This window comes from Pseudarthrobacter sp. NPDC058329 (assembly GCF_042879835.1).
In the GTDB taxonomy this organism is placed as follows: domain Bacteria; phylum Actinomycetota; class Actinomycetes; order Actinomycetales; family Micrococcaceae; genus Arthrobacter.
Genome location: NZ_JBHVZR010000018.1, coordinates 1 through 57671 on the forward strand (window position 1 = coordinate 1; position 57671 = coordinate 57671).

At 65.6% G+C, this 57671-nt stretch carries 51 protein-coding genes and 1 tRNA gene (1 of these 52 running past the window's edge); 34 read left to right on the top strand and 18 right to left on the bottom strand.

Features of this window, described 5'->3' with window-relative positions; genetic code table 11:
• The first annotated feature begins 557 nt into the window (after positions 1-557).
• Complete coding sequence (locus ACFVYC_RS18650; protein ID WP_387553045.1) at positions 558-1916, top strand: transposase; 1359 nt, start codon at positions 558-560, stop codon at positions 1914-1916.
• A 284-nt stretch (positions 1917-2200) separates the two neighbouring features.
• On the top strand, positions 2201-3490 hold the full coding sequence (locus ACFVYC_RS18655) for an ISL3 family transposase (protein WP_387553047.1): 1290 nt from the start codon (positions 2201-2203) through the stop codon (positions 3488-3490).
• A 42-nt stretch (positions 3491-3532) separates the two neighbouring features.
• Here ACFVYC_RS18655 and ACFVYC_RS18660 read toward each other — a convergent pair whose 3' ends face one another.
• The gene (locus tag ACFVYC_RS18660) at positions 3533-4612 is read right to left on the bottom strand and encodes an IS110 family transposase (protein WP_387553049.1); all 1080 of its coding nucleotides are present in this window, start codon (positions 4610-4612) and stop codon (positions 3533-3535) included.
• 661 nt (positions 4613-5273) lie between these two features.
• Here ACFVYC_RS18660 and ACFVYC_RS18665 point away from each other — a divergent pair.
• The 9 genes from ACFVYC_RS18665 to xerD all read left to right on the top strand — a co-directional run bounded on the left by ACFVYC_RS18665 (position 5274) and on the right by xerD (position 15573).
• Complete coding sequence (locus tag ACFVYC_RS18665) at positions 5274-7079, top strand: hypothetical protein (RefSeq protein WP_387553051.1); 1806 nt, start codon at positions 5274-5276, stop codon at positions 7077-7079.
• A gap of 5 nt (positions 7080-7084) precedes the next feature.
• Positions 7085-8077 (top strand): HAD-IIA family hydrolase, encoded by a 993-nt coding sequence (locus ACFVYC_RS18670; protein WP_387553053.1) that lies wholly within the window; start codon positions 7085-7087, stop codon positions 8075-8077.
• A 9-nt stretch (positions 8078-8086) separates the two neighbouring features.
• The gene (locus ACFVYC_RS18675) at positions 8087-8359 is read left to right on the top strand and encodes a hypothetical protein (RefSeq protein ID WP_387553055.1); all 273 of its coding nucleotides are present in this window, start codon (positions 8087-8089) and stop codon (positions 8357-8359) included.
• Positions 8359-9174 (top strand): TlyA family RNA methyltransferase, encoded by an 816-nt coding sequence (locus ACFVYC_RS18680; RefSeq protein WP_387553057.1) that lies wholly within the window; start codon positions 8359-8361, stop codon positions 9172-9174. The genes ACFVYC_RS18675 and ACFVYC_RS18680 overlap by 1 nt, the downstream gene beginning before the upstream one ends.
• Positions 9175-9187: 13 nt before the next feature.
• A complete protein-coding gene (locus ACFVYC_RS18685) occupies positions 9188-10213 on the top strand; it encodes an NAD kinase (RefSeq protein WP_387553059.1) in 1026 nt (341 codons plus the stop codon).
• A 3-nt stretch (positions 10214-10216) separates the two neighbouring features.
• Positions 10217-11956 carry a DNA repair protein RecN gene (gene recN, locus ACFVYC_RS18690; protein WP_387553061.1) on the top strand — a complete coding sequence of 580 codons (1740 nt, stop codon included), beginning with the start codon at positions 10217-10219 and terminating at the stop codon, positions 11954-11956.
• A 113-nt stretch (positions 11957-12069) separates the two neighbouring features.
• Positions 12070-13839 carry a CTP synthase gene (locus tag ACFVYC_RS18695; protein ID WP_387553063.1) on the top strand — a complete coding sequence of 590 codons (1770 nt, stop codon included), beginning with the start codon at positions 12070-12072 and terminating at the stop codon, positions 13837-13839.
• A 25-nt stretch (positions 13840-13864) separates the two neighbouring features.
• On the top strand, positions 13865-14524 hold the full coding sequence (locus ACFVYC_RS18700; RefSeq protein ID WP_387553065.1) for an NUDIX domain-containing protein: 660 nt from the start codon (positions 13865-13867) through the stop codon (positions 14522-14524).
• Entirely contained in the window at positions 14524-15573 is a 1050-nt protein-coding gene (xerD, locus tag ACFVYC_RS18705; protein WP_387553067.1) for a site-specific tyrosine recombinase XerD, read from the top strand. Before ACFVYC_RS18700 ends, xerD begins: the two co-directional genes overlap by 1 nt.
• Positions 15574-15602: 29 nt before the next feature.
• Here xerD and ACFVYC_RS18710 read toward each other — a convergent pair whose 3' ends face one another.
• On the bottom strand, positions 15603-16304 hold the full coding sequence (locus ACFVYC_RS18710) for a hypothetical protein (protein WP_387553069.1): 702 nt from the start codon (positions 16302-16304) through the stop codon (positions 15603-15605).
• A gap of 77 nt (positions 16305-16381) precedes the next feature.
• On the opposite strand from ACFVYC_RS18710, the gene ACFVYC_RS18715 reads away from it, so the two are divergent.
• On the top strand, positions 16382-16864 hold the full coding sequence (locus tag ACFVYC_RS18715; protein ID WP_387553071.1) for an 8-oxo-dGTP diphosphatase: 483 nt from the start codon (positions 16382-16384) through the stop codon (positions 16862-16864).
• A 73-nt stretch (positions 16865-16937) separates the two neighbouring features.
• On the opposite strand, the gene ACFVYC_RS18720 is transcribed toward ACFVYC_RS18715, so the two are convergent.
• The 6 genes from ACFVYC_RS18720 to ACFVYC_RS18745 all read right to left on the bottom strand — a co-directional run bounded on the left by ACFVYC_RS18720 (position 16938) and on the right by ACFVYC_RS18745 (position 23701).
• Positions 16938-18077: a bifunctional 2-methylcitrate synthase/citrate synthase gene (locus ACFVYC_RS18720; protein WP_387553073.1), complete on the bottom strand. Its 1140-nt coding sequence runs from the start codon at positions 18075-18077 to the stop codon at positions 16938-16940.
• Positions 18078-18131: 54 nt separating this feature from the next.
• A complete protein-coding gene (gene prpB / locus ACFVYC_RS18725) occupies positions 18132-19034 on the bottom strand; it encodes a methylisocitrate lyase (protein WP_387553075.1) in 903 nt (300 codons plus the stop codon).
• Positions 19034-20554, bottom strand: a complete 1521-nt coding sequence (locus ACFVYC_RS18730) for an MmgE/PrpD family protein (protein WP_387553077.1) — start codon at positions 20552-20554, stop codon at positions 19034-19036. Before ACFVYC_RS18730 ends, prpB begins: the two co-directional genes overlap by 1 nt.
• Positions 20555-20562: 8 nt before the next feature.
• Complete coding sequence (locus ACFVYC_RS18735; protein ID WP_387553079.1) at positions 20563-21204, bottom strand: GntR family transcriptional regulator; 642 nt, start codon at positions 21202-21204, stop codon at positions 20563-20565.
• Positions 21205-21356: 152 nt separating this feature from the next.
• Positions 21357-22070 (bottom strand): response regulator, encoded by a 714-nt coding sequence (locus ACFVYC_RS18740; protein WP_387553081.1) that lies wholly within the window; start codon positions 22068-22070, stop codon positions 21357-21359.
• Entirely contained in the window at positions 22067-23701 is a 1635-nt protein-coding gene (locus ACFVYC_RS18745; protein ID WP_387553083.1) for an ATP-binding protein, read from the bottom strand. The genes ACFVYC_RS18740 and ACFVYC_RS18745 overlap by 4 nt, the downstream gene beginning before the upstream one ends.
• Before the next feature lie 138 nt (positions 23702-23839).
• On the opposite strand from ACFVYC_RS18745, the gene ACFVYC_RS18750 reads away from it, so the two are divergent.
• From ACFVYC_RS18750 to ACFVYC_RS18795, 10 genes are all read left to right on the top strand, one after another.
• On the top strand, positions 23840-25186 hold the full coding sequence (locus ACFVYC_RS18750; RefSeq protein ID WP_387553084.1) for a cation:dicarboxylate symporter family transporter: 1347 nt from the start codon (positions 23840-23842) through the stop codon (positions 25184-25186).
• A 232-nt stretch (positions 25187-25418) separates the two neighbouring features.
• Entirely contained in the window at positions 25419-26318 is a 900-nt protein-coding gene (locus tag ACFVYC_RS18755) for a ParA family protein (protein ID WP_387553086.1), read from the top strand.
• Positions 26319-26325: 7 nt separating this feature from the next.
• Positions 26326-27138 (top strand): segregation and condensation protein A, encoded by an 813-nt coding sequence (locus ACFVYC_RS18760; RefSeq protein ID WP_387553088.1) that lies wholly within the window; start codon positions 26326-26328, stop codon positions 27136-27138.
• A complete protein-coding gene (locus ACFVYC_RS18765) occupies positions 27135-27797 on the top strand; it encodes an SMC-Scp complex subunit ScpB (protein WP_387553090.1) in 663 nt (220 codons plus the stop codon). Before ACFVYC_RS18760 ends, ACFVYC_RS18765 begins: the two co-directional genes overlap by 4 nt.
• A 113-nt stretch (positions 27798-27910) precedes the next feature.
• Positions 27911-29116, top strand: coding sequence for a pseudouridine synthase (locus tag ACFVYC_RS18770; RefSeq protein ID WP_387553092.1), 1206 nt, complete (start codon positions 27911-27913; stop codon positions 29114-29116).
• Between the two features lie 3 nt (positions 29117-29119).
• Positions 29120-30229, top strand: coding sequence for a prephenate dehydrogenase (locus tag ACFVYC_RS18775; RefSeq protein ID WP_387553094.1), 1110 nt, complete (start codon positions 29120-29122; stop codon positions 30227-30229).
• Entirely contained in the window at positions 30229-30942 is a 714-nt protein-coding gene (gene cmk, locus ACFVYC_RS18780; RefSeq protein ID WP_387553096.1) for a (d)CMP kinase, read from the top strand. Before ACFVYC_RS18775 ends, cmk begins: the two co-directional genes overlap by 1 nt.
• A gap of 46 nt (positions 30943-30988) precedes the next feature.
• Complete coding sequence (locus tag ACFVYC_RS18785; protein ID WP_387553206.1) at positions 30989-31669, top strand: lysophospholipid acyltransferase family protein; 681 nt, start codon at positions 30989-30991, stop codon at positions 31667-31669.
• A 10-nt stretch (positions 31670-31679) separates the two neighbouring features.
• Positions 31680-33230, top strand: a complete 1551-nt coding sequence (der, locus tag ACFVYC_RS18790; protein WP_387553098.1) for a ribosome biogenesis GTPase Der — start codon at positions 31680-31682, stop codon at positions 33228-33230.
• A 159-nt stretch (positions 33231-33389) separates the two neighbouring features.
• Positions 33390-33466 (top strand) — tRNA-Pro (locus ACFVYC_RS18795).
• A gap of 174 nt (positions 33467-33640) precedes the next feature.
• Here the strand turns inward: ACFVYC_RS18795 and ACFVYC_RS18800 are convergent.
• The gene (locus ACFVYC_RS18800) at positions 33641-34510 is read right to left on the bottom strand and encodes an Fpg/Nei family DNA glycosylase (protein ID WP_387553100.1); all 870 of its coding nucleotides are present in this window, start codon (positions 34508-34510) and stop codon (positions 33641-33643) included.
• 161 nt (positions 34511-34671) lie between these two features.
• On the opposite strand from ACFVYC_RS18800, the gene gcvH reads away from it, so the two are divergent.
• The 5 genes from gcvH to ACFVYC_RS18825 all read left to right on the top strand — a co-directional run bounded on the left by gcvH (position 34672) and on the right by ACFVYC_RS18825 (position 37763).
• A complete protein-coding gene (gene gcvH / locus ACFVYC_RS18805) occupies positions 34672-35058 on the top strand; it encodes a glycine cleavage system protein GcvH (RefSeq protein ID WP_387553102.1) in 387 nt (128 codons plus the stop codon).
• A gap of 155 nt (positions 35059-35213) precedes the next feature.
• A complete protein-coding gene (locus ACFVYC_RS18810) occupies positions 35214-35690 on the top strand; it encodes an FHA domain-containing protein (RefSeq protein WP_387553104.1) in 477 nt (158 codons plus the stop codon).
• A 23-nt stretch (positions 35691-35713) separates the two neighbouring features.
• On the top strand, positions 35714-36430 hold the full coding sequence (locus ACFVYC_RS18815; RefSeq protein WP_387553106.1) for a MerR family transcriptional regulator: 717 nt from the start codon (positions 35714-35716) through the stop codon (positions 36428-36430).
• Positions 36430-36933 carry a bifunctional nuclease family protein gene (locus tag ACFVYC_RS18820; RefSeq protein ID WP_102977293.1) on the top strand — a complete coding sequence of 168 codons (504 nt, stop codon included), beginning with the start codon at positions 36430-36432 and terminating at the stop codon, positions 36931-36933. The genes ACFVYC_RS18815 and ACFVYC_RS18820 overlap by 1 nt, the downstream gene beginning before the upstream one ends.
• A gap of 236 nt (positions 36934-37169) precedes the next feature.
• Positions 37170-37763 carry a MerR family transcriptional regulator gene (locus tag ACFVYC_RS18825; protein ID WP_387553208.1) on the top strand — a complete coding sequence of 198 codons (594 nt, stop codon included), beginning with the start codon at positions 37170-37172 and terminating at the stop codon, positions 37761-37763.
• Between the two features lie 81 nt (positions 37764-37844).
• On the opposite strand, the gene ACFVYC_RS18830 is transcribed toward ACFVYC_RS18825, so the two are convergent.
• Positions 37845-38663 carry a ParA family protein gene (locus ACFVYC_RS18830; protein ID WP_387553108.1) on the bottom strand — a complete coding sequence of 273 codons (819 nt, stop codon included), beginning with the start codon at positions 38661-38663 and terminating at the stop codon, positions 37845-37847.
• A 301-nt stretch (positions 38664-38964) separates the two neighbouring features.
• On the opposite strand from ACFVYC_RS18830, the gene ACFVYC_RS18835 reads away from it, so the two are divergent.
• Both ACFVYC_RS18835 and ACFVYC_RS18840 read left to right on the top strand, forming a co-directional pair.
• Positions 38965-42363: a pyruvate carboxylase gene (locus ACFVYC_RS18835; RefSeq protein ID WP_387553110.1), complete on the top strand. Its 3399-nt coding sequence runs from the start codon at positions 38965-38967 to the stop codon at positions 42361-42363.
• A gap of 100 nt (positions 42364-42463) precedes the next feature.
• The gene (locus tag ACFVYC_RS18840; RefSeq protein WP_387553112.1) at positions 42464-43501 is read left to right on the top strand and encodes an AAA family ATPase; all 1038 of its coding nucleotides are present in this window, start codon (positions 42464-42466) and stop codon (positions 43499-43501) included.
• 125 nt (positions 43502-43626) lie between these two features.
• On the opposite strand, the gene ACFVYC_RS18845 is transcribed toward ACFVYC_RS18840, so the two are convergent.
• Positions 43627-45435 carry an AMP-dependent synthetase/ligase gene (locus ACFVYC_RS18845; protein WP_387553114.1) on the bottom strand — a complete coding sequence of 603 codons (1809 nt, stop codon included), beginning with the start codon at positions 45433-45435 and terminating at the stop codon, positions 43627-43629.
• A 178-nt stretch (positions 45436-45613) separates the two neighbouring features.
• On the opposite strand from ACFVYC_RS18845, the gene ACFVYC_RS18850 reads away from it, so the two are divergent.
• A complete protein-coding gene (locus ACFVYC_RS18850) occupies positions 45614-46705 on the top strand; it encodes an ROK family glucokinase (protein WP_387553116.1) in 1092 nt (363 codons plus the stop codon).
• Between the two features lie 21 nt (positions 46706-46726).
• On the opposite strand, the gene ACFVYC_RS18855 is transcribed toward ACFVYC_RS18850, so the two are convergent.
• Genes ACFVYC_RS18855 through ACFVYC_RS18865 form a run of 3 tightly spaced genes read right to left on the bottom strand, consistent with a single transcriptional unit; the run spans position 46727 to position 48877 of the window.
• A complete protein-coding gene (locus tag ACFVYC_RS18855; RefSeq protein WP_387553118.1) occupies positions 46727-47290 on the bottom strand; it encodes a hypothetical protein in 564 nt (187 codons plus the stop codon).
• Positions 47277-48092, bottom strand: a complete 816-nt coding sequence (locus ACFVYC_RS18860) for an alpha/beta hydrolase (RefSeq protein ID WP_387553120.1) — start codon at positions 48090-48092, stop codon at positions 47277-47279. Before ACFVYC_RS18860 ends, ACFVYC_RS18855 begins: the two co-directional genes overlap by 14 nt.
• Positions 48089-48877 carry an alpha/beta hydrolase gene (locus ACFVYC_RS18865; protein ID WP_387553122.1) on the bottom strand — a complete coding sequence of 263 codons (789 nt, stop codon included), beginning with the start codon at positions 48875-48877 and terminating at the stop codon, positions 48089-48091. The genes ACFVYC_RS18860 and ACFVYC_RS18865 overlap by 4 nt, the downstream gene beginning before the upstream one ends.
• 110 nt (positions 48878-48987) lie before the next feature.
• Here ACFVYC_RS18865 and ACFVYC_RS18870 point away from each other — a divergent pair, with 110 nt between their 5' ends.
• Both ACFVYC_RS18870 and ACFVYC_RS18875 read left to right on the top strand, forming a co-directional pair.
• Positions 48988-49830, top strand: coding sequence for a lysophospholipid acyltransferase family protein (locus ACFVYC_RS18870; RefSeq protein ID WP_387553124.1), 843 nt, complete (start codon positions 48988-48990; stop codon positions 49828-49830).
• A gap of 252 nt (positions 49831-50082) precedes the next feature.
• The gene (locus ACFVYC_RS18875) at positions 50083-51474 is read left to right on the top strand and encodes a class II 3-deoxy-7-phosphoheptulonate synthase (protein WP_387553126.1); all 1392 of its coding nucleotides are present in this window, start codon (positions 50083-50085) and stop codon (positions 51472-51474) included.
• Between the two features lie 47 nt (positions 51475-51521).
• Here the strand turns inward: ACFVYC_RS18875 and pknB are convergent, their stop codons facing one another.
• Both pknB and ACFVYC_RS18885 read right to left on the bottom strand, forming a co-directional pair.
• Entirely contained in the window at positions 51522-53624 is a 2103-nt protein-coding gene (pknB, locus tag ACFVYC_RS18880) for a Stk1 family PASTA domain-containing Ser/Thr kinase (RefSeq protein WP_387553128.1), read from the bottom strand.
• 103 nt (positions 53625-53727) lie between these two features.
• Positions 53728-55101: a LysM peptidoglycan-binding domain-containing protein gene (locus ACFVYC_RS18885; protein WP_387553130.1), complete on the bottom strand. Its 1374-nt coding sequence runs from the start codon at positions 55099-55101 to the stop codon at positions 53728-53730.
• Positions 55102-55343: 242 nt separating this feature from the next.
• On the opposite strand from ACFVYC_RS18885, the gene ACFVYC_RS18890 reads away from it, so the two are divergent.
• Positions 55344-55697 carry an Rv2175c family DNA-binding protein gene (locus ACFVYC_RS18890; protein WP_387553132.1) on the top strand — a complete coding sequence of 118 codons (354 nt, stop codon included), beginning with the start codon at positions 55344-55346 and terminating at the stop codon, positions 55695-55697.
• Between the two features lie 19 nt (positions 55698-55716).
• Here the strand turns inward: ACFVYC_RS18890 and ACFVYC_RS18895 are convergent, their stop codons facing one another.
• Both ACFVYC_RS18895 and ACFVYC_RS18900 read right to left on the bottom strand, forming a co-directional pair.
• Entirely contained in the window at positions 55717-56811 is a 1095-nt protein-coding gene (locus ACFVYC_RS18895; protein ID WP_387553134.1) for a polyprenyl synthetase family protein, read from the bottom strand.
• A complete protein-coding gene (locus ACFVYC_RS18900) occupies positions 56808-57332 on the bottom strand; it encodes a hypothetical protein (RefSeq protein ID WP_387553136.1) in 525 nt (174 codons plus the stop codon). Before ACFVYC_RS18900 ends, ACFVYC_RS18895 begins: the two co-directional genes overlap by 4 nt.
• 141 nt (positions 57333-57473) lie before the next feature.
• Here ACFVYC_RS18900 and dinB point away from each other — a divergent pair, with 141 nt between their 5' ends.
• Positions 57474-57671: the beginning of a DNA polymerase IV gene (gene dinB, locus ACFVYC_RS18905; RefSeq protein WP_387553210.1), read on the top strand. Its footprint extends 960 nt past the window's final position; only the first 198 of its 1158 coding nucleotides appear in the window; it begins with the start codon at positions 57474-57476; its stop codon lies off the right edge, out of view.

The following is a 57671-nucleotide window of genomic DNA, read 5'->3' on the forward strand; positions in this document are numbered from 1 at the left end:
TACTGCACCCGGGAGGGTGTGGGAGAGTAGGTCACCGCCGGACAACCATTAGGTCGAGGCCCCAACCACAACGGTTGGGGCCTCCCGCATTTAAACCCACCACCACCCCAGAGCCCCGAGAAAACCCGGGGACGCTCTCTCGGCTTGTATCTCTTAAGTACCCCCTGTTGAGGTTGGGTGGTCGTCGTTTACGGTGGCCTTGGGAGGGGCCGGGGTGGTTCCGGTTTTCGGCTGGGCGTCATGGCTCGTGAAAGAGATCGTCGCCCCCGGCCTGTCTTCCAAGCAGACCCGATTGAGGGAATTGGTGGCCGGAAGAGAACGGTGCGCAGCACCGGGTTTCGTCCGGGCGGGCACCGGATCACTTACAAGCGCGGGAGCTGTATCCGACGCTTCCTCAGCAGTTGCGGGCGTGTGCGGGAGGTCGCTGGCGGGGCGCTCAGATTAGCGCATGACGGTTCTCCCCAAGGATGGGCAAGCCCGGCCTGGTGACTCGGCTGGTGGACCGGCAACGACGGGTTGTCCCATCGCACGTATTTGATGCGAGGAGGAGAACCATCATGCAGAATCAGGATAAACCCGCGGGAGTCGTGCGGGCAGTGGCAGGTATCGATGCTGCCATCACGGCACGGCACCATATCGCGGTGCGGGAGTTTTTCGACGACGGAACAGAACATCTGAGCCGTTTCACGGTTGACCCGACACTGGCTGGGCTGGAGAGACTCTCACAGCGGCTGGCCGCAGTTCCGGCGCCCCTGACAGCGGTCGTGGAACCAACCTCGATGACCTGGCTGGCGCTGGCTCTCGCGGTTGAGCGGGCCGGCGGCCAGATGGAAATGATCGGGGCCCGCCACTCCTCACGGCTGCGCGGAGCCATCATGGGCAAGAACAAATCTGACGTCATCGATTCCGAAGTCCTCACGCATGCGGGGGAGATCTTCGATCCGCCGCCCTTGGTACTGGCGTGTCCGGGACAGCTGGCACTGCCACGGGCCGTGGTCCGCCGGGCCGGCGCCGTGGTTGACGGCAACCGGTACTGGCGGCGGCTGTTGTCGCTGGCACGGTGGGCCTTTCCCGATGTATGGACCGCGTTCGCCGGATCCGAATCAACAGCCCTCGCCGTGCTGGGCCGCTGGCCCCACCTCCGCTCCTTGGCGTCGGCACGCGCTGCGACCCTGACGGCCGTAGTCGCCCACCACACCCGCGATGTCGCCGACACACCCGCCCGTGCCGCGGCGATCAGGACCGCAGCCCGGGGATGGGCGGAGTTCTGGGACGGGCACCTGGACCTGGACGCGCTGGCCGTCGACGTCACCGAACACCTCACTGACCTGCAGGAATCCAGGGCAAGGGTGGATCGCTTCACTTCCCATGCGCGTCAGCGGTGGGAGCAGCTCTATGGCGATGACCCGTTGATCCTGTCCCTGCCCGGCGTAGGCCCGGCAACCGGTCCCTGCATCCGCGCCTACTTCGGCGACGGTTCAGGGTTCGACAGCGCCAAGAAAGCGGCGAACTACGTCGGCATCACGCCTTCGAATTGGTCCTCCGGGACGATGAACCAAACCCGCAGGGCCATCAGTAAGGAAGGACCGGCTCCCCTGCGCCTTGCTTTCTACCAGGCCGGCAGCGTCGCCCGGACCATGGACCCCCAGCTGGCCGCGTTCTATCACCGGCTCATGACTGAACACGGCCACTGCCACACCCAGGCCACCATCGCGGTCGCCAGGAAACTTGCTGAAAGGACCTGGAAAACCCTCACCACAGGGCAAATGTATGAGCTGCGCGACGTCGAAGGTCAGCCGGTCACCAAACGGGCAGCGAAAGAGCTCATCGCCTCCCGCTATACCGTCACCACCAAGCAGCGCAGCCAATCCCGGTCCCACACGGTTGAAGCGAAACGGGCCCGCCTGACACGATAGGCAACCCGCGATACCGTTCAGGCCGAGCCACAAGGCCCCCTCCACCAGCCCTGGGCCGACGCCCCGGCTTTTCCCCGGACGGACTAGCACCACCGCACCCGCAAAGCATCGGTGACGGTGCACTCAGCCTGCCTGCCGTCCAGAGCTAAAAAACGGTTGACAAGCGTTAGGGAATCTCTTCGCGGTTGATGGGGAATTGAGTTCGTGTCGTTGAAGACAAGGGGGCCCGCGGCCCTGCTGGGATGAGTGTGTCTAGCATTCAACCTGGAACAGGACCACGAGCCTTGAACGAGCCTACCGGGGTCGCAGTTGACGCTGCCACCATCCTCTTCAACCTGCCCGACTACCGTGTCATCTCCACCTCCCTCACCGCCGGGCGGCGGCAGGTCATCGTCGAAACCGATGAACTGCCTGGCTGCCCGAGCTGCGGTGTCATCGCTTCCCGGCGGAAGGAACGCCGCCTTCAACGGCTCCGCGATATTCCTGTCGCCGGGCCGGTAGAGGTCCTCTGGTCCAAGTACCGCTGGTACTGCGAGGAACCGGCGTGCGACCGGCTCTCCTTCTTCGAATCCACCCCGCAGGTTCCACGCCGTGCCCGCTCCACGAGCCGGCTCCGGGACCACCTCGTGGACGCGGTCGTCCGCTCCGGCAGGGCCGTCTCGGAGACCGCCCTCGGCTTCGCCGTGTCCTGGTGGATGGTCCGTGCCGCCGTCACCGAAGCCTGCCTGCTGAGGCTGCCCGACGTGGACAAACTTAGCCCGCGGATGCTTGGCATTGATGAGCACCGGTTCCGGTCCGTGCGCTACTTCCAGGACCCGGAAACGAAGGCCTGGACACGGTTCGAGCCGTGGATGACAACCATCGTTGATCTGGACACCGGGCAGGTCCTGGGCGTAGTCGATGGCCGTGACCATAAGGGCGTCGGGGACTGGTTGTTCGCCCGGCCCCTTGAGTGGCGGCTCGCGGTGCAGGTCGTCGCGATCGACCCCTCCGCCGCGTTCCGGAAGGCGCTGCGGATGTGGCTTCCCCGCACCGCTGTCGCTGTCGACCACTTCCACCTGATCTCGCTGGCCAACCAGGCCATGACCGAGACCCGACAGAACCTCTCCCAGCAGGTCAACGGCCGCCGCGGCAGGGCCATCGACAAGGCCTGGGCCCACCGCATGCTCCTGCTGCGCGGCGGCGACACGCTCAGCTGCAGGGCCGCTCTCCGGCTCGAGGAAGTCTTCAACGTCGATGATCCGACCGGCACCCTCCAAGCAGTCTGGAGGGTCAAAGAACAACTCCGGCACCTGCTGCGCACCGGCTCCCTGGATGACGCCGCGGCAGCGAAAACAAAACTCGAAGAGCTCGTGAAGGCAGCAGCCAGGCCGGAGACCAACAGGCTCTACCGCACGGTCTGCCGGTGGTGGAAAGAAATCGAGGTGCTCATCGTCACCGGTGCTACGACCGGCAAGGTCGAGGCCAACAACACCGCCATCAAGAACATCAAGCGAACCGCCCGCGGGTACCGCAATGCGGCCAACTACAAATCGGTTATTCTCTTGAGAAGTGCCGTCCGGACGGCGGCATGACGCTCATTCCAGGGATCCATTTCCCCACAAACCGTGACACTCCTATTGACTGATTTCAAGAGTTGATGTCTCGGTTGGCTCCTGCAGTGTTCGGACGATGAGGGGGTAGAGCTGGCGGACGAGGTAGCGTTTGAGGCAGCGAACGATTTCCATTTTCGTTTTGCCCTCGGCGGTCCTTCGAGCAGCATAGTCTCGGGTTGATTGGTCGTAGCGCAGCCGCACGATGACGATGTGATAGAGCGCCGAATTCGCTTGGCGGTCACCGGCTCGGTTTAGTCGGTGACGGTTCGTTTTACCCGATGACGCCGGGATCGGGCTCACGCCGGTCAGCGCAGCGAATGCAGCCTCGCAACGGAGCCTTTCGGGGTTGTCCCCGGCGGTGATCAGCAGTTGGGCGGTGGTGTCTGGTCCGCAACCGAACACGCCCATCAGGGCTGGTGCGTGGTCCTCGAGAAGCCGTTTCAGGTGCCGGGTCAGGTCCTGGATTTGCTGGCTTAGATCGAGCCAACGCCGCGCGAGAAGGCGCAGGCTGTAGGCCGTGGCCTCGGCCGCGGTGACGGGCGTTTTCGTTGGTCTCGACGTCGCCAATGCGGCGATCAGTTTGGTGTTTGGCAGGCCGCGGTATCGGGCCCGAAGTTGCTCAGGTGCTGCGATCAGCATGCCCTTGATCTGGTTGATCGTGGCGGTCCTGGCCGTCAATGCTGAGGACCTTGACGTGCGTAAAACCCGCAGAGACTCCACGAGGCCGTCACCACCTTTTGGTGCAGCCGTTGCGCGACCCGAAAGAACAGCTTCGGCGGCCGAGTAAGCATCGAAGACGTCAGTCTTGCCCCGGAGCCTACGATCGAATCGGTTGGGCCTGTTGACTTCGAACACCGCAATACCGGCTTCGCGGACGACACGGGTGACCGAGGCCCCGTAGGAGCCGGTGCACTCGATACCGACGCTCACCAAGGCCGGCCACGTTCTCAGGAACCGTAATGCCGCTTGGTAACCAGCAGCGGTAGTGGGCACCTCCACATCTGCCAGCCGTTGTCCTGCAGCGTCGATGATGGCGATGTGATGCGTGTCGGCATGCGTGTCGATTCCGCCGTAGACCTTGATTTGCTTCTCGTTCACCATGGAAACTGCGCCCTTCCTCGTTGTCGGGTGCGCAGCTCGGTGGGCGTCAGTCAGTTCACTATCGGGGACTCGCCAGACTCCTATCAGGACATGACGGCCTGCCGGGCTGCACTTCGAAAATGAGCCAGGTCGGCCGACAGGTCACGGGAAGGACAATCACCAGGGGTGATGTCAGAAGAGCCGAGAGTCAGACCCGCCCCACCAGACCATCCTGCATCCAGCAAGCCGAGGCCGCCACGTCCATCAAGGAGCCAGACCAACCGGTCCACAACTCCATAGTGAAGAGCCGCTCTCTCACCTCCTGCAGGAAACCCGGGGACGCTCTCTCACCTCCTGCAGGAAACCCACCGACGCTCTATCACCACCCGCGGCAGCACCGCCGGCGAGCACCCCTCCCATACTGATAGAGGACCCGCGCAAACGCGACAGGACCTGATCGAGCGTCGCCTGGAAACCCGCAGGAAGTGATAGAGCGTGTGAATATTGCCACGATGGGGTCGGCAGGCGATGGCTCTGTCCTGCCCGGCAAGGCAATTCCACTAGAATTGATGCAGATGTACGGACTTCGAAGCGCTTGATTTCGGGTTGCGTAGGAAAACGAAACACGGATACGAGCGGCTGCAGTTGCGCCAGTGGTCGGCTCACAACAGGAGGAATCCACATGGCTGAGCACAACGGCGGCAACCGCGGCGGAAATGACCGCGGCGGGTTCCGTGGCAACAACAATTCCGGTGGAGACCCCCGCGGTTTCCGTTCCCGGACCAACCGGGACAGCAGTGATTCCTCGGGCCGGCCGGCCGGTGGGGGAGAGCGTAAGCCGTTTGGTGACCGGGAAAAAAAACCTTTTGGTGACCGTCCGCGCCGTGACGGCGAGGGGGACCGCCGCAGCTTTGGTGGGGGAGAGCGTAAGCCGTTTGGTGACCGGGACAAAAAGCCTTTTGGTGACCGTCCGCGCCGCGATGGTGAGGGGGACCGCCGCAGCTTTGGTGGGGGAGAGCGTAAGCCGTTTGGTGACCGTGACCGCAAGCCGTACGGCGACAAGGAAAGGTCATTTGGCGATCGTCCGCGCCGCGACGGTGAAGGTGACCGTCCGCGCCGCGTTGGTGAGGGGGACCGCCGCAGCTTTGGTGGGGGAGAGCGCAAGCCGTTTGGTGACCGTGACCGCAAGCCGTACGGCGACCGCGAAAACCGGCCCTTCAGTGACCGTCCGCGGCGCGATGGCGAGGGTGATCGCCGGAGTTTCGGCGGCGGCGAGAATCGCAAGCCCTTCGGCGACCGGAGCGACCGAAGCGACCGCCCCAACCGCGGTGACCGCCAGGACCGCGCGCCCCGCAGTTTCGACCGTGGTTCCGACCGAGGCTCCGACCGCGACGCCGGTCCCCGTACGTTTGGGCGGGACCGGCAGGAAGAGCGTCCGGCACGTGTTCCCAATATGCGTGACCTCCGCAGCGCCAACCGCCCGGACCGCGAACGGTCTCCTCAGATCGATGAGGATGTCACCGGCAAGGAGCTGGACCGGGCAACACAGCACCAGATCAAAACGCTTGAGGCGGCCAATGCCGAGTGGGTTGCCCGCCACCTGGTGATGGCTGGCCGCCTGATTGACGACGAGCCCGAACTGGCCTTCCAGCACGCCCTTGCCGCCAGCCGCCGTGGCGGCAGGTTGGCTGCTGTCCGCGAAGCCGTCGGCCTGACGGCCTACGCTGCCGGCCACTACGGCGAAGCGCTTCGGGAATTCCGCACCTACCGCCGGATCAGCGGCTCCAATGTGCACCTGCCGGTGATGGCTGACTGCGAACGCGGCCTCGGCCGTCCGGACCGCGCCCTCGACGTGGTCCGCTCCGAGGAAGCCCAGGACCTGGACGCTCCCGGCAAGGCGGAACTCGCCATTGTGGCTGCCGGCGCACGTACCGACCTCGGCCAGCTTGACGCCGCCGTGGCTGAACTGGAGATCCCGCAGCTGGACATCAACCGTGCGTTCTCCTACAGCCCCCGCCTCTTCCGCGCTTACGCGGACGCACTCGCCGCCGTCGGCCGTACCGCTGAGGCTGAGAAATGGCAGAAGCAGGCAGTGGTGGCGGAGAACGCCCTTGGCCTGGGCGTTGACGAGGAACCCGACATCATCGACCTGGGCTGGGACGAGCAGGAGGAAGCCCGCGAGGAAGCAGAACGCCGCCGCCTGCTGGATCGCGCGTCTGCCGCCCCCGGTTCGGCTGCTGCTGCGGCACCCGCAACAGCCGCGGCAGCCGGCACGTCTTCCACCGCCGAAGAGGGCCCCGGCCCCGAAGCAGCTGGCGCCGGCAACGCCGTGGACGCCAGCATCGATGACCAGGAACCGGACTACTTCGTTTCCGATGACGCTGAGTCCGATGAGGATTCGGTAGAAACCGACGAACTGGACCACGACGAAGCGGAACTGCCCGATGGCAACGCTCCGGAGGACAACCAGGATCGCCGGGAAGACTAAAGCGGATGACTGAAGCGACCCTGATTTCCCGGTTCGATGCTCTGCTCGCCGATTTGGACGGCGTGGTCTATGCAGGCGCGCACGCCATCCCGCATGCGGTGGACGCACTCCAGCAGCTGGCCGGCCTGGGCATTGGCCTCGGTTATGTGACAAACAATGCGTCGCGCAGTCCCGCCGACGTCGCGGCCCACCTCCGGGAGCTCGGCGCACCCGCCGATGACAACCAGGTGGTCAGCTCCTCGCAGGCCGCAGCAGAGCTGCTTGCCTCTGAACTGCCGCCGGGCTCCAAAGTCCTTATTACCGGAAGCCCGGCGCTGGCCCGGGAAATCGAACTGGTGGGCCTGGTACCGGTGTACGGCCAGGACGAGGACCCCGTGGCAGTGGTCCAGGGCTTCAACCCGGCCATCGGCTGGAAGGAACTTGCCGAGGCAGCCTATGTGGTCTCGGCCGGAGCCCGGTGGGTGGCTACCAACACTGACATGTCCATCCCGCAGGCCCGCGGCATCGCGCCCGGCAACGGCACCCTCGTGGCCGCCGTCACCGCAGCCACCGGCCAAACGCCCCGCGTCGCCGGAAAACCGGAAGCGCCCCTCTTCCACCCCGCCGCCAAGCGGCTGGCAGCGGAGCGGCCCCTGGTGGTGGGGGACCGGCTGGACACGGACATCCTGGGCGGCAACAACGCGGGCTTCGCTACGGTGGCGGTACTGACCGGCGTCGACACCCGGGAAACCATCCTGGCTGCCCGCGCCGCCGAGCGCCCGGACTACATCATCGGTTCCCTGGCCGACCTGCACCGCCCCTACCCGGCTGTCACGCAGGACGACGACGGCACCTACACGTGCGGCAAGGCAACGGCACGAGTGGCCAACGGCGCCGTGGGCATCATTGGCAGCCCGGACAACCTCGATTCCTGGCGTGCGGCGTGCGCCGCGTGGTGGGCAGCCACCCCGGACGCGTCCTCACCACAGGCGCCGCGGCTTGTCTGGATGGATCACTAGGCTGGTTGAATGACTGAGCTGAGCCATCCTGACGAGTCCGCAGAAGCCCAGCCCTCCCCGGACTGGCCGGACATAAGCCGCACCGAGGTGACGGACCACCTGGTAAAACAGTCCCTGACACGCCTGGACGCTTTGCCCCGGACTCCGGTGACAGGGCACGAAGCGGCCTACAGCGAACTCCACGACGAACTGCGGGCAGCCCTGGACGCAGATCCGGCGGAGCATCACCGCGCCCTTATCCAGAACCCGGCCGGCATCAAAAACCCGGACGGCGGCGCCTGATGGCCGTCCGCCTTGACCAGGCATTGGTGGCCCGGGGCCTTGCCCGGTCCCGCACACACGCCGCCACGCTAATAGCCGAAGGAAGGGTGAGTTCGGCCGGCCAAGTGCTCAGCAAGGCCTCCGTTCAGGTCGCGGAGGACAGGGACCTCGTGGTCGAGCACAACGAACAGGACACCTATGTCAGCCGGGCGGGGCACAAGCTGGCCGGCGCCCTGGATGCCTTTCCCGAAGTCTCGGCGGCCGGAAAAAGGTGCCTCGACGCCGGCGCCTCCACCGGCGGCTTTACTGATGTCCTGCTCCGACGGGCCGCCGCGCACGTGGTGGCGGTCGACGTCGGGCACGGCCAGCTGGTGCCCCGGCTGCGGGAAGATCCGCGCGTGGAAGTCCACGAGGGACTGAACGTCCGGTACATGAAGCCTGAAGACATCGGCGGCCCGGCGGAGCTCACCGTAGCGGACCTGTCCTTCATTTCGCTGACCCTGGTGGTCCACCCGCTGGCGGAGTGCACCGAACCGGGCCGTGACCTGGTGTTGATGGTGAAGCCGCAATTCGAAATCGGCAAGGACCGGCTGGGACGCACGGGCGTGGTGACTTCCGAGCGGGAACGCCGGATGGCGGTGGAAAAGGTGGCCCGGGCAGCCCAGGACGCCGGCCTGGAACTCCGCGGCCTCGCGCAGAGCCCGCTTCCGGGCCAGGACGGAAACGTCGAATACTTCCTGTGGATAAAGCGCAGGATCAGTCAAGAGTTGCCTAAGATCGAAGAGCGAGACGCAGCCACCGCTGCCTTGCTCGGACGTATCTGGCACAACCACTAGAAAGCGGAACCTGATGAGCAGGCGTGTACTGGTCCTTGCCCACACCGGCCGTGAGGAATCCTTGAAGGCCGCATGGGAAGCCTGCGGCCAGCTGCACGCTTCCGGCATTGTCCCGGTGATGCAGGAATCCGAGCTGGATGACATGGAACGGTTTTTTGGTCATCTCGCCCAGCCTGTCGAGGTGCTCCATGACCACGTCCAGCTCCCTGACGTTGAACTGGTGATGGTCCTCGGCGGCGACGGCACCATCCTGCGCGCAGCCGAGCTGGTCCGGGAAGTGGACGTGCCGCTGCTGGGAGTGAACCTGGGCCACGTGGGCTTCCTCGCCGAGAGTGAACGGGCCGACCTCGCCCAGACCGTCGAGTGGATCGCCAGCCGCGAATACACGGTGGAAGAGCGTATGACCATCGACGTCCAGGTGTGGGTCCGGGGCCAAAAAATCTGGCACACCTGGGCGCTCAACGAGGCCGCCATCGAGAAGGCCAACCGGGAACGCATGCTGGAGGTGGTCACCGAGGTGGACGAGCGTCCGCTGACGTCCTTCGGCTGCGACGGCATCGTGCTGGCCACCCCTACTGGTTCCACGGCCTACGCGTTCTCCGCGGGCGGTCCTGTGGTATGGCCGGAGGTGGAGGCCCTGGTCATCGTTCCCATCAGTGCGCATGCGCTCTTCGCCAAACCGTTGGTGGTGTCGCCCCGCTCACGGCTCGCCGTCGAAGTCCTGGGACGCACGGATGCACAGGGCGTCCTCTGGTGTGATGGCCGGCGCTCCGTGGACCTGCCACCGGGTGCCAGGGTGGAAGTGACAAAGTCGGCCACTCCCGTGCGGCTCGCGCGGACCCATCAGACTCCGTTCTCGGCCCGGTTGGTGCGGAAGTTCGAACTGCCCATCCACGGCTGGCGCGGGCCGGTCCCCAAGTCCGAAGCCATTCACACAGGCCCCATCCCCATCGTCCGGACGCCGCGGCCCATGCCGCCGCTGCAGCTGCCGCACAGCGGGCAGCAGGACGTGGACACCGATCCCTCAACCGCAAAGTGACCCATGCTTGAAGAACTGAGAATCCGCAATCTGGGCGTCATCACCGACGCAACACTGCCGCTTGGCCCCGGGCTGAGCGTGGTGACCGGCGAGACCGGTGCCGGCAAGACCATGGTGGTCACCGCCGTCGGCCTCCTGCTGGGAGCCCGGTCGGATGCCGGTGCCGTCCGCAGCGGTGCCAAGAGCGCAACGGCCGAGGCAGTGCTCAAGCTCGACGCCGGACACTCCGCCATCGCCCGGGCCCTCGAGGCCGGTGCGGAGGCGGAAGAGTTCGACGGCGGCGCTGAGCTTATCCTCGCCCGCCGGCTCGGTTCGGACGGGCGCAGCCGTGCCTTCCTGGGCGGAAGGGCTGCCCCTGTGGGCGTGCTCGCCGAGATCGGCGAAACCCTTGTGGTGGTCCATGGCCAGTCGGACCAGATCCGGCTCAAGGGAGCTGCGGCGCAGCGCGGAGCGCTGGACAAGTTTGCCGGCGAGGCGCTGGCTGGCCCGCTGGGCGCCTACCAGGAGCTTTACAGCCACTGGAAATCCATCCAAGCCGAGCTGGACACGCTCCGCAGTGCCGCCCGGGACAGGCTCCGTGAAGCAGAATCCCTGGAAGCGGCGCTGGCGGAGATCGACGAAGTGGATCCGCAGCCGGGAGAGGACGAACTCCTCAAGGCAGAGGCAGTGAAGCTGGCCAATGTCGAGGAACTGCGGATCGCGGCGAGCACCGCGCACCAGGCCCTGATCGCCGAGGATTTTGGTGACGCAGGGGATGCCACCACACTGGTTGACGCCGCAAAGCGGACCCTTGAGCATGTTGCTGAGCACGATGCGGATCTCGGTTCCGCTGCGGCACGGCTGGCCGAGGTGGGCTTCCTGCTGAACGATATCGCCACCGAACTCGCCAGCTACCAGGCAGGGCTGGACACCGAAGGACCGGAACGGCTCGCCGAGATCGAGGACCGGCGCGCTGTCCTGGCGAAGCTGATCCGCAAGTACGCCCCCTCCATCGACGAAGTCCTCCAGTGGGCCGAAACTGCCCGGGTGCGGTTTGACGAGCTGCAGGACGATTCAACCCGCATCGAAACCCTGGACGCGGAGGTGGTCCGCGCCGGGGCTGACCTGCAGAAGCAGGCGGCGGCCATCACTAAAATCAGGACCAAAGCCGCCAAAGAGCTCTCCGCACGCGTCAGCGCGGAGCTGAAGGCCCTTGCCATGGCCGACGCCACCCTGGTGATCAACCTCGAGGGCACAGGCCAGCTGGGACCGCACGGCGCGGACGAAATCAGCTTCCTTCTCCAGCCGCACTCAGGAGCTCCCGCCCGGCCGCTGGGCAAGGGGGCGTCCGGCGGCGAACTGTCCCGGGTGATGCTCGCCATCGAAGTGGTGCTCGCCGCCGTGGACCCGGTCCCCACGTTCGTCTTTGACGAGGTGGACGCCGGTGTGGGCGGACGCGCCGCCGTCGAGATCGGCCGCCGCCTGGCCATGCTGGCACGCCATGTGCAGGTGCTGGTGGTCACGCACCTGCCGCAGGTGGCCGCCTTCGCGGACCAGCACATCACCGTCACCAAAACTTCCGTCAGGGGGGCCGACGGCAAAACAGCCACCGGATTCACCTCCAGTGATGTCCGCCTCCTCGACGGCCCGGAACGGGTACGCGAACTGGCCCGGATGCTGGCAGGCCAGGAGGACTCGGAGTCGGCGCAGGCCCATGCGCAGGAGCTGCTGGATGACGCCAAACTGCTGCCGGAACGGGCCTGACCCGGCCCAGGCGCGCATGGGAGCGCCCGGCCAACCCTTGCTTACCGGGCGCCCGGACCGGCAGACTGGATCATTTGGGGAAACAGTTCCCGGACCCGTGGAAGGCTCATTTGATGATAGGCTCGAATTCCGTGGTGCAGCGATCAAATTCCCGTGTAAATTCCCGGTTCCCGGGCTCGTCCAAGACGACCAAACACATCTTCGTAACCGGTGGTGTGGCGTCCTCGCTCGGTAAGGGACTGACGGCATCAAGCCTCGGTCATTTGCTGCGGGCACGCGGCCTGTCTGTAACTATGCAGAAGCTCGATCCCTACCTGAACGTGGATCCGGGCACGATGAACCCCTTCCAGCACGGCGAAGTCTTTGTCACCGACGACGGCGCCGAGACGGACCTGGACATCGGACACTACGAGCGCTTCCTCGACGAAAACCTCGAGGGCTCGGCCAACGTGACCACCGGCCAGGTGTATTCCACCGTCATTGCCAAGGAGCGCCGCGGCGAATACCTGGGTGACACCGTGCAGGTCATCCCGCACATCACCGATGAGATCAAGCGCCGCATGCGACTGCCCGCCGAGGGCAAAAACGCCCCGGACGTCATCATCACCGAAATCGGCGGCACGGTTGGCGACATCGAATCCCAGCCGTTCCTCGAATCGGCCCGCCAGGTCCGCCAGGACATCGGCCGCACCAACGTCTTCTTCCTGCACGTCTCCTTGGTGCCGTACATCGGGCCGTCCCAGGAATTGAAGACCAAGCCCACCCAGCATTCCGTCGCAGCGCTGCGCTCCATCGGCATCCAGCCCGAAGCGATCGTCATCCGCTCGGACCGCGAAGTGCCGGACGCCATGCGCGAAAAGATCGGCCGGATGTGCGACGTCGACATCGACGCCGTGGTCAACGCGGCCGATGCGCCCAGCATCTACGACATCCCCAAGACCCTGCACACCCAGGGCCTGGACTCCTACATCGTGCGCGCCCTGGACCTTCCCTTCAAGGACGTGGACTGGACCAGCTGGGACAAGCTGCTTGAAGCCGTCCACAACCCCAAGCACCACGTGGAAATCGCCCTGGTGGGCAAATACATCGACCTGCCGGACGCCTACCTGTCCGTCACCGAGGCCCTGCGCGCCGGCGGCTTCGCCAACGATGCCAAGGTCAAGATCCGCTGGGTCCCCTCGGACGAGTGCGAAACCCGTGAAGGCGCCATCCAGGCCCTCGACGGCGTCAACGCCATCTGCGTCCCGGGCGGCTTTGGCATCCGCGGCCTCGAGGGCAAGCTCGGGGCCCTGAAGTTCGCCCGCGAAACCAAGCTGCCGGTCCTGGGACTGTGCCTGGGCCTGCAGTGCATGGTCATCGAATACGCCCGCAACGTTGTGGGGCTGGAAGGTGCGTCCTCCAGCGAGTTCGAGCCGGATTCCAAGTACCCCGTCATCGCCACGATGGAAGAGCAGCTGGAGTTCGTAGAGGGCCGCGGCGACCTGGGCGGCACCATGCGCCTGGGCCTGTACGAAGCCAAGCTCGACGCCGGCTCGGTCATCGCCGGGACGTACGGCAAGACCACCGTCAGCGAACGCCACCGCCACCGCTACGAGGTGAACAACAAGTACCGCGACCAGATCGCAGCCCAGGGGCTGGTGTTTTCCGGCACGTCCCCGGACGGCAAGCTCGTGGAGTTCGTCGAGCTTCCCGCCGACGTCCACCCCTACTACGTGGCAACCCAGGCACACCCTGAGCTGAGCTCGCGCCCCACCCGGCCGCACCCGCTCTTCGCCGGGCTCGTCAAGGCAGCCCTGGACCACCAGGTGGGTGCCGACACGGCCGCCGGCCTGGGAGTTGTTGCCCCCGAGGCCGAGCAGTCCGGTACGGTAGCCGCTAAGTAGTTCCGCACGACAAAAGGACGGCGCGATGCCCGGTACACACGAAGCCACCCATGTAGTAAAGGTTTCGGATGCACCGAGCCCGCGCCGTCTTTTGTCTACGGAGAAGGTCTACGAAGGCCGGATCTGGGATGTGGTCAGCGATACGTTCCAGCTGCAGGACACGGGTGAGGCCCTCACCCGGGACTACATCGAACACCCCGGTGCCGTTGCCGTCCTGCCGATGAACAACGACGGCGAGATCCTCCTCCTGAAGCAGTACCGGCACCCCGTGGGCATGGACCTTTGGGAGATTCCGGCCGGACTGCTTGATGTCGAAGGCGAGGACTTCGTAGTGGGTGCTGCCCGCGAACTCGCCGAAGAGGCAGACCTCGCCGCCGGCACCTGGAACGTCCTGGCCGACGTCTTCAACTCACCCGGTTCCTCCAGCGAGGCCATTCGAATCTACCTGGCCCGGGACCTCACCGAAGTCCCGCACCACGAGCGCCACGAGCGGACGGACGAGGAAGCAGAGATCGAGTTCCACTGGATCAGCCTGGACGACGCCGTGGAGTCCGTGCTGGCCGGCAGGCTGCACAACCCGTCCGCCGTCGTCGGCATCCTTGCCGCCGCAGCCGCCCGCGCCGGGGAATATGCCAATCTCCGGCCCGCCGAGGCGCCGTGGCCGGCACACCCCAGCCAGCGCTGATGGTCCCTGGTCCTTCTGCGGAACTGGCTCCTGCCGGACTGGTTCGCGATGCGCCCGGACTGGTTGAGGAGGCGCCCGGACAGGCCAGTGACACGCCGCCACCGGTGTCCCCGCCCACTGCCATCGACCGCGGCATCACGGACTATCTTCAGCACATGGGCGTGGAACGGGGCGTCGCCGCCAACACGCTGGCGGCCTACCGCAGGGACCTGGCCCGCTACTCCCGTTACCTGGCTGCCGCCGGCTGCAGCCGCCCCGAAGATATCACCCGCCTCCATGTGACGGGATACGTCCGGGCGCTGACGGAAGGGTCCGACGGCGGCTCCGCCCTTGGTGTGCGGTCCGCAGCCAGGACTGTGGTGGCCGTGCGCGGACTGCACAAGTTTTGGGCCCTGGAGGGGTTCACCCCCACAGATCCCGCCCGCGACGTACACCCGCCCATGCCCGGGAAGCGGCTGCCGAAGGCCATCAGCGTGGACGAAGTGACCAGGATCCTGGAAGCGGCCGGGACCGACACCGCCACCGGACTGCGCGACCGGGCGCTCCTGGAATTCCTTTACTCCACCGGCGCGCGCATCAGTGAGGCCGTGGGCCTGGACGTGGACGACATCTCCCTTCAGGAACCGGAAACCGGGCCGGCCATCGTGCGGCTCTTCGGCAAAGGCTCCAAGGAACGGCTGGTGCCACTGGGGTCCTACGGCGCCCGCGCCCTGGACGCCTACCTGGTCCGCGGCCGCCCCCTCCTTGCTGCCAAGGGCAAAGGGACACCGGCGTTGTTCCTGAATGCCCGCGGCGGGCGGATTAGCCGCCAGAGTGCCTGGACCATCCTGAAGGCCGCCGCCGGGAAAGCGAACATCACCAAGGACGTGTCCCCGCACACCCTCCGGCACTCCTTCGCCACCCACCTGCTCGAGGGCGGCGCAGACGTCCGCGTGGTCCAGGAGCTGTTGGGCCACGCCTCGGTCACCACCACCCAGGTTTACACTCTGGTCACGGCTGACACCCTGCGTGAAATCTACGCCGCAGCCCACCCGCGGGCCCTGGGCTAAGGCCAAGCCGGCCCGGAACCGTCCGGGCGTCAGTTCATCACGTTGAGCGTGAGCTCCACGGCTCCGAGGAACAGGGCGAGAATGGATGTGCCGAGCCCGGCCACCAGGAGCAGGCCCGGGTGGGCGAGACCCACCACAACGCGCCGCAGTTGAGGCGAGTGCCGCAGGAATTTCTTGGGCAGCCTCGAATCCTCCGGCGCCTGGCGCCAGCCGCGGAGGCGGCGCAGGAACCAGGCGCAGCGCACAATGAGGGCCATCCACAGCACCGAGACAACCAGCGGGACGGCGGCCAGGAGGAGATTGAACCCCAGCGACGTCACAGCACGCTCGGAGTCCCCGGCCAGCGCCTGGACGGTGGTGGAAATCGAGGCACTGGCCACCACGGAGACGCCCCACACCAGGAATGCGGCCGTCAGTGCAAGGAACCGGACAAAAAAGTGCGCGAGCACTGATTCTTTCTGTGGCCGAAGGTAGCGGCGCGGGGTTGCCTGCAGCACCGCGACGGTGCACGCCAGCGTGGGCAGGGCGGCCATGCCCACAAACACGTACCAGGCCCAGCCGGCCACGTCCACATACTCGTCGGCGATGATCAGCAATGCCCACGAGCCGGTCCACGCCCAGCCGGCATGCAGCGGGTTCCTGACCAGCCACTCAGGCAGCCGGACCGTGCGGCGCGGCAAGGCCTTGGCCTTGGGGGCGGGCGTGGTGTGCTCCTCTCCAGCCATGCTCATGGGGCTCACTGTAGCAATGCGGCCGCAAGGGGCAGCGGCATCATCTTTCCATGCGTTGGCCGAACTAGGCTTGGTGGATGACTGCAGCCAAGGTGACCCTCTGCTTCCTGCTCCGTGACAGGCCGGACGGCACCGAGGTGCTGCTCGGGATGAAGCGCACCGGCTTCGGCAAGGGGAAGATCGTCGGTATCGGCGGCCACGTGGAGCCGGGGGAGAGCGACCGCGAAGCGGTCATCAGGGAAGTCTTCGAGGAAACCGGCGTCTCCATGCGCCTGGAGGACCTAGCAGACGCGGGCGCCGTGCACTTCGTGTTCCCGGCGCGGCCTGAGTGGGACATGGAAACCACGCTTTTCACCGCCCGCACCTGGGAGGGCGAGCCGGCCCCCAGCGACGAAATCCTGCCCGAGTGGTTCCGGGTTGACACCCTCCCGGCAGACCGGATGTGGCAGGACGCCGACCACTGGCTGCCGGTGGTCCTGGAGGGCGGCAAGGTCAACATCGTAGTCACCATGGACAACGACAACGAAGCGGTCGCCTCCTCGGTAAGCCTCCTGCCCTGAGCCGTTAACTGCCGACGGCGGCCCGGGCACCGAGTGCCGCGCGCCGCCGTCGTGCCTTCAGCAAAAGCCTGCCCTACGGCACGTGCCGCTCCTCCGGACCGACGTATTCGCTCAGCGGCCGGATCAGCGAGTTGGCGTCCAGCTGCTCCATGATGTGCGCCGTCCACCCCGTGATGCGGCTGGCTACAAACAGGGGCGTGAACGTGTGGGTGTCGAATCCCATCAGGTGGTAGGTGGGGCCGGCCGGATAATCAAGGTTGGGCTTGATGCCCTTGGCCTCGTCCATCGCCGTCTCCAGGCCGCTGTACAACCCCAGCACCTCGGGCCGGCCATAGTGGGCCACCATCTTGTCCAGGGCAGCCTTCATGGTGGGCACCCGCGAATCCCCGTGTTTGTACACCCGGTGCCCGAACCCCATGACCTTCTTCTTCCCGGCCAGCGCGTCCTCCATCCACGCCTTTGCCCGGGCCGCCGCTTCCTCCAGCGATTCCTGCGGCCGGATCCCGATCTCGTCAAACGTGTGCATCACTGCCTCGTTGGCGCCGCCGTGCAGCGCTCCCTTCAACGCGCCGATGGCCCCGGTGACGGCAGAGTGCAGGTCCGCGAGTGTGGACGTGATCACCCTGGCGGTGAAGGTGGACGCGTTGAAAGAGTGCTCGGCGTAAAGGATCATCGAGACGTTGAAGGCCTCCACCACCTCCGGGACCTGTTCCTCGCCGAAGGTCATCCAGAGGAAGTTCGCGGAGTAGCCCAGGTCATCCCGCGGCTCAATGACACCCTGTCCGTGGCGGCGGCGCTGGTCGTAGGCCACCACCGCCGGCATGGCCGAGAACAGGTCGATGGCTTTGGCCATGTTCGCGTCCCGGGAGGAGTCCTCGGCCAGCGGGTGCCGGGCGCCCAGCACGGAGGCCGCGGTCCGGCAGACATCCATCGGATGGGAGCCCTCCGGCAACGCATCGATCACTTGCTTGACCACCGGGTCCAGGGGGCGGCCCGCCCGCTCCCGCGCGGTGAACTCCGCAAGCTGCTCCTTCGTGGGCAGCTCGCCGTTCCAGAGCAGGTAGGCCACTTCCTCGAAGCTGCACCTGGCGGCGAGCTCCTGGACGGGATAGCCCCTGTAGAGCAGGGAATTGGTGTCCGGATTGACCTTCGAGACGGACGTGTAATCCACCACGACGCCGGCGAGACCCTTTTTGATGTCCTCTTCAGCCATGCTGAAACTCCTTCGTTCCTGTCGCCTGTGCCGGCCGGAGCCGGCGCGGTTTCCCTATTCCCCGGGGATCCGGAAATTGAACACTCCGCTGTCGAAGCGGTTGTAGCCTTCATAGTCAACAAGATCGTATAGCCGTGCGCGGGTCAGCATGTTGCCCACCTGCGCCTGCTGCGTGCCCTCAGCCCTGATCGATTCCAGCGTACGCTCGGCGGCACCCATGGCACTACGGAGAAGCGTGACAGGATAAATCACCATGTTCACGCCGACGCCCTGGAGCTGGTCCACGGTGAACAGGTCGCTCTTACCAAACTCCGTCATGTTGGCCAGGATGGGAACGTCCACGGCTTCGCGGATGGCCTGGAACTCGCCAAGGTCCTTCATGGCCTCCGGGAAGATAGCGTCCGCTCCTGCCTCCACCAGCGCCCGGGCACGGTCCTGCGCGGCCTCCAGCCCGTCCACCGCACGGATGTCAGTACGGGCCATGATCAGGAAGTTGGAGTCGCGGCGTGCGTCGGCGGCGGCACGGATCCGCTTGGTAGCCGTCTCCAGGTCCACCACGTTTTTACCGTCGAGGTGGCCGCAGCGCTTGGGGTTGAACTGGTCCTCGATGTGCAGGCCGGCGAGGCCCGCATTTTCGAGTTCCTGGACCGTGCGGGCCACGTTCATCGGTTCACCGAAGCCGGTATCGGCGTCCACGATGGCGGGCAGGTCGGTCATCCGGGCGATCTGCCCGGCCCGGGTGGCTACCTCGGTGAGGGTGGTCAAGCCAATGTCCGGCAGGCCAAGGTCGTTGGCGAGGACCGCGCCGGAGATGTAGACCCCGGCGAAGCCCTTCTCCTCGATCAGCCGGGCCGAGAGCGGATTGAAGGCGCCGGGGAACTGGGCGATGGTGCCGGAGGCCAGGAGTTCCCGGAAGCGGAGGCGCTTCTGCTCGGGCGTGACTTTCGAATACAGCATCAGAAAAGTCCCTTAGGTGCGGCCCCGAGGTCGATCACGCCGGGGGCGGCGCTGATGTTCAGCTGGTCCAGCTCGCCGGCGGCGAGTTCGGGGAGGCGTTCGACGGCGGCAAGGAACCTCTCGATCTCGGCCTCCTCCACGAGGCCGGCGGCGAGCGTGCGGAACTTATTGATGTACTGCCCGCGGCCGAAGGGGCGGGCACCCAGCGGGTGGGCGTCAGCGACGGCGATTTCATCGGCGATGACGGTTCCGTCGGTGAGGGTGATCTCCACCGAACCTCCGAAGGCCTTCTCGGCGATGTCCAGCGAGTGGTAGCGGCGGGTCCATTCCGGATCTTCCTCGGTGCTGACCTTCTGCCACAGCTCCACAGTGTCCGGCCTTGCCGCGCGGGCGGGGGAGTAGGACTCCACATGGTGCCAGGCCCCGTCCTGCAGCGCGACAGTGAAGATGTAGGGGATGGAATGGTCAAGGGTTTCCCGGGAAGCGCTGGGGCTGTACTTCTGGGGATCGTTGGCCCCGGACCCGATGACGTTGTGCGTGTGGTGGCTTGTCCTGATCAGGACGGACAACACGTTGGCCGGGTCCGTCGCTTCGGGGTGTTCGCGGTGGAGCTTGCGGGCCAAATCGATCCAGGCCTGCGCCTGGTACTCGGCGGAATGCTCCTTGGTGTAGGTGTCCAGGATGGCGCGCTTGGCTTCGCCGGCTTCGGGCAGCGGCACCAGGTAGGAGGCGTCGGGGCCGTCCAGCATCCAGGCGATCACCCCGTCCTCGCCTTCGTAGATCGGCACGGGCGAGGTCTGGCCGCGCATGGCACGGTCAGCCGCTTCCACGGCCATCTTTCCCGCGAAGGCCGGGGCGTGCGCCTTCCAGGTGGAGATCTCGCCCTTGCGCGACTGCCGCGTGGCGGTGGTGGTGTGCAGTGCCTGCCCCACGGACTGGAAGATGGTTTCGACGTCGAGCCCCAGGAGCGTGCCGATCCCCGCCGCGGCGGCAGGGCCCAGGTGCGCCACGTGGTCGATCTTGTGCTTGTGCAGGCAGATGGCCTTGACCAGGTTCACCTGGATCTCATAACCGGTGGCGATGGCCCTGACCAGGTCCGCCCCGCTGGAGCCCACGTGCTGGCCCACAGCAAGGATCGGCGGAATGTTGTCCCCCGGGTGGGAGTAGTCCGCAGCCAGGAACGTGTCGTGGTAGTCCAGCTCACGCACCGCCACGCCATTGGCCCACGCTGCCCATTCGGGAGAGACGCGCTCGCCGATCCCAAAGACTTTTGCGCCCTTTCCACCGGAGCTGGGGCCATGGGTCAGTGCCTGCGCCCTGGCTGCCACGATCGGCGCCCGGTTCAGCGAGGCAATGGCCACCGAAGCGTTGTCGATCACCCGGTTGATCACCATGTCCGTGACCTCGGCGGGTACCTCCACGGGGTCTGCGGCAACGCGGGCGATTTTGTGGGCCAGTTGGTCCTCGCGGGGCAGGTTTTCTTCGCTTTTGTAGACGCGGACGTGGTGTTCCTTGACCATGGTGCTCCTTAGCGGGATGGATGGGTTGCTTTGATGTGGGACAGGCTGCGGTGCAGGTGGACGGTGGTGGCGGCCTGCGCCAGGCGGGCGTTGCCGATGGCGATGGCTTCCGCGATGGCGGCATGTTCGGCCGCCGCCGCCGTGAGCCGGGCAGCGTCGTCGGCTGCAAGGCGGCGGATGCGGACCAGGTGCACCCGGAGGCCGCGCATGGCCTGGGCAAGGTAGGAATTGGAGATGGCGGCGTCAACGGCGGTGTCCAGCCGGTCCACCAGCAGGTAATAGTCCTGAAGGTCTGCAGCGGTTCCGGCGATGAGCGAGGGCGCTGCCCGGAACTCGGCCTCGAGCTTGCGGAACGTTTCCCGGTCACCCCGTTCTGCAGCCAGGGCGGCAGCCTTGCCTTCCAGCGTTTCCCGGAGTTCGAACAGCTCGTCGATGTCCTCCAGCGAGATACCGGTGACGACGACGCCGCGGCCGCCTGCCGCCGTCGTCAATCCTTCTGCAGTGAGGCGCCCCAGCGCCTCCCGGAGCGGCGTGCGCGAGACGCCCAGGCGTTCGGCCTGTTCCACTTCGGCAAGCAGGGCGCCCGGCTGCAGCCGCCACTGCACGATGTCATCGCGGAGCGCGGCGTAGGCACGGTCGCTGGCTCGCACTGGCTGTCCCTTCAACGGCATTGCCTCAGTGTATACAGGGAAGCGCCTAAATGGGACTTTGTTCGCAAAATACGGCTTCAGACGGTGGCCTATGTATACAAAGGTTGGTTTCCCGGCCCGGTGGTTGAGCCCGATAAAGCCTGCGGAAAGCCTCAGCGGCCGTTCCACCGGTATTCGTTCTCCGGCCGGCCGGGCGTGCCGTAACGCGCCGTCCTGGACACCGTTCCCGCATCCGCCAGGTACTCCAGGTAGCGGCGCGCGGTGACGCGGGACATGCCCAGGGCATCCATAACCTCAGTGGCGGAGACGGCGCCCTGCTGCAGCTTCATGTACTCCTGGACGGACGCCAGGGTGGATACCGAGAGGCCCTTGGGCAGTGGCAGCTCGGACGGCGCCCGCAGGCTGGCGAACGCCTGGTCAACGTCGGTCTGGGATGCTCCCGCTTTCCCTGAGCCCCCTGGCGGGCCGGCCAGCTGCTGCCGGAACTGCTGGTAGCTGGCCAGCTTGTCCGCGAACGTGGCGTAGGTGAACGGCTTGATCAGGTACTGCACCACGCCAATGGCAACCGCGCTGCGGACGATGGCCAGCTCGCGGACGGCCGTGATGGCGATGATGTCCGCCAGTATTCCTGCCGACCTCATCCGGCGCGCGATGTCCAGGCCGTGGAGGTCGGGCAGGTTCATGTCCAGCAGGACGAGCTCCACCGGGTTGCCCGCGGCAGTGAACTCGCTGAGCAGGCGCAAGGCGGACTGGCCGTCCGGTGCGGTGCCGGCGAGCTCGAAGCCCGGCAGCCGCCCCACGTATGCTGCGTGCGCGGCGGCTGCGATGGCCTCGTCCTCAACGACGAGGACCCGGATGTTGCTCACTGATTGTGCTCCTTCTGTGCTGGCACCGCTGCCGGGAGGAACACTTCGAACTTGGCGCCGCGCCGACCGTTGATTGTCAGGCTGCCGCCCAGGCGCTGGACAGCTTGCCGCACCAGCGCGAGCCCGATGCCCCGGCCGCCCGGGCCGGCCGGCTTGGTGCTGAACCCGTGCCGGAGAATGTTCTCTGCGGTGGCCTGGTCAATACCCGGGCCGGAATCGTGCACGGTGATATCCAGTCCTTCCTCATCGGACTCCACCGTGAGTTCCACCCGCCGCGGCGGCGGGCCGTCCGCAGCAGCATCCATGGCGTTGTCCAGCAGGTTACCAAGGATGGTCACCAGGTCCTGGACGGCAATCCCGGCCACACTTGCTGAGCCGAATGCAGCCACCTCCAAATGCACGCCGCGTTCGTGGGCTTCCGCCACCTTGCCCATCACCAGGGCTCCAAGAACCGGTTCGTCCACGGAACTGAGCATGTCATCCGTCAGCTGCTGGCTGAGCTCCAGATCCTTCGTTGCGAAGGACAGGGCTTCCTGGGTGCGGCCCAGTTCCAGCAGGGAAACCAGGGTGTGCAGCCGGTTGGCGTGCTCGTGCGTTTGGGCACGGAGGGCATCAGAGAGGGTACGCATGGTCTCCAGCTCGCTGCCGAGTGCTTCGATTTCAGTGCGGTCCCGCAGGGTGGCCACAGTACCGTACACGGGGGTTTTGCCGCGGTTGCCCGGAGACTCGGGCCCCTTGGCGGGTCCCTGATTGACCACCAGGATGCGGGAACCGGTGAGGATGATCTCGTCCTTGGCGCTCCGCCCCGACTCGAACAGGGTCCGCAGCCCTTCCTCAAGCGGCAGGTCGGCCAGCGACGGCGGCCGGGTGGGGTCTTTGCTGCCGGGCCCGTCCAGGCCCAGCAGCTCGGCCGCCTGGTCGTTGTACATCACCACTCGGCCTTTTGTATCGATGAGGATCAGCCCCTCGCGTACGGAATGCAGCACCGACTCGTAGTATGCAAACAGTTGCGCCAGCTGCTCCGGCCCCCAACCGCGCGTGACGCCGCGGAGGTACCGGCCAAGCAGCCAGGACGCCAGCGATCCTCCCACCAGCAGGGCAAGGCCAATGGCCAGGAGTGCGGGCAGGCGCCCGGCGAAGGCAACATCAACCGTCCGCACCGTGACGCCAACGGCAACCATCGCCTTTACTGCTCCCGCGCTGTCCTTGACCGGAACGATGGTCCGCACCGACGGCCCGAGGGTTCCTGCCACCACCTCGGTAATTTCCTCACCCCGGAGCGCGGCGTCAATGGACCCGATGTAGGGCCGCCCGAGTTCCTCGTCCCGGGGATGCGTCCACCGCGTCCGGTCCGGGGCCATGATGGTGATGAAGTCGACGTCGGTCCCGGCCATGACTTCCTTGGCATAGGGCTGAAGGGCGGGGGAGGGGTCCCGGGAAGCGGCGGCTTCCAGCACCAACGGGCTGGCGGCGATGGAAGCCGCGATTCCCGCCATCCGCTGCCCGGCTTCGTCGTAGGTGCGGTCCCGGGCGTCCACGTAAGTGGCCGATCCAACTATGGCGATAAACGTCACCACGATCAGCAGGTTTGCCACGAAGAGCCGTCGGGCGATACTCCAGCGGTGGATCATCTGTACCTCCCACGACCAATATGAACGCAACGGTGAGCTGGGTCACCACGTGCTCAATGATGGATATCACACCGGAGGACGTGTCGAGCCCAGAGACTGTGCCGCAGCGTCTATCAGATTATCCAAAGGAGACACATCATGGCTTCTCAACGAGGAGAGTCGCTTGACACCGTGAAGACGCGGCGCAAGGGCATCGACAAATCGCATTACCTCTACATCGCCGTTATCGCTGCTGTTATCCTCGGCGCGGTGATTGGCCTGATGTTCCCCGAGGTGGGTAAATCCCTCAAGCCGCTTGGCGACGGGTTCATCAAGCTCATCAAGATGATGATCGCTCCGGTGATCTTCTGCACCATCGTCCTGGGCATCGGCTCCATCGCCAAAGCCGCTACGGTGGGCAAGGTGGGCGGCCTGGCGCTGGGCTACTTCGTGGTGATGTCCACGTTCGCGCTCGCGATCGGCCTCGTGGTGGGCAACCTGATCCACCCGGGTGAAGGCCTGAAGCTGACGCCGTACGATCCCACCAAGAAGGCTGCCACGGACAGCACCGTGGACTTCCTGCTGGGCATCATCCCCGGTGACATCCCGGTCCTGCCGACGCTGTTTGCCGCTATCCTCGTTGGCTTCGCGCTGCAGAAGATGGGCCCGCAGGGCACTCCGATCCTCAAGGCCATCGGCCACGGCCAGGTCCTGGTGTTCCGCATCCTCATCATGATCATGTGGCTTGCCCCCGTGGGAGCCTTCGGTGCCATCGCCGCCGTCGTGGGAGCCACCGGCTTCCAGGCCATCGTCAGCATGTTCACCCTGATGGCGGCCTTCTACATCACGTGTGCCCTGTTCATTGTGATCATCCTGGGCGGCCTGCTTAAGGTGGTCACCGGGGTCAACATCTTCAAGCTGATGAAGTACCTGGGCCGCGAATACCTGCTCATCTTCTCGACCTCCTCCTCCGAGGCGGCCCTGCCCCGCCTGATCGCCAAGATGGAACACCTCGGCGTCTCCAAGCCCGTAGTAGGCGTCACGGTACCCACCGGCTACTCCTTCAACCTCGACGGCACCGCCATCTACCTGACCATGGCTTCCCTGTTCGTCGCCAACGCCATGGGGACCCCGCTGGACCTCGGCGCCCAGGTCTCCCTGCTGGTCTTCATGATCATTGCCTCCAAGGGCGCTGCCGGCGTTACCGGCGCCGGCCTGGCCACCCTTGCTGCCGGCCTGCAGGCCCACAAGCCCGAACTGCTGGGCGGCGTGGGGATGATCGTCGGCATCGACCGGTTCATGTCCGAGGCCCGCGCACTGACCAACTTCACCGGCAACGCCGTAGCCACCATCCTGATCGGCACCTGGGTCAAAGAAATCGACGGCGGCCAGGTGGACCAGGTCCTCTCCGGCGAACTGCCCTTCGATGAGCAGACAATGATTGCCGGCCATGCAGGGCCTGCCGTCACCGAAGCCGAGGCACGTCCGGTTCCGGTGAACGCTTAAACCCCAGCGCCTCCGGACATACAAAATGCCCCCGCAGCCTTCGCTGCGGGGGCATTTTGCCTGCCGGGAAAAGGCAACCTTCGACCTCAGCTAGAGGGTCAAGGCTCAACATTCGCGGAAAGTCAAGTTGCCTCCAATACCGTGTCGGGCGCTGTAGCCTTGGGGAGAAGAAGGAGCGTTGCTGGCCAGCCAGCGGCAGGAAATCAACGTCATCGAAAGTGTGGATAGATACGTGAGCAGCGAACAGGGTTCAGCAACTCTGGAGGGCACGGAATTCGACCTGGAAGACGCGGTGATGGGACCCACGGGGCGCCCCTACCGCGAGTTCCCGGAACCCGCGCCCCTGGCCTCCCACGGTCCGGCCCGCGTCATCGCCATGGTCAACCAAAAGGGCGGCGTCGGCAAGACCACCTCCACCATCAACCTGGCAGCAGCGCTGGCCGAGTATGGCCGCCGGGTGCTCCTGGTCGACTTCGACCCCCAGGGTGCCCTTTCCGCCGGCCTGGGCGTGAATCCGCACGAACTCGACCTCACGGTCTATAACGTGCTGATGGACCGCAAGGTGGACATCCGGGACGCCATCCACCAGACCGGCGTCGAAAACGTGGACCTCCTGCCCGCGAATATCGACCTCTCCGCCGCGGAGGTCCAGCTGGTCAACGAGGTTGCCCGCGAGCAGGTCCTTGACCGCGCCCTCAAGAAGGTGGAAGACGATTACGACGTCGTCCTCATCGACTGCCAGCCGTCTCTGGGGCTCCTGACCGTCAACGCCCTCACTGCTGCGCACGGTGTCATCATCCCGCTCATCTGCGAGTTCTTCGCCCTCCGCGCAGTGGCGCTGCTGGTGGAGACCATCGACAAAGTCCAGGACAGGCTCAACCCGCGACTGCAGGTGGACGGTGTGCTGGCCACGATGTACGACGCCCGGACGCTGCACAGCCGCGAAGTCATAACCCGCCTGGTGGAGGCCTTCGGCGACAAGGTCTTCGAAACCGTCATCAAGCGCTCCATCAAGTTTGCCGACGCCACCGTTGCCGCTGAGCCAATCACCAGTTACGCCGGCAACCACGTGGGTGCCGACGCCTACCGCCGGCTGGCCAAGGAACTGATTTCGCGCGGCGGCGCACCCTAGCTACGCCGTGGCCGAATCCAGGCCCGGCTTCGAGGTGCGGCTGGCCAATTTCACAGGTCCCTTCGACCTCCTGCTCGGACTGATTGCAAAGCACCAGCTGGACATTACCGAGGTCGCCATCGCCACGGTGACCGATGAATTCATCAAGTACATCCGGAACCTGCAGAAGCTGGGCGAGGAGTGGGCCCTGGATGAAGCCAGCGAGTTCCTGGTCATAGCGGCAACGCTGCTGGACCTCAAGGCTGCCCGGCTCCTTCCTGCCGGGGAAGTCGAGAACGATGAAGACATCGCCCTGCTGGAAGCCAGGGACCTGCTTTTCGCAAGGCTGCTCCAGTACAAGGCCTTCAAGCACGTGGCGGGCCTCCTGGGGGAGACCCTGCACGAAGAGGCCATGCGCTTTCCCCGCCAGGTGGCGCTGGAGGAACACTTCGCCGCCATGCTTCCGGAGCTCGTTTGGAAGCACACCCCGCAACAGTTTGCCCGGCTGGCCGAAGCCGCCCTGCAGCCCAAGGCCCCCAAGCCAACAGAGGTTGGCTTGACGCATCTGCATGGCGGCACTGTCAGTGTGAAGGAGCAGGCAGAAGCGATGGGCCTGCGGCTCCAGCGTGAATCACCACTGACCTTCCGGGCCCTGATCGCCGACGCCGAGTCCACCCTGGTAGTGGTCGCCAGGTTCCTTGCCCTCCTCGAGTTGTTCCGCGACAGGGCCGTTTCCTTCGACCAGCTGTCGCCGCTGGGGGTCCTGGCCGTCCATTGGACTGCCGGGAACGGGGACTGGTCGGCGGAAAACCTGAGCGAAGAATTTGAGGAGCAGCTGTGACTGAACGGGCAACGGAAAGTACCGCCGGGGCGGAGCCGGGCGTGGAAAGCCTTCCCGGCGGGGCCAAAGCCGCCCTGGAGGCAGTACTGATGGTCATAGACCAGCCCGCCTCGGAGGAAGAGCTGGCGGCCGGACTCGAACTTCCGGTTGCGGCCGTCGGTGCCCTGCTCGCAGAACTTCAGCGGGAGTATAGCGGCTATACTGTTAAAGCCCCGGATATGGATCAAGCCAGTGGAACTGGTTTTGGCTCCAGCCCCCGGGGTTTTGAATTGCGGAAGATCGCCGGAGGCTGGCGGATCTACTCCCGTACCGAGTTTGCCCACATCGTGGGCAAATATGTGCTGGAGGGCCAAACGGCCAGGCTTACCCAGGCCGCTTTGGAAACCCTCGCGGTCATCGCGTACCGCCAGCCGGTCTCCAGGGCCAGGGTGTCCGCAATCAGGGGAGTCAACGTTGACTCCGTCGTACGGACGCTCGCCCAGCGCGGACTGATCGAGGACTCGGGAACGGATCCCGAGTCCGGAGCCATCCTCTACCGGACCACGTCATATTTTCTGGAGCGGATGGGAATCAGCTCGGTGGCTGAGCTGCCGCAGCTGTCCCCGCACCTCCCGGGGCTGGATGGCATCGCAGAGTTCTACGACGCCGAAGGAATGTAGCCAGGGCACCACCCCGGCTGCACGCACGAGTACTTATAAGGGCAGATTATTTCTGCACGGCTGGCTAGGGTTGTCTTTGGACACCTAGCGGTCGATATATCGAAGGACGGGTCATGACACAGGCGGGACGCCAGGGTTCACCACGTAAAGGTTCGGGACGTAGCGGTACGGAACGTAACACATCACAACGCAACACCTCCGAGGGTGGCAATTCCGGCGGCGGGTTCCGCGGGGGAGCCGCCAAACGCGGCGGCGGGTTCGGCAGCGAACGTTCGCACCGCGCACCCAAGCCGCGCGAGGAGCGCTTCGTCGATCCGGACGAGGCCGCAGGTGCCCCGCCAGGCCGGGGTGCAACAGATCCCAAGGCGGCCAAGCCGTCTTCGCGGAAGCCTGCCGCCCGCAAGCCCGGCGCCAAGAAAGCTCCCGGAACGCCGGGGGCCCTCAAGCCAAAACCACGGACCGGCCGCCCCGGAGCCGCAGCTTCCAAGGCTTTCGGCAGCGAACGCTTCGGCCAGAACCTGGGTCCGGTCCGCAGGCCTTCACGCAAGAGGGGCCCGCGCGGCGAGGTTCCCCAGTCCGAACTGCATGATGCAGACGGCGTCCGCCTGCAGAAGGTCATGGCCTCTGCCGGTGTAGCGTCACGCCGTGTCTGTGAGGAGATGATTGCCGAGGGCCGCGTGGAAGTGGACGGCCAGGTAGTCACCGAGCTCGGCGTCCGCATCGACCCGAAGACCGCCGTTGTCCACGTTGACGGTCTCCGGATCCAGTTGGACGAGAACCTGGTGTACATGGTGTTCAACAAGCCCAAGGGTGTTGTTTCCACCATGGAGGATCCCGAGGGCCGCCCCTGCATCAGCGACTTCCTTCGCCACCAGCAGGGCGAACGGCTGTTCCATGTGGGACGGCTCGACGTCGCCACCGAGGGCCTGCTGCTGCTGACCAATGACGGCGAACTTGCCAACCGCCTGACGCACCCCTCCTACGAGGTGCCCAAGACGTACCTGGTACAGGTCCGTGGCCCCTTCCCGCAGGGAATTGGTGCCCAGCTCAAGGAGGGCGTGGAACTGGAGGACGGCTTTGCGTCCGTGGATTCGTTCCGGCTGGTGGACTCCACTCCGGGCCACGTCCTGATCGAGGTTGTGCTGCACTCCGGCAAGAATCGGATCGTCCGCCGCCTGTTCGACGCCGTCGGATTCCCGGTCCTGCGGCTGGTCCGCGTCAAGGTGGGTCCCATCGGGCTGGGTGACCAGCGCCAGGGGAGCATCCGCAACCTCGGCAAGCAGGAAGTCGGCCACCTGCTGGCATCCGTAGGGCTCTGAGGCATGGCCGCTTTCCACAGCCAGGGCCGCGGGCACCTGGACGGGCCGGTGGTGGTTATCGGCACGGGGCTGCTGGGCGCCAGCATCGGGCTGGGCCTGCGTGGCCGCGGAGTGCCGGTTTTCCTCTCTGACCCTTCGCCCACCAACCAGGCCGTTGCGGTGGACATCGGCGCAGGCCAGCCCCTGGCAGGGCTTGCCGGCGCCGCACCGCAGCTGGTGGTGGTGGCTGCCCCGCCGGATGTCACGGCAGATGTGGTGGCAAAGGCGCTGGCCGACTACCCGCACTCTGTGGTGGTGGACATCGCCAGTGTCAAGGCAGAAATCCTTTCGGAGCTTCGCAGCCGCGGCGTGGACCTCTCCCGCTACGTGGGCACACACCCCATGGCCGGGCGGGAAAAGTCCGGGCCGGTCGCAGCGCGCGGGGAGCTTTTCACTTCCATGCCCTGGGTGGTGTGCCCGGCGGAGGAAACCTCCGGCGCAGCCCTCCAGACGGCGCGGTCGCTGGCCACGGATTTGGGAGCGGTGGTTTCCCAGTTCACCGCCGACGAGCACGACGAAGCGGTGGCCCTGGTATCGCACCTGCCCCAGGTCATGTCCTCGCTTTTGGCCAGCCGGCTGCAGGGGACACCGCTGCACGCGTTGTCCCTCGCGGGCAACGGACTGCGGGACGTCACCCGGATCGCTGCCAGTGATCCGTCACTCTGGGTCCAGATCCTGGGCGGGAACGCTGCGAAGGTGGTGGAGATCCTTTACGGTGTGCGGGAGGACCTCAACCGCCTGATCGGCACGCTGGAAGAGCCGACAGCCCCGGGCGCCAGGCTTGACCTCGCACAGCTGATGAGCGAAGGCAACGCCGGGCAGGCCCGGATTCCGGGCAAGCACGGCGGGCCTCCCCAAGCCTATTCGTGGCTTACCGTCCTGGTGGACGACAAGCCAGGCCAGATCGCCCGGCTCCTGACGGAGATCGGCGAGATCGGCGTGAACCTGGAGGACCTGCGCCTGGACCACTCGTCGGGCCAAAACGTGGGTATGGTGGAAATCTCCGTGTTGCCGAACAAGCATGACCACCTGATCGAAGCACTCAACGACCGCGGATGGCGGGTACTCCAGTAATGACACAAGAACTTCTTGACACCCTGCCCGCGCTCCGCGTCGGCAGGCCGTTGGTGGTCGCCATCGACGGACCGTCAGGGTCCGGCAAGTCCAGCGTCAGCAAGGAAGTAGCCCGCAGGCTTCGCCTTGCCTACCTGGACACCGGCGCGATGTACCGTGCACTTACCTGGTTCTGCGTCACCAAGGGCATTGACCTGGAGGACGGTGCGGCGGTGGAGCAGGCGTCCCGGGACCTGGTTCTGGACCTCAGTACCAGCCCACAGGAGGAATACGTCCGCGTGGACGGGGCCGACGTCACGGACGCCATCCGTGAACCTGCCATCTCCTCAGCAGTCAGTGCCGTGGCCACCACCCTTGGAGCGCGGACTGAGCTCATCCGCCGCCAGCGCGAATTAATCGACAAGCACCACCGCCGGATGGTGGTGGAAGGCAGGGACATCACCACCGTCGTCGCGCCCGGGGCTGAAGTGCGGATGCTGCTTACCGCCAGCGAGGAAGCACGGCTGCGCCGGCGCGGAATCCAGCTCGGCGGCACCCAGAACGCCGAGCAACTGGCCGCACAGGTGACCCACCGCGACGCCAAAGACTCCACGGTAGTCAACTTCACCCAGGCCGCTTCCGGCGTGGTCACCCTCGATTCTTCTGACCTGGACTTCGGCCAGACCGTTGCCGCAGCACTCGTGATTGTGACCAAGGTCCTCAACCGTGACTGAGCCAACCGCGGGCACGTTCCGGCCGGACATCCCGTCCGGCTGGACCATGGCCTGGAGCAGGCCCGTTGGCTGGATCCTGGACCACCTGGTCTACCGGACCTCCGTCTCCGGCCGCGACAATGTTCCCACCGGCGGTCCGGTGATCTTTGCCGGCAACCACATCAGCTTCCTGGACGGGCCGGTGATGTTTGGTGCGTCACCGCGGCCAATGCACATCCTGGTGAAACAGGAGATGTTCAAGGGTTTCCTGGGCAGGGTGCTTACCGCATCCGGGCAGCTGCCCGTTGACCGTTCGGGCGACCGCGCGGCGCTTCAGCGCTGCAAGGATGTGCTCGACGCCGGCCGTTGCGTCGGGATTCTTCCCGAAGGCACGAGGGGGAGCGGGGCCGCCGCGGATATCAACGGCGGCGTGGCGTGGCTGGCGCTGAATTCCGGAGCGCCGGTAGTGCCGGTAGCCATCCTGGGCACCCGGAAGGGGGACGAGCACCTGGATTCAGTGCCGCGGCCGGGCAGGCGGTTCCACGTCCGCTTCGGCAATGCGCTGACCCTGACCCGCAGGGCAGGCGAAAGCGGCCGTGCTTCAATGGACAGGGCGGCGCTGGAGATCCGTGCCGCATTGTCAGGGCACGTGCAGGATTCCATTCAGCTCACGGGGCAGCCCTTGCCGGATGCAGATTTTTCCAAAGACTTCACAGCAGTAGCCGGGACGCCGGCAGATGACCACTAAGGACAATGCAATGAGCGACACAACCCAAACTTCCGGCCACTCCGGCGCCGGCGACGACGAATACATCCCCTCGGGCACCGACCAGGTGGCGGAGCGGCTGGCAGCAATTGACGACGACGAGGCCGAGCTCCGTGCCGCGTCACTCCGGGCGGGCCTGGAGGACTACGAACTTGACGAGGACGACGCCGCGCTGCTCAGCGGCGGGTACGACGACGAGGACTATGACGGCCCGGTCAAGCTCGATCCCGTCCTGGCGATTATCGGACGCCCCAACGTGGGCAAGTCCACCCTGGTCAACCGAATCCTCGGCCGCCGTGAAGCAGTGGTGGAAGACACCCCGGGTGTAACCCGTGACCGCGTGATGTACTCGGCCAACTGGAACGGCCGGAACTTCACCCTGGTGGACACCGGGGGCTGGGAACACGACGCCCGCGGCATCCACGCCCGCGTGGCCGAGCAGGCAGAAATGGCCGTTGAGCTCGCGGACGCAGTCCTCTTCGTCGTTGATTCGGCGGTTGGCGCCACCGCCACTGACGAAGGCGTGATGAAAATGCTGCGCCGCAGCAAGAAGCCCGTCATCATGGTGGCCAACAAGGTGGATGACTTCGCCCAGGAGGCAGACTCCGCCGCGCTTTGGGGGCTCGGCTTCGGCGAGCCCTACCCCGTCTCGGCACTGCACGGCCGCGGCGTGGCCGATCTTCTTGACCATGTCATGGATACCCTTCCCGAGTTCTCCACCATTGAAGGGCTGGAACGCTCCGGCGGACCCCGCCGCATCGCGCTGATCGGCCGGCCCAACGTGGGCAAGTCGTCACTGCTGAACAAGCTCGCAGGTACCGAGCGCGTGGTGGTGGACAACACCGCCGGCACCACCCGTGACCCCGTCGACGAGTTCATCGAACTCGGCGGCCGCACCTGGCGGTTTGTGGACACGGCAGGAATCCGTCGCCGCCAGCACATGGCGCAGGGCGCGGACTACTATGCCTCCCTGCGTACGCAGGCCGCGCTCGAGAAGGCGGAGGTCGCCGTCGTGCTTCTCGCCGTGGACGAGGTCCTCAGCGAGCAGGACGTCAGGATCCTGCAGCTCGCCATTGAATCGGGCCGCGCAATGGTGCTCGCCTTCAACAAGTGGGACCTGCTCGACGACGAACGCCGGCGCTACCTCGAACGTGAAATTGAGCAGGACCTCGCCCATGTGGAGTGGGCGCCCCGCGTGAACATCTCGGCCAAGACCGGGTGGCACAAAGACCGCCTGGTCCCTGCCCTGGACCTGGCATTGGAAAACTGGGACAAGCGCATTGCCACCGGCCGCCTGAACGCCTTCCTCGGCGAGCTCGTCGCCGCACACCCGCACCCCGTCCGTGGCGGCAAGCAGCCGCGCATCCTCTTCGGGACCCAGGCCTCCAGCAGGCCGCCGAAGTTTGTGCTGTTCACCACCGGTTTCCTGGACCCCGGTTACCGGCGCTTCATCACCCGACGGCTGCGGGAAACCTTCGGCTTCGAGGGCACCCCCATCGAGGTCAACATGCGGGTGCGGGAAAAGCGCGGCAAGAAGCGCTAAGCGCCGTGATCTCGGCGACACGCGGAGCACCGAAAGCCGGAAAGTGTCACTTGCACCCTCCGGAATCGTGTAAGCTCTTCTAGGTGGTTCGGCCGGACTGCTGGTGGAAATCCCCGGGTTAGCCCGAGGATAAAGCACAGCGGAGAACGGCGGAACTAACGGGCTGTAGCGCAGCTTGGTAGCGCACTTGACTGGGGGTCAAGGGGTCGCAGGTTCAAATCCTGTCAGCCCGACCATAGAAGTGGAAGCACTGGAGAAATCCGGTGCTTCCACTTTTTTGTTGCCCTTTTCCGGTTCAGGGGCGGAACGCTCCATCACTTGCTGCAAGGAATCGGGGAACGCTCCATCACTTGTTGCAAGGAATCGGGGAACGCTCCATCACTTGTTGCAAGGAATCGGGGAACGCTCCATCACTTGAGGAACTTTGACGTCCTGCGGTCGGCAAGGATCTTGCCCTTCGTCTGGCATGTCGGGCAGTACTGCAGTGCAGTATCGGCAAAGGAAACTTCCCGCACGGTGTCCCCGCACACCGGGCACGGCTCGCCGGTCCGGGCGTGGACGCGCATGTGGCTGCGCTTGACGTCCTTCAGGTCCTTGGGTGGTTTGCCGCGGGCCTCGGCCAGTGCCGTACCGAGCACGCTGTGGATGGAATCGTAGAGGACCTGCACCGATTCGCGGTCAAGGGACTTGGCGGTGGCGAACGGGGAAATCCTGGCGGCGTGCAGGATCTCGTCACTGTATGCATTGCCGATGCCGGCAATTACGCTCTGGCTCCTCAAGAGACCCTTGATCTGCTGGGAACTGCCGGCAAGGATCTCGGCCAGCATGTCGGCGTCGAACGCCTCGGTGAATGGATCCGGCCCGAGTGTGGCGATGCCCGCCACGTCCTGGGGGTCCCGCACCACGTAAACGGCGAGGCTCTTTTTGGTACCGGCCTCCGTGAGGTCGATGCCGCGCGGCCCGTCGGAACCGGTGAAGGCAAAGCGCGCCGCGATGTGGCCCTTGCCCATTCGCAGCTGGGCATCGGTGGGGGAGTCTGTGAAGCGTACCCAGCCCGCCCTGGCGAGGTGGAAGACCAGCGAGATTCCACCGGTGTCGATGCTGACGAACTTGCCGAAGCGCCGCACTCCCGTCACCGTCCTGCCTTCCAGCGCGTTGAAGGGCGGATCGGCGGTTTTGAGGACGGCGAAGGAGACAATCTGTATTTTGGTCAGCGAGGTTCCCCGCAGATGCTCGTCAAGGAATTCAGCCAGGCCTGCCACCTCGGGAAGTTCGGGCATGGCTTACCCCGCGGCTTCCCGGCGTTCCGGAAGGGTGCGTGCGCTCATGGGTCCCATCTTGTCAGAATCCCCGGCGAACGGTCCGGCAGTTGTGCCTATACTTTCAGCGGCGGCCCGTTTGGGCCCCTTGACCTTGGTGTTCGCCCCATGAAAGGCCCCTGATGAGCAACATTCCCGAAGACCTGTCCTACACCGCCGAACACGAGTGGGTTTCCGCTCCCAATGCCGACGGTGTGGTGCGGGTGGGCATCACCGACTTCGCCCAGGACGCGCTGGGCGATGTCGTTTACGCCCAGATGCCGGAAGTGGGCACCAAGATTACGGCGAACGAAGTTGTGGGCGAAGTTGAATCCACCAAGAGCGTCAGTGACATTTATGCGCCTGTCACCGGTGAGGTAGTGGCCCGCAACGAGTCCCTCGACACGGATTCGGCACTGATCAACACCGATCCCTACGGCGACGGCTGGCTCATTGAAGTCAAACTCGCCGAGGCGGACGCCGTTGAGTCGTTGCTCAGTGCATCCGAGTACGAACAACAGGTAGGCTAAAAGCTAACCGGTAGATCCGGTTCGGCCAGCTGCGCAGACAACACGTCTTCGCACGTCAGCGGCCGGATCGGAAGCCGGTGCCGGGCCTGCGAGGCAGGCCCGGACGGCAAATGTTGATTGCAGGCGTGAGAGCTGCAGCGAAAGAGGAGGAATCCATGGCTGGCCACACAAACAACCCTGCCGATGGGGAATACGGCAATGGTGCGGCCAAGGCGTCGGAGACCACCTCGATCCATCTCACCCCGGTCCGCGATGAGCCCACGATTACCCCCAAGCTCTCATCCGATGAGCGCAGCTCTGTAGAGGCACTGCCGGCCGGGTCCGCGCTGCTGGTTGCGCACAGTGGCCCCAACGCCGGGGCCCGCTTCCTGCTTGACTCGGACGTCACCACCGCCGGCCGCCATCCCGACGCTGACATCTTCCTGGACGACGTCACGGTTTCCCGCCGTCACGTCGAGTTCCGGCGCACAACGCGGAGCTTCGAGGTGGTGGACAAGAACAGCCTGAACGGCACCTACGTTAACCACGACCGCGTGGACAGCGTGGAGCTCAAGTCCGGCAGTGAAGTCCAGATCGGCAAGTTCCGCCTCACCTTCTACCTGAGCCCTGCCAGCGCTGCAGGCCGCGGCTGATCCGGGGACCGCTGCCTGTGGCAATGGCACAACCGGAACGCCGGGGACCGCAGGTCCTGAACATCGGCGAAGTCCTCGCTCAGCTCAGCGGCGACTTCCCTGGCATGACAGCGTCAAAAATCAGGTTCCTTGAGGAAAAGGGCCTGATCAACCCCCGCCGCACCCCGGCGGGCTACCGGCAGTATTCCGACGGCGATGTGGAGCGGCTGCGTTTTGTCCTGGCTTTGCAGCGGGACCAGTACCTTCCGCTGAAGGTCATCAAGGACTACCTTGACGCCATCGACAGGGGAGAGCGCCCCGAAAACCTGCCCCCCGGCGTCGTGGTGTCCCCGCGGATCGTTTCGGACGAACTGGCGGCCGAACTGCAGAACCGGGGGCGGAAGCTCACCGAGGAGCAGCTCCGAACGGAGTCGGGTGCCAGCGTTCCCCTGCTCCAGGCGCTCCTGAGCTTCGGCCTGATCAGCCACTCCAACGGCCAGTTTGACGAGCACGCCCTCCAGGTGGCCCGTGCGTGCGTGCAGTTGGAAAGCCACGGGCTCGAGCCCCGACACCTCCGGCCCTTCCAGGCAGCTGCCGAAAGGGAGTTTGGACTGGTGGAACGCGCCGTGGCGCCCCTTGCTTCCCGCAAGGACGCCGCATCCCAGGCGCGGGCGGCTGAGGCTGCCCGCGAAATCAGTGACCTCTGCCTCACCCTGCACCGCGCCCTGGTGCAGGATCACATCTCACGCATGGACATCTGATGATTGAAGTCGAGATCGTTGGCGTTCGGATCGAACTGCCTTCCAACCAGCCGCTGGTCCTCTTGCGCGAGATGCACGGGGAACGGCACGTGCCCATCTGGATCGGCACCCCTGAGGCCAGCGCCATCGCCCTTGCCCAGCAGGGCGTGGTTCCGCCCAGGCCCATGACGCACGACCTCCTGGTGGACGTGGTGGAGTCGCTCGGCCATTCTGTGGTCAGCGTGAACATCGTGGCGGTGGAGGACAACATCTTCTACGGCCAGCTCCAGTTCGAAAACGGCACCACCGTCAGTTCGCGCGCCTCCGACGCCCTCGCCGTCGCCCTTCGTGCCAAGTGCCGGATCTGGTGCGCGGATTCGGTGATGGATGAAGCCGGAGTGCGGATCACCGAACACGACGAGGGTGAGGACGCGGAGCCCGGTCCCACCGTCGATGAAGAACGTGAGTTGCGCCGCTTCCGGGAGTTCCTGGACGACGTGGAACCCGAAGATTTCGACGGCTAAGGTCACGTTAAGGTTAAAGCCGAGGTCGAAAGTTTCGACACGCCTCTTCCAAGGGCCCAACGTCTTTGACCTTGGGTCTCCGCGGGCCTAACGTCTAAGTATCGAGTTCCCATTGCTTACGGCAGCCGCGCAAGTCACACTGGAAGGTGCGCCCCGCGGAAATTACAGGCATGATCTTCATTCCTGTTGAGGCTGCTGCAGTTATTCCCGCGGAGCTTATGACAAGGAGGATCCAGGTGAGTCCCAAAGGCGAAGCAGGCGGGCTGAAACAGCCCACGGCCAATGTTGCTGTGCCCGCAAGCGGTGCCCAGGGCCTCCTGTTCACCGAAGACCTCCCGGTCCTGGACGAAGATGCCGGATATCGGGGCCCCACTGCCTGCAAGGCAGCCGGCATCACGTACCGCCAACTGGATTACTGGGCACGCACCGGACTTGTGGAACCTGCCGTCCGCGGCGCCGCCGGTTCGGGATCGCAGCGCCTCTACGGCTTCCGCGACATCCTTGTCCTCAAAGTCGTCAAGCGCCTGCTGGACACCGGCGTATCCCTGCAGCAGATCCGCAGCGCCGTGGAACACCTGCGCGAACGTGGGGTGGAGGACCTGGCCCAGATCACGCTGATGAGCGACGGCGCCAGCGTCTACGAGTGCACGTCGGCGGACGAAGTCATTGACCTGGTTCAGGGCGGCCAGGGTGTGTTCGGCATCGCCGTCGGCCGCGTCTGGCGTGAGGTGGAAGGCAGCCTGGCGTCGCTTCCCAGCGAGCATGCAGCCGAACAGTCCTTTCCGGACGACGAACTAAGCAAGCGGCGGGCAGCGCGCAAAATCAGCTGACCCTCCAACACAGAATTCCATATCAACACCAGAGGCCGCTCTCCCCAAGGAGGGCGGCCTCTGCTGTTGACGAAGCTGTCCTTAGCGTGCCCGGCTGCGCAGGCCGCTTCCTGCCGCCATCAGGTTGGCCAGCAGGTCATCGAACAGGGCTGCTGCAGCCTTGGCTGAGTCGCCGGGCCAGTGGTGCACGGCGTGGGCGGCACCCTGGATTTGCTGCCAGTTTGCCTGCTCGGGAATTTTCGGGCTTAGGAGGAGCTCGCCGAACATCGACTCCATTTCCGCCAGCCGGTAGCTGTGCTCGGAGGAACCCGACCGCACCCGGTTGGCGACGATGCCTGCGGGGGACAGGTTGGGTGCGAACTCCTGCCGGAAGAGCTGGATGGCCCTCATGGTGCGCTCGGTCCCGGCCACGGAGAAGAGTCCCGGCTCGGCAACAAGGGCGACCTTGTCGCTGGCTGACCATGCCATCCGGGTGAGGCCATTGAGGGATGGAGGGCAGTCGATCAGGACAAGCTCGTAGTTGTCCGCGGTGGCCAGCACCGAGGACAACCGCCGCAGGTCGCGGCGGCTGAGGTCCGGACGGTCGTAGATGCCCGTGAAGGCAGAGCCGACGGCGACGTCGAGGACCGCCGGGCCGGAACCGTTGGAGTGGGCCTTGGCTGTCCAGCTGCTGCCCACAACGTTTTCCGCGAGCTTGGCGCGGCGGGGGCTCTTGAGCATCCTTCCGATGTCCAGTTGATCGCCGGGCTGGACGCCCAGGGCGGTGGTCGCGTCTGCGTGGGGATCAAGATCCACCACCAGCGTGCGGATGCCTGCGGCAAGGGCTGCAGACGCCAATCCTGTGGTGACTGAAGTCTTGCCGACTCCACCCTTGAGGCTGCTGATGCTGACTACTTGCACTTGAGAGACCAAAACCTAACGCCGGATGCCGTGTTGGGGGTAATGTTTGCTCCGGCAGTGCCGAAGCCGGACGGTCCTGCCGCCCTACTCATCATATGTGGATGCGTCGGCGATTCCTGCTTTAACGGGCGTCGGCATGGCACCGACTGTGTTGCGCGGGCGGTTTCCGCCCCGGCAGTCAGAAGGGCTCGGGACATGACGGGGAAATCTGTGATGGTCGACACAAAGATTTGTGTTTGTCCTTGTGGGTCTTAGACACTGTGACCACTCACCGATCCACCCGCAATGATGCAGGAGAAGTATGTTTTCCAAAGTTCTGGTGGCCAACCGCGGCGAAATCGCGATCAGGGCCTTCCGCGCCGGCTACGAGCTGGGCGCCAAGACCGTTGCCGTTTTCCCCCATGAGGACAGGAACTCGATCCACCGCCAGAAAGCGGACGAGGCCTACCTGATTGGCGAAGAGGGCCACCCAGTCCGGGCTTACCTGGACGTTGATGAAGTGGTGCGGGTAGCCAAGGAGTCCGGTGCGGACGCCATTTACCCCGGGTACGGCTTCCTCTCCGAAAATCCTGACCTGGCCCGCGCGGCCAAGGACGCCGGTATTACCTTCGTTGGTCCGCCGGCCGAGGTGCTGGAACTCGCGGGCAACAAAGTGGCTGCACTGAAGGCCGCCCGTGACGCCGGTGTTCCCGTCCTGAAGTCCAGCGAGCCCTCCAAGGACCTCGACGAGCTTATTGCGGCTGCCGATGAGATCGGCTTCCCCATCTTCGCCAAAGCCGTGGCCGGCGGCGGCGGGCGCGGAATGCGCCGTGTCGACACCCGTGAGGCTCTTCCGGAGGCCCTGCAGGCAGCCATGCGCGAAGCAGATGCGGCCTTCGGTGACCCCACCATGTTCCTGGAGCAGGCCGTACTGCGCCCGCGGCATATCGAAGTGCAGATCCTGGCAGATGCAGCGGGCAACGTGATGCACCTCTTCGAACGGGACTGCTCCATCCAGCGTCGCCACCAGAAGGTCATCGAGATCGCCCCGGCTCCCAACCTGGACGAGGGCATCCGGCAGGCGCTGTACCGGGATGCGGTCAAGTTCGCCAAGGCGCTTAACTATGTCAATGCCGGGACCGTGGAATTCCTGGTTGACACCGTTGGTGAGCGCGCCGGCCAGCACGTCTTTATCGAAATGAATCCGCGCATCCAGGTGGAGCACACGGTCACCGAGGAAGTTACCGACGTTGACCTGGTGCAGGCGCAGATGCGGATCGCCGCCGGCGAAACCCTCGCGGACCTCGGCCTCTCCCAGGACACCGTACGGCTGCGGGGCGCCGCGCTTCAGAGCCGTATCACCACGGAAGACCCGGCGAACGGCTTCCGCCCCGACGTTGGAAAGATCAGCGGCTACCGTTCCGCCGGCGGCGCCGGTGTCAGGCTCGACGGCGGCACTGTCTACTCGGGTGCCGAAATCAGTCCCCACTTCGACTCCATGCTGGTGAAGCTCACCTGCCGCGGCAGGGATTACCCGGCCGCTGTTGCGCGTGCCCGCCGTGCCCTGGCGGAATTCCGTATCCGTGGTGTCTCCACGAACATCTCCTTCCTCCAGGCGGTGCTTGACGACGCCGACTTTGTCGCCGGCGACGTCGCCACGAACTTCATCGACGAGCGCCCGCAACTGCTCAAGGCGCGGGTCTCAGCCGACCGCGGAACCAAGCTCCTCACGTGGCTGGCTGAAGTCACTGTCAACAAGCCGAACGGCGAGTTGACCGTGCACTCGAACCCTGCCAGCAAGCTGCCGTCCGTCAAGGACCAGCAGGCAGCACCCGGCTCACGTCAGAGGCTCCTCGAGCTGGGACCGGAAGGTTTTGCCAGGGCGCTTCGTGAACAGAACGCAGTGGCCGTCACGGACACCACTTTCCGGGACGCCCACCAGTCGCTCCTGGCCACCCGCGTCCGCACCCGCGACCTCGTGGCCGCCGGCCCCGCGGTCACGGCACTCATGCCGGAACTGCTTTCGGTCGAGGCCTGGGGCGGTGCCACGTATGACGTCGCGCTGCGGTTCCTGGGCGAGGACCCCTGGGACCGGCTCGCCGCCCTTCGCAAAGCGCTTCCTAACGTCTGTATCCAGATGCTCCTTCGCGGCCGTAACACCGTGGGGTACACGCCCTACCCCGAAGAGGTCACGGAGGCTTTCGTCAATGAGGCAGCTGCCACCGGCATCGACATCTTCCGCATCTTCGATGCCTTGAACGATGTCAGCCAGATGGCACCCGCCATCCGCGCTGTCCGGGCCACAGGCACCGCCGTCGCCGAAGTGGCGCTCTGCTACACGGGGGACATGCTGGACCCCGAAGAGACGCTCTACACGCTGGACTACTACCTGGAGCTGGCGCAGAAGATCGTGGACGCCGGAGCCCACATCCTGGCGATCAAGGACATGGCGGGCCTGCTCCGTCCCGCGGCCGCGGCGAAGCTCGTCTCCGCGCTGCGGGAACGCTTTGACCTGCCGGTGCACCTGCACACGCACGACACCGCAGGCGGCCAGCTGGCCACCCTGCTGGCTGCCGTGGACGCGGGTGTCGACGCCGTGGACGTCGCCTCTGCATCGCTGGCGGGTACCACCAGCCAGCCGTCGGCCTCCGCCCTGGTTGCAGCACTGGCACACACCCCCCGGGACACCGGCCTCAGCCTGGCCGCCGTCAGCTCGCTGGAGCCGTACTGGGAGGCGGTACGCCGCGTCTACGCGCCGTTCGAGTCCGGGCTTCCGGGCCCCACCGGTCGTGTGTACCAGCACGAGATCCCCGGCGGGCAGCTCTCGAACCTCCGCCAGCAGGCCATGGCCCTGGGACTGGGGGAGCGCTTTGAAGCGATCGAGGACATGTACACGGCCGCTGACCGCATCCTGGGCCATCTGGTCAAGGTCACCCCGTCTTCCAAGGTGGTGGGTGACCTCGCCCTGCACCTGGTGGGCCTGAACGCGGACCCTGCTGACTTCAACGAAAACCCGCAAAACTACGACATCCCCGATTCGGTCATCGGATTCCTGTCCGGTGAACTCGGTGACCCCCCGGGCGGTTGGCCCGAGCCCTTCCGCACCAAGGCCCTCCAGGGCCGGAGCGTGAAGGTCCGCGACGTGGAGCTCAGCCCCGAAGACAGCGCCGCCTTGAAGTCCGACTCGAAGACCCGCCAGCACACGCTGAACCGGCTGCTCTTCGACGGTCCCACCAAGGACTACCTGAAGAGCGTGGAGACCTACGGCAATATTTCGGTCCTGGACACCCGGGATTATCTCTACGGACTGCAGCGCGGCCAGGAGCACGAGATCCAGCTGGAGAAGGGCGTTCGGCTGATCGCGTCCCTCGAAGCGGTGTCCGAACCTGACGAAAAGGGCATGCGTACGGTGATGTGCACCCTCAACGGCCAGTCCCGGCCGGTGGTGGTCCGCGACCGCTCCGTGGTCAGCAACGTCAAGGCCGCGGAGAAGGCCGACCCCGCCCAGCCGGGCCACGTGGCTGCCCCGTTCGCCGGTGCCGTCACCGTGACGGTCAAGCCCGGCGACACCGTGAACGCAGGCGACACCGTTGCCACCATCGAGGCAATGAAGATGGAAGCGTCCATCACCACACCGGTGGCCGGCAAGGTTTCCCGCCTCGCCATTTCCTCGGTGGAACAGGTCCAGGGTGGAGACCTGCTGCTGGTGGTTGAACAGTAGGGCCTGACCCCCGGTTAAACGCGAAAGCGTCCTCCGAGTGAAGTCCCCGTCCCACATGGGACGGGGACTTTTTCGAAGGATCGAGGACTACAGTGGATGCATGGCTGCCAGCCGCAATCCGCTCGACGACCTGCGCGAAACCATCGGCCATTTGGCCGATCAACTCAAGCTGCCCGGCGGTTCGGAGCGCGTCGACGACCTGGTCGGCGATCTCATCGGTGCGAGGCCCGGGCCGGCACGGCGGCTGTCCGAGGTGCAGGCCGATCTCGACGCGCTGGTGGGACTGGAGACCGTGAAGGAACAGGTGCGGGCCCTCGTGGCACTGCTCCAGGTCCAGGCCCGCCGTAAGGCGCACGGCCTGCCGGAGGTGGCCACATCACAGCATCTGGTGTTCCTTGGAAACCCGGGCACGGGCAAGACCACCGTGGCGCGGCTCCTGGCCGAGATGTACCGAGCGGTCGGCCTGCTGCAGAAGGGCCACCTGGTCGAGGTGGACCGTTCGGGGCTGGTGGGGCAGTACGTCGGCGCGACCGCCATCAAGACGGACCGGGTGATCCGGCGCGCACTCGACGGTGTCCTGTTCATCGACGAGGCCTACGCGCTGGCCCCGGAGGACGGCCGGACGGACTTCGGCCCCGAGGCGATCGAGGTCCTGCTCAAGCGGATGGAGGACCACCGCCACCGCCTGGTGGTGATCGTGGCCGGGTACCCGCGGCTGATGGAGTCTTTCCTGCTCTCGAACCCCGGACTGCGCTCCCGGTTCGCCCGCGAGATCACGTTCCCCGACTACTCCGTCGACGCACTCCAGACGATCTTCCACCAGATGCTGGCCCAGCACGAGTACATGCTGGAGCCGGCTGCGGACCAGATGCTGCGCCGCATCTTCACCGGGCTCCACGCGGGCGAGGACTCAGGCAACGCCCGGTTCGCCCGCACGCTGTTCGAGCAGGCGCTCAACCGCCAGGCGCTGCGGCTGTCACTCGACACGGAACAAAGTCTCGACGCGCTCGATCGTGAGGCCGTCATGACGCTCACGGCGGACGACATCGCCGAGGCCGCGCTGGCCTTGGGCGAGGAACCGGAGCCGGAGCCGACGCCGGAACCGGAGCGGCCAAGCTGGTGGCGCTGGCTGGTCTGAGGCGGGACCCGGATCCTCTGCGTGCTATTCCGCGCCCCCGCTGAGGCCGCTTCGCGGCGATCGGGGGCGCGGAGCCGCTTTTACGCACGCTGCCGGACCGGGTCCTGCCTCTGAGTGACGCCTGGTCAGGAACGCGGGGCGGCGTACATCTCTTCGATGACGGTCTCGAAGTCCTTCATGACCTGGGCACGCTTGACCTTCATGGACGGAGTCAGGTGGCCGGACGCCTCGGTGAAGTCGGCGGGCACGATCCGGAAGGACTTAATGGCTTCGGCCTGAGAGACGGAGGCGTTCGCTGCGGTGATCAGGTCCTGGACCGCGGCCTTGACCACGGAGTTGTTGGCCGCATCCTCGAGCGAGGTGCCGGCGGGGAGGTTGTGGCGCTGCAGCCAGCCCGGCAGGGCCTCCTGGTCCAGGGTGACAAGCGCTCCAATGAAGGGCCTGTTGTCGCCGACCACCAGCACCTGTGAGACCAGGGCGTCGGCGCGGATCTGGTCCTCGAGCAGCGCAGGGATCACGTTCTTGCCGCCGGCGGTCACGATGATTTCCTTTTTGCGGCCGGTGATCCACACGAAGCCGTCTTCATCGAGGCGGCCGATATCGCCGGTGCGGAACCATCCGTCGGCGAAAGTATCCGAGGTAAGGTCCTCGCGCTTGTAGTAGCCATTCATCACGCAGACACCCTTGGTGAGGATTTCACCATCCTCGGCAATCCTGACGGCATTCCCCGGCAGCGGCTTGCCGACTGATCCGATCTTGATAAGCGACGGAGTGTTGACGGAGATGGGGGCCGTGGTTTCGGTCAGGCCGTAGCCTTCGAGGACCTGCAGGCCGATGCCCTGGAAGAAGTGCCCCAGCCGTTCACCCAGGGGCCCGCCGCCGGATACCGCATGTGCAACGTGGCCGCCCATGGCGGCGCGCAGTTTGGTGTACACCAGCTTGTCGAAGATGGCGTGGCGAACCTTGAGGCCAAGGCCCACCCGCCCGTTCTGGCGCGCCTTGGAGAAGGCGATTGCGGTGTCCGCGGCCTTGTGGAAGATAGCGCCCTTGCCGCCGTCCTCTGCCTTGGTCAGCGCCGAGTTGTAAACCTTTTCGAAGACGCGGGGCACGGCAAGGATGAAGGTGGGCTCGTAGCTCTGCAGGTCAGCGAGCAGGTTCTTGATGTCTGGGGTGTGGGCCACCGTGGTTCCGGCAGCCATGGCCAGAACGGAGATGAAGCGTGCGAAAACGTGCGCCAGCGGCAGGAACATGATGGTCTTCGCGTTCTCGTGGACAATCTCGCCGATGATTTCGAGCGCGTTGTCCGAGAGTTCAACGAAGTTTCCGTGCGTGAGTTCGCAGCCCTTGGGCCGGCCCGTGGTGCCGGAGGTGTAGATGATGGTGGCAACATCGTCCAGGTTGGCGGTGGCGCGCCTCGCCTCAAGGTCCGCGTCGCTGACCCCACGGCCGGCTTCACGGAGGGCATCCAGGCCGTGGCCTTCCAGCTGCCACACGTGCTGGAGCGCTGTCAGTCCCTCGGCAGTCACCGCCTGGCGGATCACGTCCTCATGGTGTGCTGCTTCGCCGAAGGCTGCCACCGCCTCGGAGTCGCCGAGGTTCCAGGCCACCTGCGAGGGGGAGGAGGTCTCGTAGATCGGAACCGACACTGCTCCCGCAAACCAGATGGCAAAATCCACCAGGGCCCATTCGTAGCGTGTGCGGGACATAATACCCACCCGGTCGCCCGCAGCCACGCCGCTTGCCATCAGTCCCTTGGCCAGGGCTGAGACGTCGGCCAGGAACTCCGTAGCCGAAATGTCCTGCCAGGCACCGGCGGAGTCGAGCCGCGAAAACAGTGCCGGGTTGCTGGGCTTTGCAGCCTGCCGCAACACCAGATCAGTGATGTTGGTTTCCGGTGGGACAACAACAAGAGGCGGAACACTGAATTCGCGCACTATAGCTCCTTTGATATCCGAAGACCCGCGCAGGGTATGTCTAAAGACTAGTACGCCGGTACCGGGCCATGCAGTATCTAAACCTACTGACGAGTAACTTAGGCGTCAATGCTGCCAGCGGGACATGCCGGGTGCGGCCTCCGTCGGCCCCGGAACCGCCCGCCTAGAATGGTTGACTATGTATGCACCGCCCCCCGGCGAACAGGCCGGCCCCTTGCGACGAGCAGCTCCGTGGAGGCGGCGGCCAGCCGCCGGCCGGACCAGGCTGCGTCACGGCGAGGGCTTCCGCGAGCATCTGCGGCTTGGGCGGAAGGGCCTTGCCATCGGCATCGACATCGGGGGCACCAAGGTGGCTGCCGGCGTCGTGGACGCCGAAGGCAGGATCCTCAATGAGGCGCGCCGCTCGACGCCGGGCACGGACCCGCGGGCTGTGGAAAAGGTCATTGTCGAACTCGTGGAGGAGCTTGGCCGGGGGCACCGGATCTGGTCAGTGGGGATCGGCGCCGCGGGGTGGATGGACCTCGACGGCGGCACCGTGCTCTTCAGCCCGCACCTCGCCTGGCGGAACGAACCGCTGCGGGAAAACCTCCAGCACCTGTTGCGCCGTCCCGTCCTCCTCGCGAACGACGCCGACGCCGCGGCATGGGCGGAATGGCGCTTCGGTGCCGGGCAGGGTGAGGACCGGCTGGTGTGCATCACCCTCGGCACCGGAATCGGCGGGGCCATGGTGATGGACGGGCGGGTGGAGCGCGGCAGGTTTGGCGTAGCCGGAGAATTCGGCCACCAAATCATCATGCCCGGCGGCCATCGGTGCGAGTGCGGGAACCGGGGGTGCTGGGAGCAGTATGCGTCCGGAAATGCCTTGGGGCGTGAAGCGCGCATTCTGGCGCGGGCCAACTCCCCGGTGGCCCAGGACCTGCTGGCAGCCGTGGGTGGCAACACCGAAACCATCACTGGTGCGATCGTCACGGACCTGGCCCTGGCAGGTGACGCCGCCTCCCGAGAACTCATCGACGAGGTGGGTGAGTGGCTTGGCTTGGGTTTGGCCAACCTGGCGGCTGCGCTGGATCCCGGCCTGTTCGTTATCGGCGGGGGCCTCTGTTCCGCCGGGGACCTGCTGGTGGAACCTGCCCGCAAAGCATTTTCCCGCAACCTTACCGGCCGCGGATTCCGGCCTGCCGCAGGCATACAGTTGGCGGCGCTGGGACCAAACGCCGGCCTGATTGGGGCGGCGGATCTGTCCCGGGTGAGCAGCCGGGTACGCGCCTGAGGCATCAGGCGGTGCGGGGCACTAAACGCGGGCGCCGTCGTCGTTCTCGTCTTTTTCCTGCGGAAGCTTCATGATCAGGTAAACCGTTCCCAGGACAAACACGGCCACGATGCCCACGACGGCGAGCAAGGGTGCCGAGCGCCAAAACATGGCCGACAGCAGCAGGGCTATGGGTCCGCCCACTGCGGCCAGCCAAGCCAGCATGGTCAGCGGGTCCGTTCCGGCCAGGCTGGGCGGATCTTCGGGAATGAACCCGCCATCGTCCCCGTCCACGTCATAGTCGCGCGGCCCGGCCGCCTCGTTGCCGTCCCTGGCCGTGCTGCCTCCGGACGCCGGGTCCTGACGCTCGGCGGCGGACAGTTCGGTAGGGGCGGCTCCGGCAAGTCCCAGGGGATCAAAGTCCCGGAACGTGGCGGACCTGCCCGTGGCGGCGGGCGTGCCTTTGGGCGCTTCCGGGCCGTCGGCGGTGCCGCCCTCCACACGGCCTTCCCGGGAGTCCGATTCGAGGCGGGCCACGAGGTCAAGCCAGACGGCGTCGTCGTGGTTGGCGCCCTGGTCCGGCGGGCCGGCGTCAGGACTGTTCATGGGAAGCCTCCCGGCGGGGCAGTGCAGCTGTTGCGGACGCAGGGCCGGCAGCGGAAATTACACCGCGGATAAAGTCCACCGAGCCAGCAAAGATTTGGTCGGCGTCGTTGTCCAGGGTGGCCACGTGATAGCTGTTTTCCAGCCGGACCAGCTCCACGGGCGCGTGCGTCAGCCCGCGGCGGAGCGCCACGATGCTGGAGTCTGACACCACGTGGTCAACGGTGGACCGGTAAACGTGGACGGGAGCCGTGACCTTGGGCAGGATCCTGATGGTGTCCTTGAACATCTTATTAAGTTCGTGGGCGGCAGCTACCGGGGTGCGGTTGTAGGCACCCTCGTCCATGCCCTCCTTGAGGATGTCGTTGGCGATGGCCGGCGTGCTTTTCATGATCAGCTTCAGTATCCCGGCCAGGGGCGCACGGGGGTCATCGATCACGAGTGCCGGGTTAACCAGGACCACTCCGGCAACCGGTCGGGTGGCCGCTATCCGCAAAGCCAGCGCGCCACCCATGCTGAGCCCGGCCGCAAAGACATGATCGCAGTCAGCGTCCAGTTCCAGGTACGCGTCATCAAGCGCGCAGTGCCACTGCTGCCACGTGGTCCGGGAAAGTTCCTGCCAGCTGGTGCCGTGGCCCGGCAGCAACGGCATGCGGACAGCGAAACCTGCGGCGGCGAAGGCGTGTGCCCACGTGCGCAAGCCGTGGGGGCTTCCAGTGAATCCGTGCGAGAGGACCACGCCGATCCGGGGACCGTCGCCGTTATGTGGACTGCTGTAGGGGCTGTGGTCCGGACTGGAGGTCATGGGGTCTCCACTGAGGTGTTCTGGCGGGCGTTGGCGTAGAAAAACGCACTGGACCTGGTAAAGATCTCCGGTGCGTCCACGTCCAGCGTAGCCACATGCCCGCTGCTGGCAAGGCTGACCACTTCCGCAAGGTGTGCTCCCAGGCGATTTTTCAGGACTGCCAGCGATGTGGGCGGAACAACTATGTCCGTGTGCGACTTGAACACCTGCACGGGAACCGTGATACGCGGCAGCCCCCTGGTGGCCGCACCGAACAGCTTCTTCAGCTCGTGCACAGCGGCGAGGGGAGTGCGCGAATAGTCGCCGTCTTCGGTCGCCACCGCCGTTGGCTGCTCCTCCTGGATGGGGAGGGTGGTCTTCTGGAAATACTTCAGCACGCCAATGACGCGTACCCGGCGGTCGTAGAAGCTAAGGCCGGGATTGACCACCGAAACACCCGCCACGGGGTGCCGGGCGGCAGCCAGCAGTGCGATGGCTCCACCCATGGACAGCCCCGCGACGAAGCACGTTTCGGTCCGCTCCGAAAGCTCGAGGTAGGCGGTTTCGAAGCTGCCGTACCAGTCGCTCCAGCGTGTCCGGGCGAGCTCGCGCCAATCCGTCCCATGCCCGGGCAGCAGCGGTACCGTAACTGCGTACCCCTGGGAAGCGAGGTGCTCTGCCCACGGCAGCACACTCAGCGGGCTGCCGGTGAATCCGTGGCAGATCGCCACGCCGATGCGGGCGTTGGCACCGTGGCCTGGATAGCTGAAAGCGGCGGGACGGGACGGGATGCTGCTTTCGCTCATGACTCCATCGTGTCACTGTTCCGGTCAAATCTCACTAGAGTAGGGTTGCATTGAACTGCTGGCCAGGCCCGATGCGGCGCCTGAAGGCTGCCTTCGGAGAGGTTTTGCACGTGTTCTATTGGGTGATGAAAAGGATCTTTCTGGGTCCGGTCCTGAAGCTGCTTTTCCGCCCCTGGGTGAAGGGCCTGGACAACATTCCGGCCGCGGGCGCGGCGATTATCGCCTCCAACCACCTCTCGTTTTCCGATTCGATCTTTATGCCGTTGATGGTCCGCCGTCCTGTGGTGTTCCTCGCGAAGTCGGAGTACTTCACCGGCACCGGGATCAAGGGGAGGCTGACGGCCATGTTCTTTCGCCTCACCAACCAACTCCCCATGGACCGGTCCGGCGGCGCCGCCTCGGAGGCCTCGCTGAGTGCCGGCATGGATGTCCTCTCACATGGCGGGCTGCTGGGCATCTACCCGGAGGGCACGCGCAGCCCCGATTCGCGCCTCTACCGGGGCAAGGTGGGAGTGGCCAGGCTCGCGCTCAATGCCGGCGTGCCGGTGGTTCCCGTGGCAATGATCGGTACGGACAAGGTGCAGCCAATCGGTAAGCGCCTGCCGAACATCCGGCGGATCGGCATGATTTTCGGTGAACCGATGGACTTCAGCAGGTACCACGACCAGGCAGAGGACCGGCTGGTCCAGAGGCAGGTCACGGACGAGATCATGTTCGAGCTGATGCGTCTCTCCGGGCAGGAATACGTGGATGAGTACGCGGCTGTGGTGAAGCTCCGGCTCGCAGCCAAGCCATTGGATTCGGCTGTGGATGCAGAGCCGCTTGCCACGCCGGTGCCGTTGGACGGCATCCAGCCCGGCCCTGAAGCTGACGCCGGTGCCGCACCTGCCGGGCCGCAGGCTGCTGAGCCGGGGAAGCAGCAGGACGACGGCGGGGCTGCCGCTACCGCCTGAGCCGGGGAAGCAGCAGGACGACGGCGGGGCTGCCGCTACCGCCTGAGCCGGGGAAGCAGCAGGACGACGGCGGGGCTGCCGCCACCGCCTGAGCCGGGCCGGCGGCGGCGCATGCCAGCCCACTCAGTGCCAGCAGCGGCGCAGTGCCCGCCGGCCCGCGCCGTCGGCGGTCCGGTGAATGTCTGTGACGCCCTGCCCTGGACACGTGACACCGCGGTGTTCCGCGCACCTGCGGACCGTTAGTCTTAGAAGGTGACTGAGCTATCTGCAAAACCTGCCTTCTCGCTGTCCAGCACCGCCCAGAGCGGAGCGGCCAACTATCCCGGACTCGATGACTGGCGGGACATGCCCGTCTCCCAGCAGCCCAGCTGGCAGGACAGGGACGTGTTCGATGCCTCGGTCAAGGAACTCTCCGTGCTTCCGCCGCTGGTATTCGCCGGCGAGGTGGACGTCCTCCGCGAACGGCTGGCGGCTGCTGCCCAGGGCAAGGCGTTCCTGCTTCAGGGCGGCGACTGCGCAGAAACCTTCGAAGCCGCCACAGCCGACAAAATCAGTGCACGCGTCAAGACCATCCTGCAGATGGCAGTGGTACTGACCTACGGCGCCGCGATGCCCGTTATCAAGATGGGCCGTATGGCCGGCCAGTTCGCCAAGCCGCGCTCGTCCAACGATGAAACCCGCGACGGCGTCACACTTCCCGCCTACCGCGGCGACATTGTCAACGGCTACGACTTTACGCCGGAATCCCGCGGCCACGACGCCGCACGCATGCTCCGCGCCTACCACACCTCCGCCTCCACGCTGAACCTTATCCGAGCCTTTACCCAAGGCGGCTTTGCGGACCTCCGTTCGGTGCACCAGTGGAACAAGGGCTTCACCGAAAACCCGGCACACGCGCGCTACGAGTCCCTGGCGAGGGACATCGACCGTGCCATCAAATTCATGGATTCCTGCGGCGCGGACTTCGAGGCGCTCAAGCGCGTTGAGTTCTTCGCCAGCCACGAGGCCCTGCTCCTGGATTACGAGCGTGCACTCACCCGCATCGACTCCCGCACCGGCTTCCCGTACGACACGTCCGCGCACTTCCTGTGGATCGGGGAACGGACCCGCGAACTGGACCACGCCCACGTGGACTTCCTGTCCCGGGTGCGGAACCCCATCGGCGTCAAGCTGGGCCCGTCCACCACTGGCGACGACGCCCTCCGCCTGATCGACAAGCTGGACCCGGAGCGCGAGCCCGGCCGGCTGACCTTCATCACCCGCATGGGTGCCGGCAACATCCGCTCGAAGCTGCCCGCCGTCGTCGAGAAGGTCACCGCCTCGGGCGCGCAGGTTCTCTGGGTCACCGACCCCATGCACGGGAACACCGTGACGTCCCCGAACGGGTACAAGACCCGCAACTTCGACGACGTCATTGACGAAGTGCGCGGTTTCTTCGAGGTGCACCACGCCCTGGGGACCGTGCCCGGCGGCCTGCACGTGGAAATGACCGGCGATGACGTCGCCGAGTGCCTCGGCGGCGCGGACCCGATCGACCAGGAAGCCTTCCTGGACCGCTACGAGTCTGTCTGCGACCCCCGGCTCAACCACATGCAGTCGCTCGAAATGGCGTTCCTGGTGGCAGGCGCACTCGCCAAGCACTGATCCTGCCTGGCACCGGAGGTTCGTTGGTGTGGGCGGGCCGGGCCCGCTTACACCACGGTCAGTGTGATAACTGATCCTTCAGGTACCTCGGTGTCCACGGGGTCCTGGTCCCGGACTGTGCCGAAGAAGCCGCCAAGGATGTTGTTCACCTGAACCTGGAAGCCGAGGCTTTCGAGGCCGCGCTTCGCCTCCGCTGCCTGCTTGCCGATGAAACTGGGCACCTCCACCATCCTGGGGCCCTTTGAGATGGTCAGGGTTACCGTACCGCCCCTGGTGAGGGTGCCGTTGGCTGGAGACTGGCTGACTACGGCGCCCTCGGGGATGTTCCGGTCAAACACCTCTTCACGCGCCACGTCCGCTTCCAGGCCGGCCGCCTCGATGGCATCCCTGGCATCATCCTCGTCCTGGCCCACCACGTTGGGCACCGGGATCGGCTCCGGGCCCTTCGATACCACCAGGTTGACGGGTGTCCCGTGCCGGGCCGGGGTCCCGGCGGAAGGGTCCTGCGACAAAACGACCCCGGCCCTTACCCTCTCATCAAACTGCTCGGTGACAGACCCCAAAGCCATATCCGCACCGTTCAGTCCGGCCTTGGCTTCTTCGAGGGTGCCCCCGGTCAGTCCGGGCAGTGGGAAGAGCTGCGGCCCCTTCGAAACAAACACCGAGACAGGCTGGAACTTCCGGATCTGCGAGCCGGCCGGGGGTTCTGTGCCCACCACCAGTCCGCTGGGCACGTCGTCGTCGAAAATATCCCTGGTGGTGGACCGGAACCCTGCCTGGCTGAGGACCTCCTGGGCCTGCGCCACGGTCCTGTTCGCCACGGCGGGGATGGCTGCGACCGAGCCCGGACCCATGCCGAAAAACCAGCCGGCCCCTGTTGCCAGTAAGGCGGCGATGAGCAGGATTACCACCCACAGGACGCCGCGGCGTCGCGGGCTGCCTTCGCGCAGGCTGCGCGCCGGAGTTGCTGCGGCGCGTGCCCGTGCCTTCTCGTCCTCTTTGTCAGCTTTGCGCTGGGCCCGTTTGCTGATGGCCGTGGGCGCGGCCGCGGACCAGGCCGTGTCGTCGTCCGCGCCGGGGGGCGTGAGATTGTGCCGGTGCCCGGAAGCGGGAGGATGTGTTTCCTGGCCGGAGCCCGGGTTAACCTGTGGCTGGGCCGGGCGGTTCGGGGGTGCCGGCGGCCGGCCAAAGGGCATCACGCTCGTTGGATTGTTCGTACGCGCTATGACCTCGGTGTGATCCGGGTTCCCGGTGGGGCTTTGAATGCCGGCGTCCAGGGCGGCGGGCGGCTGTACGTCCAGCTCGCGGTCGCTGAGGTTGGTCCTGATGTGGCGCAGTTCCTGGAGCAGGGCATTGCCGTCGATGGGACGGTTTTCGGGATCGTTGGCAGTACACCACTGCACCAGCTCGTCCACCTCTGCGGCCAGGCCCGGCACTAACGCCGAGGGCGGGCCCACTACTCCGTTGACATGCTGGTAGGCCACCTGGATGGGAACCTCGCCGGTGAATGGCTGCTGGCCGGTCAGCATCTCATAAAGCATGATGCCCACGGAGTACACATCGCTCCGGGCATCGGCGGACCTGCCGAGGACGAGTTCGGGGGAGAGGTAGGCAACGGTCCCGAGCAGCGCACCGGTGCTGGTGGAGGTGGTGACAGCACGCGCCAGTCCGAAGTCACCGATCTTGATCCGGCCGTCTTCGGCGATCAGAACGTTTTCGGGTTTCACGTCCCGGTGGATGAACCCCGCCGCGTGCGCGGCCCCGAGGCCCTCCACCACCGGATCAATCAACGCCAGTGCGAGCCGGGGCGGAAGCGCACCTTTGGCTTTAATGACGTCCCGCAGCGTGTGGCCCTTGATGTATTCCATGACCAGATACGCGGTGTGGGCATCCGTGCCCTGGTCGAGGACGCCCACCACGTGGGGGTGGGACAGCCTCGCTGCGGCCTTGGCCTCCCGGCCCAGCCTGCCGAGGAAGCTCTCGTCCGCGGAGAGATGGGGGTGCAGCACCTTGAGGGCCACGTCCCGTTCCAGCCGCTGGTCGGTGGCGACGTAAACGGTGGACATGCCGCCGGCCGCCAGCCTGGACCTGACGGCGTAGCGGTTGTCCACCAGGGTTCCTACCAGAGGGTCTGACACGTGTTCCTGCACCCTACGATCGTAATCCAGCAATGAAACGGGTCCGAACCCATTCCGGTCCGGACCCGTGCCGACTTCTCCTGGCTTCCCCGCTTTTCGGACGCAGGGCCCGGGGCTAGCCGAAGTTCTTCTGGTGTGCCTTGATGGCTGCGACGTAAGTCTTGGTGTCGTCGTACATGCCGTACTTGCTCACCGAATACTGGCCTTGGTAGTACCCGGCGATGGCTGAATCCCTGTCCTTGCTCGTGGCGAGGAGCTGGCGGATGATCGCGACGCCGGCCGTTGCATTATCGTACGGATCCAGGAGGTTGAGCTTCCGCCCCACCAGGTCCGATGCCCACTGGCCGGAGCTGGGGATGACCTGCATGGTTCCGATGGCATTCGCGGGGGACACCGCGCGCTGGTCGAAACCGGACTCCTGGTGCGCGAAGGCGAGGGCGAGGGAAGGTTCTACGCCCATCGATCGTGCGGTGTCCGCAACGATGCTGCGCATCTGCTCGCGGGAGGGGACCGGCGAAGCGTTCAGGAGTGCCTTGTTTTCGTTGGCTGAGCTCACCACTGCTGCGGGGTACCTGAAACCCAGGAAGGAACTGGGCACCAGGGGCGTAACAGAGGCTGCCGGTTGCGGCGTTTGCTGGCCGGCGCCGGGGATGGCCAGTTTGTTGCCCGGGTAGATTACCGTGCCCAGGTTCATCCGGTTGGCAGAAAGCAGATCCGAAAGCTTGACGCCGTGACGCGAGGCGATGGCGGAAAGAGTGTCACCGGCCTTGATGGTGTACGAGCCGGACGCCGGGGCAGTGGCCGAGGAGTTCGCCAGGGCCGGTGCAGGTGCTGCCGGCGCAGGAGCCGCCGGGGCGGGAGCGGAGTCGCCGCCACCAACCTTGATTTTCTGCCCGGGGTAGATGATGGAACGCATGTTGAGGCTGTTCCAGGAGAAGACGTCAGAGAGGCTCACTTTGTGCTTCGCGGCAATGGCGCCGAGCGTGTCGCCTGGTTTCACCGTGTAGCTGGCACCGCCGCCGGCGGGGGACGGGGCAGCGGGAGCAGCCGCCGGAGCAGGAGCCGCGGATGCGGCGGCGGAGCCCGAAAGTTTGATCTTCTGTCCCGGGTAGATGATGGTGTTCGCCTGCAGGTTATTGAGCTTCAGGACTTCACCGGTGTTCAACCCGAACCTGCCGGCGATGGCGCTGATCGTGTCGCCCCGGGCGATCGTGTACTCGGCCGGTGCCGCCGGTTGTGCCGGCTTGAAGGCTGCCGGGATGGTGGTGGAGACGGACGACGGCGGGATGACGGCCGCCGTCGCCTGTGCCGCCTGTGCTTTCATCGCCGCGGCCAGGGTGGCCGGGACGGCGCGTGCTGGCTGCTCTGCTGCGGCAGGCTGGGCGAGGGCCAAGGATGACAACACAACCGCTGGCAGCGCTGCAGTGGTGGCAGCGATCATAGGCAGACTCGGCTTGGGGGGCTGCTTGGGCGAGCGGGACATCGTCATGGAAAGAATCCTCTTCTCAACTGCGGGCGCGGGCGGGGATGCCGCTGTCATTCCGATACTACTGTTACTCGTGTTATTCGTGTTACAAATGTGATCTATGAGAATCTCTCATGGATTCGGAGTTAGCACAAGAATTCGCGCAATTCCTGCAAGCTGGAATTTGTGGAGTGTCCGCAGGTGGGGAGTGCCCGGGGCAATGCGCCGACTAGGCGCGGCGGTACGCACCGTGGCAACCTTGATCCGTGAGCACTGTAGAAAACCTCGTGGGCGAATGGTTGCCCCTGCCCGACGTCGCCAATTTGTTGGATGTTTCCATCACCAAAGTCCATAGCCTCCTGGACGAGCATGCTTTGGCGGCTTTGCGGGTGGGGGAACGGAAAATCCGCTCGGTCCCGGCTGAATTCATTCAGGACGGCCAGGTGGTGGACAGCCTTAAAGGCACCATTGTTGTGCTTGCGGATGCGGGCTACTCCGACGAGGATCTCATCATCTGGCTTTTTACGCCCGACGAATCCCTGCGCGGACGCCCTATCGACGCCCTGCGCGAAGGCCGCAAGACAGAAATCAGGCGCAGGGCGCAGACCTTGGCCTGGTAACCGGATTTCGCCTGCTGAATCAGGAGGCTCGGCTGACGGTTGCTTCAGCCAGCCTCCGCAGGGCTGTTTTCGGCAGTTCGTCCAGGGGAAGTGCTTCCAGGGCATCAAATGCTGCAGACCCGAATTCGTTGATCAGCACTTCGGTGGCCTGCAGGGCCCCGGACTCTTCGATAATCCGCCGGATTTCAAGAATGTCCTCGTCGCCGAGGTCGGGGCTGCCCAGCCTGGCGTCGATGAAGGCGGATTCTGTTTCCGATGCCTGGTCCAGGGCAAGCGCCACCAGTACGGTCCGCTTGCCTTCGCGCAGGTCGTCCCCGGCAGGCTTGCCCGTGGTGAGCGGATCCCCGAAGACGCCCAGCACGTCGTCACGGAGCTGGAAGGCCTCGCCCAGGGGCAATGCGAAGGCTGAGTAGCCGCGGAGCAGTTCGTTCGAGGCTCCGGCGAGGGCGCCGCCCAGCGCCAGCGGGTGCTCTGTGGAGTATTTGGCTGACTTGAACCTGATGATGGACTGGGCCCTGCTGACAGCTCCGGCGCGGTCCCGGACCGGCCCTGCAACCTCTTCCAGAATGTCAAGGTACTGGCCAGCCATGACTTCCGCCCGCATGAGGTTGAAGATCAACCGGGCCCGGCTGCCCGCCGCGGCCTTTTCGCCTATGTCGGTAAAAGCTTCTTCACTGAACGAGAGGCAGAGGTCGCCGGTGAGGATGGCGGCGGCATGCCCGAACCGCTCGCTGTCCAGCGCCCAGCCGCGGGCTCCGTGCAGCTGGCTGAACCGGCGGTGGACGCTGGGTCCGCCGCGCCGCGTGTCCGAACGGTCAATAATGTCGTCGTGGATCAGCGCGGCAGCCTGGAACAATTCCAGCGCCGCTCCGGCCGTCACTACCTGCTGGGCGGATGGCTCGCCGCCGGCGCCACGCCATCCCCAGTAGCACATGAGCGCCCGGAGGCGCTTTCCGCCCGTTACCAAATTGGAGATGGACCCCATGATCGGTTCGATGTCCGGGGAGATGGCGGACATGATGGACTGCCGGGACGTGAGGAAATCGGTCAGTTCACCCGCGACTGCCGCTACGAAGGCGGCCTGTTCATCCCTTAACTGCTCGGCCGCCGTCACTTGGCTGACTCAGCTGCCACATTGGCGCCGATGGTGAAGGTGACAACCCCCGCCGCTTCCACGGCCGAGAGGTTGACCGTCTCATTGTCTCCGCGAACAAAATCCTTTGAAGCCAGCGCCCCGACGGACTCACCCGGGACTGCCTTGAACCCGCGGGCCTCCAGCTCCTTGGTGTAGAAATCCAGTACCGCGGAAGTGGGCGCAGTGATGGTCGCAACCAGGGCGGCAGTTGCGGGCGTCGACGCCTTGTCGAAGCTGCTGGACACCACGCTCGCGCCCGGCATCAGCGGCAGGAGCTCCTGGGGGAAACCTTCGACGACGGCCCCTACCGTTGCTGAGGTGTTGGGCGAGGCGGAGGGGCTGGCCGAGGCTGTCATGGTGGACTGGACGGTTTCCGGTGCAGAGGCGGAGGCAGTGGGATCCGGTGTTCCTGAGGGCGTTGGGCTGCAGGCAGCGAGGGCCAATGCCCCGGCAGCAAAAGCGGCCAGGGCAGCTGGCTTAAGGTTTCCAATGACCGTCACAGGGACTTTCCTCCTGGTGTTGATGCCGGATTCAGCCTCCAGTTTAGTCAGTACAAAAGCGATAGGATTGCAGCCGTGGCACCTGTTGGGACGAACGAGCCGGCCGGGGCAGGCCTTCGGTCCCGCAGGCGCAACTGCATCATGCACGTGGATATGGACGCCTTTTTCGTCTCCGTGGAACTCCGCACCCGCCCCGAACTGAAGGGCCGGCCTGTCATCGTCGGCTATCCGGCCGAGCGATCAGTGGTCCTGTCCGCGTCCTACGAAGCCAGGGCGTTCGGCGTCAAGTCGGCCATGCCAATGGCGGTAGCCATGCGCATGTGCCCCCAGGCAGTGATC

Coding starts and splice junctions, on each gene's coding strand:
- xerD (WP_387553067.1), top strand. CDS start 14,524: ATGGTCCCTGGTCCTTCTGCGGAACTGGCTCCTGCCGGACTGGTTCGC.
- ACFVYC_RS18650 (WP_387553045.1), top strand. CDS start 558: ATGCAGAATCAGGATAAACCCGCGGGAGTCGTGCGGGCAGTGGCAGGT.
- ACFVYC_RS18700 (WP_387553065.1), top strand. CDS start 13,865: ATGCCCGGTACACACGAAGCCACCCATGTAGTAAAGGTTTCGGATGCA.
- recN (WP_387553061.1), top strand. CDS start 10,217: ATGCTTGAAGAACTGAGAATCCGCAATCTGGGCGTCATCACCGACGCA.
- ACFVYC_RS18720 (WP_387553073.1), bottom strand. CDS start 18,077: ATGGCTGAAGAGGACATCAAAAAGGGTCTCGCCGGCGTCGTGGTGGAT.
- ACFVYC_RS18670 (WP_387553053.1), top strand. CDS start 7,085: ATGACTGAAGCGACCCTGATTTCCCGGTTCGATGCTCTGCTCGCCGAT.
- ACFVYC_RS18860 (WP_387553120.1), bottom strand. CDS start 48,092: ATGACCTCCAGTCCGGACCACAGCCCCTACAGCAGTCCACATAACGGC.
- ACFVYC_RS18770 (WP_387553092.1), top strand. CDS start 27,911: ATGACACAGGCGGGACGCCAGGGTTCACCACGTAAAGGTTCGGGACGT.
- gcvH (WP_387553102.1), top strand. CDS start 34,672: ATGAGCAACATTCCCGAAGACCTGTCCTACACCGCCGAACACGAGTGG.
- ACFVYC_RS18835 (WP_387553110.1), top strand. CDS start 38,965: ATGTTTTCCAAAGTTCTGGTGGCCAACCGCGGCGAAATCGCGATCAGG.
- ACFVYC_RS18680 (WP_387553057.1), top strand. CDS start 8,359: ATGGCCGTCCGCCTTGACCAGGCATTGGTGGCCCGGGGCCTTGCCCGG.
- ACFVYC_RS18810 (WP_387553104.1), top strand. CDS start 35,214: ATGGCTGGCCACACAAACAACCCTGCCGATGGGGAATACGGCAATGGT.
- ACFVYC_RS18840 (WP_387553112.1), top strand. CDS start 42,464: ATGGCTGCCAGCCGCAATCCGCTCGACGACCTGCGCGAAACCATCGGC.
- ACFVYC_RS18855 (WP_387553118.1), bottom strand. CDS start 47,290: ATGAACAGTCCTGACGCCGGCCCGCCGGACCAGGGCGCCAACCACGAC.
- ACFVYC_RS18800 (WP_387553100.1), bottom strand. CDS start 34,510: ATGCCCGAACTTCCCGAGGTGGCAGGCCTGGCTGAATTCCTTGACGAG.
- cmk (WP_387553096.1), top strand. CDS start 30,229: ATGACACAAGAACTTCTTGACACCCTGCCCGCGCTCCGCGTCGGCAGG.
- der (WP_387553098.1), top strand. CDS start 31,680: ATGAGCGACACAACCCAAACTTCCGGCCACTCCGGCGCCGGCGACGAC.
- ACFVYC_RS18685 (WP_387553059.1), top strand. CDS start 9,188: ATGAGCAGGCGTGTACTGGTCCTTGCCCACACCGGCCGTGAGGAATCC.
- prpB (WP_387553075.1), bottom strand. CDS start 19,034: ATGCTGTATTCGAAAGTCACGCCCGAGCAGAAGCGCCTCCGCTTCCGG.
- ACFVYC_RS18730 (WP_387553077.1), bottom strand. CDS start 20,554: ATGGTCAAGGAACACCACGTCCGCGTCTACAAAAGCGAAGAAAACCTG.
- ACFVYC_RS18665 (WP_387553051.1), top strand. CDS start 5,274: ATGGCTGAGCACAACGGCGGCAACCGCGGCGGAAATGACCGCGGCGGG.
- ACFVYC_RS18675 (WP_387553055.1), top strand. CDS start 8,087: ATGACTGAGCTGAGCCATCCTGACGAGTCCGCAGAAGCCCAGCCCTCC.
- ACFVYC_RS18865 (WP_387553122.1), bottom strand. CDS start 48,877: ATGAGCGAAAGCAGCATCCCGTCCCGTCCCGCCGCTTTCAGCTATCCA.
- ACFVYC_RS18775 (WP_387553094.1), top strand. CDS start 29,120: ATGGCCGCTTTCCACAGCCAGGGCCGCGGGCACCTGGACGGGCCGGTG.
- ACFVYC_RS18885 (WP_387553130.1), bottom strand. CDS start 55,101: ATGACGATGTCCCGCTCGCCCAAGCAGCCCCCCAAGCCGAGTCTGCCT.
- ACFVYC_RS18745 (WP_387553083.1), bottom strand. CDS start 23,701: ATGATCCACCGCTGGAGTATCGCCCGACGGCTCTTCGTGGCAAACCTG.
- ACFVYC_RS18695 (WP_387553063.1), top strand. CDS start 12,070: ATGATAGGCTCGAATTCCGTGGTGCAGCGATCAAATTCCCGTGTAAAT.
- ACFVYC_RS18785 (WP_387553206.1), top strand. CDS start 30,989: ATGGCCTGGAGCAGGCCCGTTGGCTGGATCCTGGACCACCTGGTCTAC.
- ACFVYC_RS18820 (WP_102977293.1), top strand. CDS start 36,430: ATGATTGAAGTCGAGATCGTTGGCGTTCGGATCGAACTGCCTTCCAAC.
- ACFVYC_RS18710 (WP_387553069.1), bottom strand. CDS start 16,304: ATGAGCATGGCTGGAGAGGAGCACACCACGCCCGCCCCCAAGGCCAAG.
- ACFVYC_RS18715 (WP_387553071.1), top strand. CDS start 16,382: ATGACTGCAGCCAAGGTGACCCTCTGCTTCCTGCTCCGTGACAGGCCG.
- ACFVYC_RS18815 (WP_387553106.1), top strand. CDS start 35,714: ATGGCACAACCGGAACGCCGGGGACCGCAGGTCCTGAACATCGGCGAA.
- ACFVYC_RS18660 (WP_387553049.1), bottom strand. CDS start 4,612: ATGGTGAACGAGAAGCAAATCAAGGTCTACGGCGGAATCGACACGCAT.
- ACFVYC_RS18750 (WP_387553084.1), top strand. CDS start 23,840: ATGGCTTCTCAACGAGGAGAGTCGCTTGACACCGTGAAGACGCGGCGC.
- ACFVYC_RS18850 (WP_387553116.1), top strand. CDS start 45,614: ATGTATGCACCGCCCCCCGGCGAACAGGCCGGCCCCTTGCGACGAGCA.